The 54,361-nt window shown below is 63.5% G+C and carries 54 protein-coding genes, 2 pseudogenes and 1 riboswitch (1 of these 57 running past the window's edge); of the genes and pseudogenes, 26 read left to right on the plus strand and 30 right to left on the minus strand.

What is annotated here, in order from left to right; all coding sequences use genetic code 11:
• The 4 genes from AC1RLU_RS19420 to AC1RLU_RS19435 all read right to left on the minus strand — a co-directional run.
• A protein-coding gene (locus AC1RLU_RS19420; protein WP_492797577.1) for a hypothetical protein crosses the window boundary here: on the minus strand, positions 1 to 5 show its 5' portion. The gene continues 133 nt to the left of window position 1, outside the view; only the first 5 of its 138 coding nucleotides appear in the window; its start codon is at positions 3 to 5; its stop codon lies beyond the left edge, outside the window.
• A gap of 123 nt (positions 6 to 128) precedes the next feature.
• Complete coding sequence (locus tag AC1RLU_RS19425) at positions 129 to 482, minus strand: hypothetical protein (protein WP_061966608.1); 354 nt, start codon at positions 480 to 482, stop codon at positions 129 to 131.
• Positions 483 to 678: 196 nt separating this feature from the next.
• Entirely contained in the window at positions 679 to 2,628 is a 1,950-nt protein-coding gene (locus AC1RLU_RS19430) for an AI-2E family transporter (RefSeq protein ID WP_113586051.1), read from the minus strand.
• Between the two features lie 67 nt (positions 2,629 to 2,695).
• Positions 2,696 to 4,261, minus strand: coding sequence for an OpgD/OpgG family glucan biosynthesis protein (locus tag AC1RLU_RS19435; protein ID WP_492797679.1), 1,566 nt, complete (start codon positions 4,259 to 4,261; stop codon positions 2,696 to 2,698).
• Positions 4,262 to 4,535: 274 nt separating this feature from the next.
• Between AC1RLU_RS19435 and AC1RLU_RS19440 the strand changes: the two genes are divergently transcribed.
• The gene (locus tag AC1RLU_RS19440) at positions 4,536 to 5,000 is read left to right on the plus strand and encodes a response regulator (protein ID WP_320409863.1); all 465 of its coding nucleotides are present in this window, start codon (positions 4,536 to 4,538) and stop codon (positions 4,998 to 5,000) included.
• On the opposite strand, the gene AC1RLU_RS19445 is transcribed toward AC1RLU_RS19440, so the two are convergent.
• Positions 5,001 to 5,939 (minus strand): sensor histidine kinase, encoded by a 939-nt coding sequence (locus AC1RLU_RS19445; protein ID WP_492797580.1) that lies wholly within the window; start codon positions 5,937 to 5,939, stop codon positions 5,001 to 5,003.
• A gap of 196 nt (positions 5,940 to 6,135) precedes the next feature.
• Here AC1RLU_RS19445 and AC1RLU_RS19450 point away from each other — a divergent pair, with 196 nt between their 5' ends.
• Complete coding sequence (locus AC1RLU_RS19450; RefSeq protein ID WP_492797581.1) at positions 6,136 to 6,546, plus strand: CopG family transcriptional regulator; 411 nt, start codon at positions 6,136 to 6,138, stop codon at positions 6,544 to 6,546.
• Entirely contained in the window at positions 6,543 to 7,667 is a 1,125-nt protein-coding gene (locus tag AC1RLU_RS19455) for an extracellular catalytic domain type 1 short-chain-length polyhydroxyalkanoate depolymerase (RefSeq protein WP_492797583.1), read from the plus strand. The genes AC1RLU_RS19450 and AC1RLU_RS19455 overlap by 4 nt, the downstream gene beginning before the upstream one ends.
• Positions 7,668 to 8,324: 657 nt before the next feature.
• On the opposite strand, the gene AC1RLU_RS19460 is transcribed toward AC1RLU_RS19455, so the two are convergent.
• The 9 genes from AC1RLU_RS19460 to AC1RLU_RS19500 all read right to left on the minus strand — a co-directional run bounded on the left by AC1RLU_RS19460 (position 8,325) and on the right by AC1RLU_RS19500 (position 17,093).
• Positions 8,325 to 9,047 carry an amino acid ABC transporter ATP-binding protein gene (locus AC1RLU_RS19460; protein WP_492797585.1) on the minus strand — a complete coding sequence of 241 codons (723 nt, stop codon included), beginning with the start codon at positions 9,045 to 9,047 and terminating at the stop codon, positions 8,325 to 8,327.
• A complete protein-coding gene (locus AC1RLU_RS19465) occupies positions 9,044 to 9,697 on the minus strand; it encodes an amino acid ABC transporter permease (RefSeq protein ID WP_492797587.1) in 654 nt (217 codons plus the stop codon). Before AC1RLU_RS19465 ends, AC1RLU_RS19460 begins: the two co-directional genes overlap by 4 nt.
• A 2-nt stretch (positions 9,698 to 9,699) precedes the next feature.
• Complete coding sequence (locus AC1RLU_RS19470; RefSeq protein WP_492797589.1) at positions 9,700 to 10,338, minus strand: amino acid ABC transporter permease; 639 nt, start codon at positions 10,336 to 10,338, stop codon at positions 9,700 to 9,702.
• A 75-nt stretch (positions 10,339 to 10,413) separates the two neighbouring features.
• The gene (locus AC1RLU_RS19475) at positions 10,414 to 11,172 is read right to left on the minus strand and encodes a substrate-binding periplasmic protein (protein WP_492797591.1); all 759 of its coding nucleotides are present in this window, start codon (positions 11,170 to 11,172) and stop codon (positions 10,414 to 10,416) included.
• Positions 11,173 to 11,467: 295 nt separating this feature from the next.
• Positions 11,468 to 12,610: a mandelate racemase/muconate lactonizing enzyme family protein gene (locus tag AC1RLU_RS19480; RefSeq protein WP_492797593.1), complete on the minus strand. Its 1,143-nt coding sequence runs from the start codon at positions 12,608 to 12,610 to the stop codon at positions 11,468 to 11,470.
• A gap of 716 nt (positions 12,611 to 13,326) precedes the next feature.
• Complete coding sequence (locus AC1RLU_RS19485; protein ID WP_492797594.1) at positions 13,327 to 14,094, minus strand: HpcH/HpaI aldolase family protein; 768 nt, start codon at positions 14,092 to 14,094, stop codon at positions 13,327 to 13,329.
• A gap of 58 nt (positions 14,095 to 14,152) precedes the next feature.
• On the minus strand, positions 14,153 to 14,776 hold the full coding sequence (locus AC1RLU_RS19490; RefSeq protein ID WP_492797596.1) for a TetR/AcrR family transcriptional regulator: 624 nt from the start codon (positions 14,774 to 14,776) through the stop codon (positions 14,153 to 14,155).
• Between the two features lie 99 nt (positions 14,777 to 14,875).
• On the minus strand, positions 14,876 to 16,027 hold the full coding sequence (locus AC1RLU_RS19495; protein ID WP_492797598.1) for a threonine ammonia-lyase: 1,152 nt from the start codon (positions 16,025 to 16,027) through the stop codon (positions 14,876 to 14,878).
• Positions 16,028 to 16,343: 316 nt separating this feature from the next.
• Positions 16,344 to 17,093, minus strand: coding sequence for an IclR family transcriptional regulator (locus AC1RLU_RS19500; RefSeq protein WP_492797600.1), 750 nt, complete (start codon positions 17,091 to 17,093; stop codon positions 16,344 to 16,346).
• Between the two features lie 104 nt (positions 17,094 to 17,197).
• On the opposite strand from AC1RLU_RS19500, the gene AC1RLU_RS19505 reads away from it, so the two are divergent.
• The 5 genes from AC1RLU_RS19505 (at position 17,198) to AC1RLU_RS19525 (ending at position 22,007) form a co-directional block, all read left to right on the plus strand.
• A complete protein-coding gene (locus AC1RLU_RS19505; protein WP_492797601.1) occupies positions 17,198 to 18,172 on the plus strand; it encodes a succinylglutamate desuccinylase/aspartoacylase family protein in 975 nt (324 codons plus the stop codon).
• A gap of 64 nt (positions 18,173 to 18,236) precedes the next feature.
• On the plus strand, positions 18,237 to 19,274 hold the full coding sequence (locus AC1RLU_RS19510) for an extracellular solute-binding protein (protein ID WP_492797603.1): 1,038 nt from the start codon (positions 18,237 to 18,239) through the stop codon (positions 19,272 to 19,274).
• A 44-nt stretch (positions 19,275 to 19,318) separates the two neighbouring features.
• The gene (locus tag AC1RLU_RS19515) at positions 19,319 to 20,131 is read left to right on the plus strand and encodes an ABC transporter permease (protein ID WP_492797605.1); all 813 of its coding nucleotides are present in this window, start codon (positions 19,319 to 19,321) and stop codon (positions 20,129 to 20,131) included.
• On the plus strand, positions 20,128 to 20,928 hold the full coding sequence (locus AC1RLU_RS19520; protein WP_492797607.1) for an ABC transporter permease: 801 nt from the start codon (positions 20,128 to 20,130) through the stop codon (positions 20,926 to 20,928). Before AC1RLU_RS19515 ends, AC1RLU_RS19520 begins: the two co-directional genes overlap by 4 nt.
• 2 nt (positions 20,929 to 20,930) lie before the next feature.
• A complete protein-coding gene (locus tag AC1RLU_RS19525; protein WP_492797609.1) occupies positions 20,931 to 22,007 on the plus strand; it encodes an ABC transporter ATP-binding protein in 1,077 nt (358 codons plus the stop codon).
• 517 nt (positions 22,008 to 22,524) lie between these two features.
• Here AC1RLU_RS19525 and AC1RLU_RS19530 read toward each other — a convergent pair.
• From AC1RLU_RS19530 to AC1RLU_RS19550, 5 genes are all read right to left on the minus strand, one after another.
• The gene (locus AC1RLU_RS19530; RefSeq protein ID WP_492797681.1) at positions 22,525 to 23,634 is read right to left on the minus strand and encodes an ABC transporter ATP-binding protein; all 1,110 of its coding nucleotides are present in this window, start codon (positions 23,632 to 23,634) and stop codon (positions 22,525 to 22,527) included.
• Between the two features lie 77 nt (positions 23,635 to 23,711).
• Positions 23,712 to 24,047 (minus strand): EthD family reductase, encoded by a 336-nt coding sequence (locus AC1RLU_RS19535; protein WP_492797610.1) that lies wholly within the window; start codon positions 24,045 to 24,047, stop codon positions 23,712 to 23,714.
• Between the two features lie 114 nt (positions 24,048 to 24,161).
• Positions 24,162 to 25,337, minus strand: a complete 1,176-nt coding sequence (locus AC1RLU_RS19540; protein ID WP_492797612.1) for an ABC transporter substrate-binding protein — start codon at positions 25,335 to 25,337, stop codon at positions 24,162 to 24,164.
• A complete protein-coding gene (locus tag AC1RLU_RS19545; protein WP_492797614.1) occupies positions 25,334 to 26,170 on the minus strand; it encodes an ABC transporter permease in 837 nt (278 codons plus the stop codon). The genes AC1RLU_RS19540 and AC1RLU_RS19545 overlap by 4 nt, the downstream gene beginning before the upstream one ends.
• Positions 26,170 to 27,042: an ABC transporter permease gene (locus AC1RLU_RS19550; RefSeq protein ID WP_492797615.1), complete on the minus strand. Its 873-nt coding sequence runs from the start codon at positions 27,040 to 27,042 to the stop codon at positions 26,170 to 26,172. Before AC1RLU_RS19550 ends, AC1RLU_RS19545 begins: the two co-directional genes overlap by 1 nt.
• A gap of 312 nt (positions 27,043 to 27,354) precedes the next feature.
• Here AC1RLU_RS19550 and AC1RLU_RS19555 point away from each other — a divergent pair.
• From AC1RLU_RS19555 to AC1RLU_RS19630, 16 genes and pseudogenes are all read left to right on the plus strand, one after another.
• A pseudogene (locus AC1RLU_RS19555) lies at positions 27,355 to 27,459 on the plus strand (LysR family transcriptional regulator); the annotation flags it as partial.
• 90 nt (positions 27,460 to 27,549) lie between these two features.
• Positions 27,550 to 28,266, plus strand: a complete 717-nt coding sequence (locus tag AC1RLU_RS19560; RefSeq protein ID WP_492797683.1) for a LysR substrate-binding domain-containing protein — start codon at positions 27,550 to 27,552, stop codon at positions 28,264 to 28,266.
• Positions 28,267 to 28,372: 106 nt separating this feature from the next.
• On the plus strand, positions 28,373 to 29,245 hold the full coding sequence (locus tag AC1RLU_RS19565) for a hypothetical protein (RefSeq protein ID WP_492797688.1): 873 nt from the start codon (positions 28,373 to 28,375) through the stop codon (positions 29,243 to 29,245).
• Positions 29,246 to 29,291: 46 nt separating this feature from the next.
• Entirely contained in the window at positions 29,292 to 30,965 is a 1,674-nt protein-coding gene (locus AC1RLU_RS19570) for a thiamine pyrophosphate-binding protein (protein WP_492797617.1), read from the plus strand.
• Complete coding sequence (locus AC1RLU_RS19575; RefSeq protein ID WP_113586061.1) at positions 30,962 to 31,156, plus strand: hypothetical protein; 195 nt, start codon at positions 30,962 to 30,964, stop codon at positions 31,154 to 31,156. Before AC1RLU_RS19570 ends, AC1RLU_RS19575 begins: the two co-directional genes overlap by 4 nt.
• A complete protein-coding gene (locus AC1RLU_RS19580) occupies positions 31,149 to 32,498 on the plus strand; it encodes an amidase (protein ID WP_492797619.1) in 1,350 nt (449 codons plus the stop codon). The genes AC1RLU_RS19575 and AC1RLU_RS19580 overlap by 8 nt, the downstream gene beginning before the upstream one ends.
• A gap of 559 nt (positions 32,499 to 33,057) precedes the next feature.
• Positions 33,058 to 33,858 carry an ABC transporter ATP-binding protein gene (locus tag AC1RLU_RS19585; RefSeq protein WP_492797621.1) on the plus strand — a complete coding sequence of 267 codons (801 nt, stop codon included), beginning with the start codon at positions 33,058 to 33,060 and terminating at the stop codon, positions 33,856 to 33,858.
• On the plus strand, positions 33,855 to 34,712 hold the full coding sequence (locus AC1RLU_RS19590; protein WP_492797623.1) for an ABC transporter permease: 858 nt from the start codon (positions 33,855 to 33,857) through the stop codon (positions 34,710 to 34,712). The genes AC1RLU_RS19585 and AC1RLU_RS19590 overlap by 4 nt, the downstream gene beginning before the upstream one ends.
• 17 nt (positions 34,713 to 34,729) lie before the next feature.
• On the plus strand, positions 34,730 to 35,743 hold the full coding sequence (locus AC1RLU_RS19595; protein WP_492797625.1) for an ABC transporter substrate-binding protein: 1,014 nt from the start codon (positions 34,730 to 34,732) through the stop codon (positions 35,741 to 35,743).
• 17 nt (positions 35,744 to 35,760) lie between these two features.
• Positions 35,761 to 37,416, plus strand: a complete 1,656-nt coding sequence (locus AC1RLU_RS19600) for a phytoene desaturase family protein (protein ID WP_492797627.1) — start codon at positions 35,761 to 35,763, stop codon at positions 37,414 to 37,416.
• Positions 37,416 to 37,547, plus strand: a pseudogene (locus tag AC1RLU_RS19605) (LacI family DNA-binding transcriptional regulator); the annotation flags it as partial. The gene AC1RLU_RS19600 and the pseudogene AC1RLU_RS19605, both read left to right, overlap by 1 nt.
• Positions 37,548 to 37,562: 15 nt before the next feature.
• A complete protein-coding gene (locus AC1RLU_RS19610) occupies positions 37,563 to 38,423 on the plus strand; it encodes a LacI family DNA-binding transcriptional regulator (RefSeq protein ID WP_492797685.1) in 861 nt (286 codons plus the stop codon).
• Positions 38,424 to 38,456: 33 nt separating this feature from the next.
• Positions 38,457 to 39,488, plus strand: coding sequence for a membrane dipeptidase (locus AC1RLU_RS19615; RefSeq protein WP_492797629.1), 1,032 nt, complete (start codon positions 38,457 to 38,459; stop codon positions 39,486 to 39,488).
• A 32-nt stretch (positions 39,489 to 39,520) separates the two neighbouring features.
• Positions 39,521 to 40,948: an aldehyde dehydrogenase family protein gene (locus tag AC1RLU_RS19620; RefSeq protein ID WP_492797631.1), complete on the plus strand. Its 1,428-nt coding sequence runs from the start codon at positions 39,521 to 39,523 to the stop codon at positions 40,946 to 40,948.
• The gene (locus AC1RLU_RS19625; RefSeq protein ID WP_492797633.1) at positions 40,945 to 41,943 is read left to right on the plus strand and encodes an amidohydrolase family protein; all 999 of its coding nucleotides are present in this window, start codon (positions 40,945 to 40,947) and stop codon (positions 41,941 to 41,943) included. The genes AC1RLU_RS19620 and AC1RLU_RS19625 overlap by 4 nt, the downstream gene beginning before the upstream one ends.
• Before the next feature lie 99 nt (positions 41,944 to 42,042).
• The gene (locus AC1RLU_RS19630) at positions 42,043 to 42,276 is read left to right on the plus strand and encodes a Rid family hydrolase (protein ID WP_492797635.1); all 234 of its coding nucleotides are present in this window, start codon (positions 42,043 to 42,045) and stop codon (positions 42,274 to 42,276) included.
• Positions 42,277 to 42,506: 230 nt separating this feature from the next.
• Here AC1RLU_RS19630 and AC1RLU_RS19635 read toward each other — a convergent pair whose 3' ends face one another.
• The 3 genes from AC1RLU_RS19635 to AC1RLU_RS19645 are packed head-to-tail and all read right to left on the minus strand — an operon-like array spanning position 42,507 to position 44,091.
• Positions 42,507 to 43,145, minus strand: a complete 639-nt coding sequence (locus AC1RLU_RS19635; protein WP_492797637.1) for a phosphatase PAP2 family protein — start codon at positions 43,143 to 43,145, stop codon at positions 42,507 to 42,509.
• Positions 43,142 to 43,348, minus strand: coding sequence for a hypothetical protein (locus AC1RLU_RS19640; protein WP_492797639.1), 207 nt, complete (start codon positions 43,346 to 43,348; stop codon positions 43,142 to 43,144). The genes AC1RLU_RS19635 and AC1RLU_RS19640 overlap by 4 nt, the downstream gene beginning before the upstream one ends.
• On the minus strand, positions 43,345 to 44,091 hold the full coding sequence (locus AC1RLU_RS19645) for a COG4280 domain-containing protein (RefSeq protein WP_492797640.1): 747 nt from the start codon (positions 44,089 to 44,091) through the stop codon (positions 43,345 to 43,347). The genes AC1RLU_RS19640 and AC1RLU_RS19645 overlap by 4 nt, the downstream gene beginning before the upstream one ends.
• Positions 44,092 to 44,213: 122 nt before the next feature.
• Between AC1RLU_RS19645 and AC1RLU_RS19650 the strand changes: the two genes are divergently transcribed.
• Complete coding sequence (locus AC1RLU_RS19650; RefSeq protein WP_492797641.1) at positions 44,214 to 44,777, plus strand: Chromate resistance protein ChrB; 564 nt, start codon at positions 44,214 to 44,216, stop codon at positions 44,775 to 44,777.
• 205 nt (positions 44,778 to 44,982) lie between these two features.
• Here the strand turns inward: AC1RLU_RS19650 and AC1RLU_RS19655 are convergent, their stop codons facing one another.
• From AC1RLU_RS19655 to AC1RLU_RS19690, 8 genes are all read right to left on the minus strand, one after another.
• The gene (locus AC1RLU_RS19655; protein WP_492797686.1) at positions 44,983 to 45,408 is read right to left on the minus strand and encodes a CrcB family protein; all 426 of its coding nucleotides are present in this window, start codon (positions 45,406 to 45,408) and stop codon (positions 44,983 to 44,985) included.
• 60 nt (positions 45,409 to 45,468) lie between these two features.
• A riboswitch (Fluoride riboswitch) is annotated at positions 45,469 to 45,532 on the minus strand.
• Between the two features lie 286 nt (positions 45,533 to 45,818).
• Positions 45,819 to 46,109, minus strand: coding sequence for a hypothetical protein (locus tag AC1RLU_RS19660; protein WP_492797642.1), 291 nt, complete (start codon positions 46,107 to 46,109; stop codon positions 45,819 to 45,821).
• Positions 46,110 to 46,257: 148 nt separating this feature from the next.
• Positions 46,258 to 47,346, minus strand: coding sequence for a mandelate racemase/muconate lactonizing enzyme family protein (locus AC1RLU_RS19665; protein ID WP_492797643.1), 1,089 nt, complete (start codon positions 47,344 to 47,346; stop codon positions 46,258 to 46,260).
• Positions 47,347 to 47,483: 137 nt separating this feature from the next.
• A complete protein-coding gene (locus AC1RLU_RS19670) occupies positions 47,484 to 48,662 on the minus strand; it encodes an ABC transporter substrate-binding protein (protein ID WP_492797644.1) in 1,179 nt (392 codons plus the stop codon).
• Between the two features lie 106 nt (positions 48,663 to 48,768).
• Positions 48,769 to 49,584 (minus strand): NAD-dependent epimerase/dehydratase family protein, encoded by an 816-nt coding sequence (locus AC1RLU_RS19675; RefSeq protein ID WP_492797645.1) that lies wholly within the window; start codon positions 49,582 to 49,584, stop codon positions 48,769 to 48,771.
• The gene (locus AC1RLU_RS19680) at positions 49,581 to 50,546 is read right to left on the minus strand and encodes an aldose epimerase family protein (protein WP_492797646.1); all 966 of its coding nucleotides are present in this window, start codon (positions 50,544 to 50,546) and stop codon (positions 49,581 to 49,583) included. Before AC1RLU_RS19680 ends, AC1RLU_RS19675 begins: the two co-directional genes overlap by 4 nt.
• Positions 50,547 to 50,564: 18 nt before the next feature.
• On the minus strand, positions 50,565 to 51,017 hold the full coding sequence (locus tag AC1RLU_RS19685; protein ID WP_492797647.1) for a nuclear transport factor 2 family protein: 453 nt from the start codon (positions 51,015 to 51,017) through the stop codon (positions 50,565 to 50,567).
• Positions 51,010 to 51,798: a ribonuclease activity regulator RraA gene (locus AC1RLU_RS19690; RefSeq protein WP_492797649.1), complete on the minus strand. Its 789-nt coding sequence runs from the start codon at positions 51,796 to 51,798 to the stop codon at positions 51,010 to 51,012. Before AC1RLU_RS19690 ends, AC1RLU_RS19685 begins: the two co-directional genes overlap by 8 nt.
• A gap of 152 nt (positions 51,799 to 51,950) precedes the next feature.
• On the opposite strand from AC1RLU_RS19690, the gene AC1RLU_RS19695 reads away from it, so the two are divergent.
• Positions 51,951 to 53,591 carry an IclR family transcriptional regulator domain-containing protein gene (locus AC1RLU_RS19695; protein WP_492797650.1) on the plus strand — a complete coding sequence of 547 codons (1,641 nt, stop codon included), beginning with the start codon at positions 51,951 to 51,953 and terminating at the stop codon, positions 53,589 to 53,591.
• The last annotated feature ends 770 nt before the right edge of the window (positions 53,592 to 54,361 follow it).

Consider the following 54,361-nt stretch of genomic DNA (forward strand, 5'->3'; position numbering starts at 1 on the left):
GCCATACAAATCTCCTCTTGCTGAGCAGGGAGGCGTCATGAACGCCACCATTTCCGCGCTGCTCACGCGGAATGGTTCATGATCGACGGACGATGTCGCTGCGTACGGTTATCGCCGTTGCGATCGTCTCAGGTCTTGGACATGCCGAGCGTTTCGGCGCAGGCCTTGGCGACGGCCGAGTCCGGTGACGTGCTACCGATCATCGTGGCCCAGCCACCCTTGGCGATGAAATCGCCCTGGCTCCATGAACTGATCTTCTTCAGTTCGGCGAGGGCTGCATCGACATTGGGTTGCTTCTGAAAGTTGCTCACGCAAATCGGAGACAAGGCCGCGACAACGGCATTCTCGGCTCTGAGCTTCGCCACGCGTTCGCTCGACGAAGCGGTGGACCATCCACCCCAGGTGAAGCCGAGAACGGCAAGGGCAACAGCACCGCCAACGGCACCCCAGATGGCAGGTTTGGTCTGAGAGGGGATTTTCATGGAAAATCCTTCCGATTTGCGGAATGAAAATCTTCCGTGAAAGAATGTATCATAGAATTAGAAAATAATCCTGTTTATTTATCTCACGAAGGCGAGATCGAATATTATTTATTCTCCACGATTTACGTACCTTCCTGATGCCTGAAATTTAATTTCAGTTGCAAGGAAGTCGGATCATACGGTTCCCAAGCCTTGCTCATTCGAGATGACGCGCTCGACCGCCTGCCGCGTCCGTTGTCTCCGCGAACTGAAGGCACAGCCGGCAGATGCCTCGAAGAGACGTTTCCACGTCGTCGGCGAGCAAGGGGCCCTTGATATCTGCCAACGGACTGGAAACTTGCGACAGTTCGCCGAGGACGAGGATCGCCATCGGCAGACGGCGGCGAAGGCGCCGAAGCGCATACTTCACGTGAGCAGCATTGTGGGGTCCGATATAGCAAAGGCAGATCAAAGCCGGACTGCGCGCGGCAAGGCGCTCCATACCGGGAGCCAGCAGCGCGGTGGGAGGCAACGCCTCCGCCGCCAATCCATGCTTCTCCAGGATCTGGCCCAGCATGAGCGCGGCTGCCTCATCGAGTTGCGATCGCGCGCCGATGCAGACCACTCCACCTCCGTCTCGAAACGTGTCCTTCAGCTCAGCCGCGGTGAGTACGGGCAGATCGGACGCACCTTCCTGTTCGTTGGTCTGTTCAACCGCCGCCTCGGTCTCGGCGTCTGCGGCGCCGGCGCCGCGCGAAGGGCGACCGTCGTCATGGTCGGACAAGTCCTCGAGGACCTCGCGAATTGTCGCAAGGATCTGGTTTCGCCTGGGAGCATCGAGAACGCCGCGCGCCTCGTCTGCTGCGGCGAGCCGCAAGCCTTCGAGCGCGACCTCGTCATAATAAGCGGATAGCGAGCGCTCTTTCAGAACCTCCTCAGCCTTGTCGGCTGCTTCCGCGGGGTCTCCCGCGAGGATCCGCTGATAGAAGATCTCCGGCGCCGACAGTGCGGGTCTGTCCCCCAGCATCACGTCCAGAAATTCCAGTCTTTCGACATGCCGGCCAAGGACCACGAGACACACGGTCAAAGGGGTTGCCAGGACCAGCCCGATAGGACCCCATAACCAAGTCCAGAATGTTGCCGCGACTACGATGGCGATCGGCGAGAGCCCGGTGGAGCGGCCATAGGCCAAAGGTTCGATCACATGCCCGACGAGTGGCTCGGCGATCACGAACAAGGCCGCCGTCCACACGAGCATCATCCAACCGGGATCGACCGATGCGGCGATCACCATCGGAAAAACGGCCGAGAGGACGGCGCCAAGATAGGGAATGAACCGCAGGATCGCCGCCAGAATTCCCCAAAGCAAGGCGCTGGGAACGCCGATGGCGGCAAGGCCGCAACCAATCACAACACCGAAGCCGGCGTTGACGATGAGCTGCGTCAGAAACAGCCGGCTGAGGCGCTTGCCAGCGTCATCGAACGCGGCCGTCGTCTTCTGCAGATCGTAAGTCCCGGTCAATCGGATGAACCGGTTTCGAAGGTCCTCGCGCTTCAAGAGGATGAAGACCACGAAGATCAGCACGATTCCGGTTGTGGTCAGAGGGTGGATCAGCGGAGCCAGAAAGGCCTGCAGCGTTTCGATAGCGCCGGGTTCCGGTTGATGCACCTCGACGGGGATTGGGCGTCCGTCCCGTGCAGGGCCAGGCGTTTCGCTTGGGACTGGAGATTCCGCCTTGGGACGGTCGAGTTCCTTGCTCAGATCTTGCAAGACATCCGCGGCGCGGCTCAAAACCCCGCTTCCGGCCCCCGAGCCTTTCAAAGCGGCAATCTTGGCGCGGATGGTGCTCTGATAGGTTGGTAGCTCGCTCGCCAATTGAGTTGCCTGGCCAACCATCGCCATCGTCAAGGCCGCCAAGGTCGCGAACGCAATCAAGACGACGACAAAAACCGCCAACGCCCGTGGGGCACGCAGCTTCTGCAGACCTTTGACCAGCGGCGCCAGGACGAAGCTGAACAGGATCGCGAGCGCCACAGGGACGAAAACCTCGCGCCCGAAATAAAGCGCGGCGACGATGAAGACTCCGATGGCTACATTCGAGACGACGTCAGCAGGCGACCTTGTCGATGGAGCTGCGACGGTAGGGGTGACCTCAATCGCGGGCATCGATCGGTTTCCTTCAATCTGGACGCCAGCATGAAGCGGTCGACGGAATGGCGACCGCCGGGAGAAGCTAGTTCTTTGGCGATTGCGGCCCTGCGGCGTCGCCGGGAGGCACCGACCATGTCGCCGTCCACGTCTCGCTCAAGGTGCGATTTCGCGCTCTCAAGAACATGCGAAGCTCTGCCGACTGGCCGTCCGGCAGCGTCGCGTCGACGATGGCGCGCACACCTTTCAACGGGGCGTTGAACGTCAGGATCTTCGTGGTGATCGCGCCGGCCGTCGTCGTCGCAACGAGTTCGAGGCGATCGGGTTCGCTCTGATAGTAGGCGAGATCGCCGCCGGCGAAGTCGACGATGAAGCGCTTCGTGCCCTTGCCCTCGGCAACGCCGTCCTCGATATCCGAGCCGTTGAAGGTCTGCTGCACCTGCGCGTAGGGGTGCAGGTGCCAGGTCGTCGACAATGCCGAGATGCGGTAGCGGAACTCCGCCGCCTGCCCGCTGGGCAGCGGAGCGTTCGGCGTCCAACAGGCGACGATATTGTCGAAAGCCTCGTTCACCGTCGGGATTTCGATGAGGTCGATCCTCCCTTCGCCCCAGTCGCCCTGTGGCTGGACCCAGTAGCCCGGCCGGGCATCATAACGCGCTTCCAGATCCTGGTAGCTGCCAAAGTCGCGGTCGCGCTGCATCAGGCCGAAGCCGCGCGGGTTCTTGTCTCCGAAACTCGATATGCGTAGCGCCTTGGGATTGCGAATGGGCCGCCAGATCCATTCCCCGCTGCCGGATTGCAGCGTCAGCCCGTCCGAATCGTGGATCTCGGGGCGGAAATCGGTTCTCTGCGCGAGATCACCCTCGCCGGCCTGGAACATTGAGGTCAGCGGTGCGATGCCGATCCGCTCAATCGCCCGGCGTGGGATGATCGTAGCCGTCACATCCATATCGGTGACGCGGCCCGGGCGGACGACATAGCGAAAGGCGCCGGCGATCGATGGCGAATCGAGCAAGGCATAGATGACGAGCTCGGTCGTGTCACGCGACGGCTCCTCCACCCAGAGCGCCCGCATGAACGGGAACTCCTCGGGACCCTCACCGCCGACATTCAAGGCAAGCGAGCGCGCCGAGAGTCCGTAGCGGTGACCGCGGCCGATCAGCCGGAAATAGCTCGCGCCCAGGAATGAGACGACCTCGTCCTGCACTTTCGGGTCGTTCAGGTTGGTCGTCACGGCAAACCCCGCGAAACCCAGCGCCGGGGAAAGGCTCTTAGGCACGGGAACCTTGCCGTATTCGAACAGACTGGTCGTGAACGGGATAGGAATCGCGTTGCCGTGGTTGATGACGTGAACCTGGACTGGCTTGTTGTGCAGGAAGCCGAGATGGAACGGCAGCAGGCGGAAATCCGAGCCGCCCTCGCGCCAGAAGGCCTTGTCGCGGCGAAAGCGGATTTCGCGATAGCTGTCATAGGTCAGGTTCGAGAGCTCGGCCGGGATCTTCGCGCTCTCGGCATCGAAAGGCTGCTTTGCCAACGCCATCGCCTGCTGGACGACATCGTCATAGCCAAAGCCTTTCGCGGAGCCCGCTGTCGCCCGGGCCTGTACGCAACGGTTCGCCAGCATGCAGGCACTGGAGAGCAAAGCGATCATCGCGCGGCGAGACGGTGCGGACAAACTTCCCCCAACCCAAAAAAGCCGCAGCCGACATGGTATCGGGCGAGCAAGTTTTGAACGCTCCCCGCTTGTTTGAGTTCCGGGGCGCTCGGAGGCGCCATCACCAACCGGATGATCGCCTCATCGCCGCGGACACTGAAACGATCGAAATCAGGAGTTCCGCCCGCTAGACTTCCGCCTGCCAAATGACATCCGCAGTCTGCGCCACGAGCAGACACCCCGCCTGAAACCCGTTATTCCCGGCATCCCGGTGCCCACCCCGCCGCTGCGGGCGGGACAAACGGCGCAATTCTTTGCAATGCGAGGCAACAAGAGCTCACGTCGGCAGTTGGCTGAGAGTCACTCTCGAAAGCACATGATGTCGAAACTAGTCGTCCTGATCGTTGAAGACGAGCCTCTCCTCCGGATGGACGCCGTCGACTTCATCGAGGAGGCTGGTTTCGAGGTGGTCGAGGCTGTCCATGCCGAGGAAGCAATCGCGATCCTCAAAGCCCGCCACGACATAGCCATCGTATTCACCGACATCGAGATGCCGGGGTCCATGGATGGCATGAAGCTGGCGCATGTCGTGCGACTGGGCTGGCCGCCCATCCTCATCGTCGTCGCAAGCGGTCGCGTCATGCCGCACGAAGGCGAGCTGCCCGAGAACGTTCAGTATATCAGGAAGCCATACCGGGCAGCCGAAGTCATCGCAGCCTTCCGGTCGACGGCCTGATCAGTCGGCAATGAGCGCGTCGATGGGGCCGCGAAGCGAGAAGACCACTCCGGCCGGCTGATAGTCCATGGCGGCGGCCCCGCTGAAATATCCCGCCAAAGCGCGCTCGATCATGCGCGATCCGAAGCCGCGGCGGGTTGGCGGCTCGACCAGTGGTCCGCCGCTCTCACGCCACTCGAATGCGAACTGACCGTCTTCAACCGACCAGGTTATGTCGATCCGTCCGCCATCCTGCCTGAGAGCGCCGTATTTCGCGGCATTGGTCGCCAGCTCATGGAGCGCGAGCGCCATCGCCAGGGCAGTCTTGGACGAGAGTTCGACCGGCGGCCCGTCGATGCGGAAGCGCGACAGGTCGCTTTGCCCTTTCAGAGACTCTTCGACGAGATATGCCAGGCTCGCCCTGGCCCAGACGGTCTGGGTCAGGATGTCCTGTGCCGAGGCCATCGTGTTCAGCCTTGCGATGAAGGCCTCCTTGAGCGCATCCACCTCGGGACCACCACGGATCGTCTGATTGGCGATCGCCTGAATCATGGCGACGGTGTTCTTCATCCGATGCTTAAGTTCAAGCGCGAGCAGACGCTGGCGTTGCTCGGCCTCCTTGATGGCCGTGATATCTCGCGACACGGACAGGATCGCCTCGGGTTTTCCTTCCGGGCCTAGGATCGGGCCAACTTGGACGTCCCAGAACCGTGGATTGCCGGCGGCCGTATTGGCAGCGCCCTGAAAGCGATAGCTGCGACCAGCACGCGCTTCCTCGATCGCGAACTTGGCTTCGGCGTTGCCCTGGTCAGCCCAGAAATCCGGCCAGGGGCAGCCCTTGATGGCGTTGAAGTCGCTGACTTCCATGATGCGCTGGCCGCCTTCGCTCATGAAGGAGAGCTTGCCGTCGAGGTCTATGACCTTGATGCAATCGTCCGACGCCGCCAGCAGGCTGCGCATGAAACGGGCGTCCCGAAGTTCCGGCGTCGGCAAAATGTCCCCGATCTCGTTCCCGTTCAGGGAGCGTTCCCGTTTATGCCATGTGCTGCCACGCCGCCAAATCCCTGTCTCTGTCTTTTGACGGTTTGGTTTGTTCGCCAGACGCGGGGCGGCCTATTGATATCCCTCTGATTGCATCCATATACCATCCAATTGGATGGTATATGGATTGCCAATGAAAACTCCTGAGAGCGAAAAATTGACCCTGAACCTCGGATTCGTGGATCTCGGCCGCATCGACCTGCTGGTCCGCGACGGCTTCTATTCCAACCGCTCGGACTTCATTCGCACCGCGATCCGCAACCAGCTTGCGACCCATTCGGATGTCGCCGCGAAGGCGACGACACGCCTGGCACTGGAACTGGGACTGCGGACCTTCACGCGCCAGGATCTCGAAGCCGTGGTCGCAGCTGGGGAGCAGCTCGACATCCGGGTCCTGGGCTTGGCCGTAATCGACAGTGACGTTTCCCCGGAACTGGCGCGGCAAGCCGTTGCCTCTCTCACCATCCTCGGGGCCCTGCATACATCCCCCGAGGTCAAGGCCGCCCTGGCCGATCGGCTGACATGACCCAAAGGACCTTCGCCATGAACCCGCGTTTTCACGCCGCCATCGGCGAAGCCATGAACCGCCTGCGAACATCCGACGTGATGGGCGCAACGGCCGCGATACGGCACGCTCTCGCCGGACGCGGGTCTATTCCCTCAGCTGTCCCGGATAGCGGCACACAAAGCGGGGACAGTCCCGAAGCACCGCCTGCGCGCGGCCTCCGGGCGATCCTGCAAAAGCTGCGACAAGAGCAGGCGAGCTTCGTCCACGCGCCGAGCCCTGGTGAAACGGTTACGGAAGATGCGCGGGACAGTGCAAACTTCAGGACACGCAGGTTCCAATCGACCGTTGGCTCAGTGACCTACAAGCTCTACGTGCCGCCTAATCACGCCGATCGTGAGCTTGCGCTGGTGATGATGCTTCACGGCTGCACACAAAACCCGGATGATTTCGCCCGCGGGACCAGAATGAATGCTTTGGCCGATGAGTTCGGCCTGATCGTCGCCTACCCTTCGCAGCCGAAATCGGCCAACGCGCAGGGTTGCTGGAACTGGTTCGACCCTCGTCATCAGCGGCGTGACGCTGGCGAACCGGCCCTGCTGGCAGGACTTGCCCACGAACTGGCTTCGAAATTTAAGATCGATCGCAAGCGGGTTTTCGTTGCCGGCCTGTCGGCGGGCGGGGCCATGGCCGACGTCCTGGCCTCGACCCATCCCGACGTCTTTTCCGCAGCCGGCATTCATTCCGGCCTGCCTCATGGCGCGGCTTGCGACGTCGTGTCCGCATTCGCTGCAATGAAGGGAAATGCGAAAGCGACGACACAAGGCCGTTCGCCCATCAGGAAGATCATTTTCCACGGAACCGCCGATGCCACGGTTCATCCATCGAATGGCAAGGGCGTTTTCGATCTCGCGGGGTGCGCGCAGGGGAAGCCAGCAGAGCTTCAGACCGACGCGATGATCAATGGCAAACGCGTAACTCGGTCGCTGATCGGGCATGGCGATGCTCCTGCACTCGCCGAGCACTGGCTGATCCACGGCGGCGGTCATGCCTGGTCAGGAGGTGACCGCGGTGGAAGCTATACCGATGCGACGGGCCCCGATGCCTCGCGTGAGATGGTCCGCTTTTTCCTCGAGGCCTGAGGCGTCTTGCGCGGTACGGAATTGGTTTCGTTGGGGCGATCAGGAAATGTTCCGGGAACCCATCGTGCCGCCACCCACGAACATGAATGCAGTGAAGCTCTCTCTCTCCAACGAGGAGAGAGGGCCCCAAGGAAGCGATCGGGTCACGCGGCCTTGGCTTGCGCGACAGCCGCCGAGTTTGCCGGGCCCGCCGAGCTGCGTGAGCAGCTTGTCGGTCTTGGTCTCCTCGGCAAGCGTGGCGCGGTGCGGACGGTATGGTCCGCTCGATCTCAACGACACAAGGGATGAGACGATATGATCCGCGAGCCGAAGCGTTTCGATCTTGTCCGGCGATTAGTAGCCGGGCTTTTGCGTCATTTGCTGATTTTTGACCTCCGCCAGGAGCCGGACGTTCACACCTGCCGGTCGAGATCGCATCGAAACGCTGTCTGGCGCCTACGTAGCGCTGAATTCCATGATGATCTTCACGGACGAGTCGCCGACACGATCGACAAAGCTGGGCGTGCCAGGCGGGCGTGAATGGTTAGGCCCGACGAGCCAAGGGAGATGATCAAGACAGCGCTAATGGTCGCGGCGATCGCATAGGCATTCGCGCTACGGGAGCGGATGAGAGGGCGTAGGTCGAACTTGTATCGACCTCGCCACATCAGGTCCGTTTCAGCGGTTAAGAAGACGCTTTAGGAATTCGCGCGTCCGCTCCTCGCGCGGATTACCGATGACCGCATCCGGTGGGCCTTCCTCGACGATCCGGCCCTTGTCGATGAACAGCACCTTGTCCGCGACCGACTGGGCAAACTGGATTTCGTGCGTCACGACGACCATCGTCAATCCGTCCGCCGCGAGATCGCGCATGACCGCCAACACTTCGCCCACCAGTTCGGGGTCGAGCGCAGATGTCGGTTCGTCGAACAGGATGGCTTCCGGCCCGACAGCCACGGCCCGCGCTATGGCTACACGCTGCTGCTCGCCGCCGGACAATGTTGGCGGATAGGCGTGCAGCCGATGGGACAGTCCGACACGCTCCAGCAACTCCTTCGCACGTAACTCAGCCTTATTGCGCGGCACGTTATGAACGTAGACAGGTGCCTCGATGACATTCTCCAGCACCGTGCGATGCGGGAACAGGTTAAAGCGCTGGAAGACCATCGCAACCTTGCGGCGAATGGCCACAAAGCTTTCCGGGTCGGCGCGTAAGCCGGCGACGCGGATCTCGCCGTCCTGATAGGTTTCAAGGCCGTTGATGCAACGCAGGAGCGTTGATTTGCCGGACCCCGACGGACCGATGATGCAGGATACCTTTCCCTCGGGCAGGGAGGCCGAAACGCCCCGGAGCACCTCGACGGCGCCGAACGACTTTCGAACGTTGTCGAACACGATCATCTTGCGGCCTCTTTGGAGAATCTGTGTTCGAAGTATCGGATGAAGAGAATGAACGGAACGCAGATCGAAACGTAGAGCAGCGCTGCCTGTGAGAAGACTTCCATCGTTCTGAAGGTTTCGGATGCGAGGATCTGGGCTTGCCGGGTCAGCTCCGCGACGGTGATGACGGCGCAAAGGCTGGAGTCCTTGACTGCCATGACGATCGAGTTTCCGTAGGGCGGCATAAAGTAGCGCGTGGCCTGGGGAATGATGACGCGTCGCATCATGAGCGCCTTGCTCATCCCAAGCGAAACGGCTGCCTCGGATTGCCCCCTGTCGATCGCCTCGATCGACAGCCGCATGTTTTCCGCCATGTAGGGCGCATGCGCGACGGCCAGTGCGATGATGCCGGCGACAATCGGTGACAAGGCGATACCAAGTGCCGGCAGGGCGAAATACGCGTAATAGATAAAGACCAGCGTCGGGACGCCCCGCAGGACGACGACAAGCACGACGTTCAGGCGTTTCAAGAACCCGAAGCCAGTCCATCTCAGCATCTCCAGGCACAGGCCCAGCGCGGTTGCCAGAGCGATCGCGGACAATGCGATGACGATTGTCAGCTTCACGCCGGACAGGAGATTGGGCAGGAAGCCGAACAGCGCCTCCGTCATGGTCACCTCCGCTCCATTCGGCGAATGAGGATGATCAACGGAATGCTGATCGCGATGTACAGCAAGGCCAGCAGGGTGAAGAGCTCGATGCTCTTGTAGGTGGCCTGGACGAGCAGGAACGCGGTGCGAGACATTTCGGGGACCGCGATGACGGAGGCCAGCGAAGTGGTTTTCAGGATCATCACAACGATGTTGGAGTAGCCGGGCAGCGCTGTGCGAACGGCCTGCGGCACGATCACCCGCCTCGCTATCACGAGCGGCGACATGGCCAACGATGTGGCTGCCTCGACTTGCCCGGTGTCGACGGCAAGGATGCCGGCGCGAAACACCTCGGCCATATAGGCCGAGAACGCGAGCCCCAGCCCCGCGACGGCCGCCCAATAGGCCGGCAGGGTAACGCCGATGCTCGGCAGCAGGAAGTAGATGTAGAAAATCTGCACCAGGATCGGCACGCCGCGGATGAACAGGATATATGCGCTCGCCGCTTGCGACAGCACCGGGATGCTGCTCCAACTTGCCAGTGCCAGGAGTAGGCCGAGCACCGTGGCGACAGCCAACGACGCCAGCCAGAGCAGCACGGTCATGCCTATGCCGCTGTAAAACAGCGGCAGGTATTGCAGGACATCCGCTAAAGATTGCACGTACTGCTCCAGCTTCGAAAAGGCATCGCTCCGCCTCGCCGTCACAGCAGGCGGAGCAAAGGCCGGACAGGTCGATCAGGGAGCGATGTCGACGGAAAGGCCCCATTGCGTAATAAGGGCCTGCAATGTGCCATCTTTCTTGATCTCGGTCAGGATCGGGTTGATCTTGTCCAGGAGCGCGCTATCACCCTTGCGGACCGCGAAGGAGTAGTAGTCCTTGGAAAAGGGCTTGAAATCCTTGACCCACTCGAATTTGTACTCGGGTTTATCCTTCATCATCTGGTCAACGATGGGCGTATCGACGATGGCGGCATCGATCCGGCCTAGATTGAGGTCTCTCACCAGGTCCTGGATCGTGCTGTAAAGCTCGAATTCGATTCCGTTCTGGCGGGCACTGGCGATGATGTTGTTGCCCATATTGGTGCCGACTTTGACTTTCTTCACGTCATCGTAGGTGACCAATTTCTTCGGATTGCCCTGGGGAACCAGCAATCCACAGTAGAAGCTGTACATTGGCACCGCGAAGTCGACGACCTTAGCTCGCTGCTCGGTGATGGCGAACGAGGACGTGATGATATCGATCCTCTTGCTTTCAAGCGCCGGCACGAGGGACTGGAAGTCGAGCGTCTGCAGGTCGAACTGTAACTTGCCACGCTTCGCCACCTCGGCCGCAATGTCGAGCAAGAAGCCGCGCATCGTGTTTGTCTTTGGGTCTAGGAAGTTGAACGGCACGCCGGTTGGGGTGGCTCCGTTCTTGAGGACCTGCGCTTGAGCGGGGACGGCGGCGAGCGCCAGTACGATGGCTGCACTGCGCAGCAAAGACGTCAACTTCATTTTCTGCTCCTCCCTGGATTGAGATCGTTCCGATAGTCCTGGGCAGTATTTGAAGTCGCCTAGACGTTGCTGCGGGACGCACACGCTTCGCAGCGGCGTCATTGCGGCAGAAGACGTCGATCAGCTTCCTCACGACCCTATAATTTATATCCCGTCCATCTGGTATAGTAATAGGGTCGTCCTGCTGTCAAGACCGTGCCATTCGGCCGGTCGGGCGAAGCCTATGGGCGGCGCCCAGAGCCCCGCTGGACCCAGGGAGACGCCTTCGCGCCTGTCGGACGTCGCCTGCCGTCGATCAGAGAGCCGGAACCCAGGCTTGGCACTGCCTGTATGTCTCGTGCGCCCTGTTCACGGCATCCCAGTTCAACTCGAACCCGTAGCCTGGCTTCCTGCTGACCGGCAGGAAGCCCCTCGAGGGCTTCAGGCTCGGAGACTGGATGAGGTCCTCGGCGAGCAACTGCCACATGATCTGATTGGCATCGTCGAGATTCGAGACCGTAGCACCGACCTGGTTTGCCATGCAGGTCGTGATGCCGGTCTCGAAGATTCCATGGATGTTGATGCGGACATTGGCCGCAGCAGCGATGCCGGCGGCCTGACGCCATCTCAGGGCGCCGCAGGTCTCATGCAATCCGAGCACGATCGACTGAACGGCATGACTGCTGCACAGCGCAAAGACCTCCTCAGGTAGATACACGCTCTGGTCGGCAGCCATCGGCATGCCGCCCCCCTGCAGGCGCCTGAAGCCATCAGGTCCTGTCGTGCCCGGAATCGGCTGCTCCATGATTTCGATATCGAAGGGCTTCAGCCGCTCCATCATCGTGATCGCCTGCAGCGTGTCCCAGGCCTCGTTCGCGTCCAGCCGAAGGCGAACATGCGGCGCGGCCTCCCGGACGGCCTTCACGATTGCCAGGTCCAGATCGTTGCCTCGCCCCACCTTCACATAGAGGACGGGGTAGCCCTCCTTGACCAACTCGTCGGCGTGGTTGCGAAGTTCATTGGGGGTGTCCCCCTGAACGAAGCCGAAATATCCGACCTCGTCGCGCACCGCGCCCCCCAGGACGTTGCAGACGGGCTGCCCCGTCGCCTTGCCGATGACATCCCACGCCGCGAGTTCGATGCCGGACATCGTGCGCGAGAACATCCGGTACTGGCTCCCCATGCCGCGCGCCTTGAAGCCGGTCATGAAGTAGTTCCAGATCAGCTTGTTGGTGTCGTAAACCGACTTTCCGATGAAGTGCGGAATTGCGTCACGCAGGATCGCGAGCATGGGTTCGATGGTCGGGCCGACGCCGGACTCCGCGATCCCGGTGACACCGTCTTCCGTCTCGATCTCGATCAGCACGATCGGGGAGGACAGCGTCACGCCATCAGCCCAATGGTAGTCGTTCTTGAAATGGCAAAGGAGCGGCGTGGTGCGGATATCCCTGATCTTCATCTTGGCTCTCTCGGATTCACCCCTCAGCGGCGCGCTGACAGGATGCGTGGGTTATTGCCAGGTGCGCGTTGGACCCAGGCAGGGAAGACACGCTTCAGAAGGAGCCTTCGACCAACCAGGCTGCCTGAGCCCAAGCCGTCCGCGAGCTCGCGGGAGCACTCGTTCGCATCGGGGGCGCCCAGAATTTAAACCGACCATTTGGTACAGTAAATTGACAGGGGCTTCCGCTGTCAATGAGGAAGCGCCCGTTTTCGCCACTCTCTACAGCGCAACGGAAATCGGCCGCGCGGGCCGGAAATGCTTCATTTCGAACGTGAGGGGCCGCGGCCGGGGTATGGGTGTGGCTTCCGAGCGCGAGGCCGCGCGCTAGCATTATCGTCGCGCTGCGCAAAGTGCTCACCGCCTGCCACGAAATCACCGTCCTGAAGCCGACGAGGCAGTCCACGGGAGCGCCTGGCGGAGAGGGCGGAGACGGGGCGCATCAAGAAATCGTCGCCGTCTCTGTTCGACGCCCAAGGTATCGGGCACGGCAAGGCCGGCATTCACGCCGCAGAGAGGGGCGCTGCGTGAATGCACTGTGTCGAGGGCTGGGCGGCAGAAGCGGCGTTGTCGATCAGGGTCGCGCAAACGCGGCACCACGATCCGTCAGCTTGGCCGGAACATCCTGACGCCAGATTCGTGTTGGCGTCGCCGGTCGGGAGATCAGTCGAGCGAGCTCAGCCGATAGCGCCTTTCAGCGCGCCCACCGTCGCACGGGCACCCTTGGCAATGAACACCGCATCGCCGCCGACGGTGACCAAGCCGAAGCCAATGTCGAGCATCCGGGCGGCATAGGCCGGGTCCATCGTGTGGATGGCCGCGAACCGGCCCCGCTTGCGCGTCTCTTCCACGATCCGGCGATAGATCGAAAGAAGCTCGGGATTGTCGGTGTCGAAGACCGGAGGCAGGCCGAGAGAGAAAGCAAGATCGGTTGGGCCGACATAAACGCCGTCCACGCCCGGTACGTCGAGAATGGATTCCAGTGAGTCGACCGCCTCGGAGGTCTCTATCATCGGCAGCGCCAGCACCTCGTCGTTGGCGAAGGCCTGATAGGGCTGCGTCTCGGCATAGCCGGCCGCCCGGTTCGGGCCGTTCGAGCGTCGCCCGGCTGGCGGATAGCGGCAGGCGGAAACGAATGCGCTCGCGTCCTCGGCGCTGTTGACCATCGGGCAGATGACGCCCCAGGCGCCGGCATCGAGCGCCTTGCCGATGATGCCCGGCTCGTTGGTGGGCACACGCACCATCGGGGTCAGGGGGAAGCCCGAGATCGCCTGAAAGCACTGCACCATGCTGGCATAGTCCTGCACGCCATGCTGCATGTCGACGGTCAGGCTGTGCCAACCGTGGCGCGCCATGATCTCGGCGGAATAGCCGCTGGGCAATGACAACCAGCCATTGATGGAGCGCTGGCCGGCGGCGAGCCTGGAGCGAAGAGCGTTGCGCATGATCTGTCCGGAGTTCGATACGGTTTGTCGTAAAAGGTCTTTGGCAGCGGGAACCCGGCTATTTGTCCTGCGTCGTACCGTCCAATGCAGTCTCGATCTGGGCGCCGTCAGCGAGAGCCAGCAGGATAGTCTCGATCTTCACGCGCTCCTCCGCGGTGAAGGGCGAGCGACCGGCGAGCTCCATGAACCAGAGCCCCTCGGTTGCGAGGTAGACCACCGCCGTCCGGTTGAAACCTGCGCCGCTGCTCATCTCGTCGAAGCGAGCGCGACGGTATTTTTTACCCTGCTCAGCGTCCCACAGGCCTGACACCATCATCTTGGCGCTGACGTTGTCGGATTTGGACGAGTTGCGCAGGGAGGCGATGGTATTGCCTTTGAGCTCCCGTGCTGGACTTGCGGGAAGCGCCTCGATCGCCGACTGGCGAGCGGCGCGGTAGCGCGCGATCAGCTGCTCGGTAATCTCCTGGAAGAGCGCTTCCTTGGAAGGAAAATGGTAGAGCAGACCGCCCTTGGAAGCGCCCGTCCGCTCGGCAAGGGCCTCGTAGGTCAGCGCCTGGACGCCGCCCTCCGCGACCAGATCCAGAGCCGCATCGAGCAGAGCCGCCTTCATGCTGGGGCGACCGCGCTTCTTCGTGGGCTGTTCGGCGACGAAGCTCATCGGCTTGGCTTTACGACCGGGCATGCGCACTCAAGGATTGTTTCATCGAATCGTCGGATTCCGGCACGAGCTGGTCAGATAGCCTGGCACGAGATGGGGCCATGCTGCCAGCCCAACGGCGCGCTAGGTCTCCAGAGCGCGTCGATAGAGTTCAGCGTCGACATTCGAGCCGGAGGCCACAACCGCGACAGTGCGCCCGGCCACCGGCACGCGGCCGAACATGGCGGCGGCAAGCGCAGCCGCCCCCCCAGGTTCGACGACGATGCGGAATTCCTCGAAGGCAAATCGCATGGCCTGCATCACCTCGTCATCGCTGACGCTGACGGCGCCACGGACATGGCGCAGTGCGATGGAGAAGGTCAGGTCACCCATCGTGCGCGCGGTCAGGGCATCGCAGATCGAACTGTGGCCCGGCTCGTTCGCGAGCCGCTCACGGGCGGCAAGACCGCGGGCGAGATCATCGAAGCCCGCTGGCTCGACGCCCCATATCTCCGTCTGCGGCGACAGGGCATGTGCCGCGATGGCGCAACCGGCCAGCAATCCGCCGCCAGAGCAGCCTATCAGCATGGCATCGGGCTCGGGAGCCCTCATCTCAGCGGCCTGCTCGACGACTTCCATCGCCAGCGTTCCCGCTCCGGCAATGATGCGGCGGTCCTCGAAGGGCGAGACCATGGTCATGCCGCGTTCGGCCGCGATCGACTGACACAGGCTCTTGGCATCGACGGCGCGCCAATCGATCAGCCGAACCTCGGCGCCCCAGCCGCGGGCGCGCTCGACTTTCGCGGCGGGCGCCGTTTCAGGCATGATGACCAGCGCCGGGATGCCCAGGCGCGAAGCTGCCCAGGAGACCGCCTGCCCGTGATTGCCGGAGGAGTAGGCGACCACGCCCCTGGCACGATTTGCTGTCGGAAGGCCTGCGATGAAGTTCAACGCGCCGCGCGCCTTGAAGCTGCCGGTCCGCTGCAAGCCTTCAGCCTTCAGCAGCAGGCGCCCTCCAAGCATGCGGTTGACCCTTTCGCTTTCGAAGAGGGGAGTGCGCACCAGCTGGCCGCCGGCATTGGCCGCGGCGTCGCGGATTTCGGTGAATTCGGGCGGCTGAAGATAAAAGTCGCGAGCCGCGTCGAAAGTCTGGTTCATGAGGCAATTACCTAACCCTGCACACTGGCCGGGCGTCCTTCGTCGTTGAAGCGTGCAATCTAAGGAATCTGCCTTCCAGCCACCAAGCCAAGCAGCAAATAATATACCGTACATACGGTTTTGAAAGCGCTGCGTCAAACGGCGCGCGGGGCTGCCGATAAATTTGTGGAGGCAGGAGTGGACGTTAAATGTGCGGCCTTTGGCTGCAAAGTGTTTGCCTGCTTGCGCCGCGACTTCACCGGTTCAGGCAGAAAGCCGGAAAAATTACATTTCAATCGTTCTCAGCGAGCCGGAGACGCCAGAGGCAGGTCAGAATGCGATGCGCCATGACCGGACATTGAGTCACTGCCCGGAAGCAGACATTTCGGGGGCTACGTTGAATTCTCATGCTTGGTTCGCTGATGACTTTCGGAGCGGCTGCTTCCGGTTGCGCCGCTTTCGAGCGGGAGCGCCCTCAAGACCAGACTGGATCGCGCATGCGCATGCCGATCGCATGCGCATGCTGTGCGACACGCGCGGCAATCTGATCCTGCACACCACTGTCGGCCGCAATTGTCGGGAATGACAGGCAGAGCCCCATGATCTCGTTGCGGCCAGGATCGGCGATTGCGGCCCCGATTGAAGAAATGCCCGGAGTGATCAGGCTGGAAGAGCGCGCAATTCTGTTCTTCCGGATTGCGGCGAACTCCGCCTTGACCTCCTGATCGCTCATCATGGCGCGCAGGCCCAGCTTTCCCTGTGCATCGAGCTGCGCCAGGGCGCGATCGTCGTCCAGGCGCGCCAGAATGGCCCGGCCGATAATCGAATCGAAGGCTGGCTTCCGCTCGGCAACGGCTCCGGTGTGCTGCAACGCATAGGTGCCCTGCTGGGCGACCAGCAGCACGCGCTCGTGACCTGACACGATTCCTGCATGCCCGGTGAAACCGAATTCACGAACGAGATCGTCGATTGCGACGCGAACGAGATCGAGCAGGCTGTGACGAGCGAGATAGAGGGCGGCTAGATCCAGGGCGCGGCCCCCGACGACATAGCCTAGGTCACGCTCCTCGCGCTCCAGAAGACCCGCTTCCGACAGTGCCTTCAGAAGCCGGGAAACCGAGGCTTTGGGCATGTCGAGCTCGCGGCAGACTTCTCCGACACGGAGAACGTTCCGTTCTTCATTGAGGAGCGAGAGGATGCGCAATCCGTTTTCGAGCGAGCTCATGTATGTTCCATATGCGATAACGCTGTTGACATATATGGTACGTCAGGCTCTCTTATAGCAGCAGCGAGAAGCCGCTGCACGATAGCAACGAGAGCGCGCAGCAGATGATGATCGGCACCGCCAAGCCTGCCAAAGGGCAGATCACCAAGGGCCATGTTGAGCTGGGCTCCTACCCCGACGGCCCGATCTATTCCCCGGTGCTGATTGCCGAGGGCCAGAAGGAGGGCCCGACGCTCTGGCTGCAGGCCTGCATCCACGGCCCCGAAGTGGTCGGCCCTCTCTCGATCCAGCGCTTTCTGAAGACGGTCGATCTCAGCCAGCTTTCCGGGCGGGTCGTCTGCCTGATGCTCGCAAATCCGCTCGGCTTCCGGGGCTACAACCGCCTGACCCCCCAGGACGGCTACAATCTCAACCGCGTTTTCCCCGGCGACCGTCAGGGCCATCACACTTACCAACTGGCCCATCGGCTGCTTGAGCTTTCGCTCGCAAACTCGGACGCGATGCTGGATCTGCATTCCGGCGGCGACCTCACCATCACCTGCCATTATACGTTGTTCCACAACAACGGCACGGCGGAGGGCACGGAGTCCGAGCGGCTCGGGCGCGCCTGCGGCGCCCCGAATGTCTGGAATTCGCTGGAGGAGGGCCTCTCGGGCTGCCACTTCACCCATTATACCAAGAGCGGCAAGCCCTCGCTGATCGTCGAGAGTGGCGGTGGCGCGCGGGTCACGGCAGAAGATCTCGACCGTCTGACGCTCGCTATCTTCAATGTCTGCAAGGCGCGTGGCATGCTGCCAGGCGAGCCGATCGTGCCGGCGCAGTTCCGCCTCGGCGGCGATGCGATCCATCACAAAGCCACCCATGGTGGCCTGTTCATCCCCAAGGTCGGCCCGGGGGATGATGTCGTGAAGGGCCAGCATCTCGCCGATATCGTCGATCTCTTCGGCGACGTGGTGGAGGAGGTTCACTGCCCGGTCGAGAAGGCCTGGGTCGGGTCGATCCGCCGCCCGCACATGCCGATCTACAATGGCGATCAGGTTTTCGAGTTGGTCGGCACCAAGGGGTACGACGCGGCCTGAAACCGCAGCTGAACTCGGTAACATGGCCGGGTTTCGATACCCGGCCCAACAACAGGGGACCATCATGGGTATCAGCCACATCAACCGCCGCCAGGCGATGGCAGCGCTTGCCGCCTCCGCCGCTCTCCCATGGATGCCGGGCGCCGCACAGGCGCAGTCGTTCGCCGGCCGCAAGCTCGTGAGTTCGGGCTTCGGCGGGTCGACCATGGACATCATCCAGGCAGCTGTCTTCACGCCCTTCGACAAGGAAAGCGGGGCGTCCACGACCCAGGTGCCGATGCAGTCGGCCGCTGCCCTCGCCCGAATGAAGGCGGAGGCCGGCAATCCTCAGATCGACATGTTCCAGTTCTCCGGCGGCCAGGAGGCCTTCGCCAAGAGCGAGGGGCTGAGCCAGCCCTTGGCCGGCGTCTCCCGCCTTGGGCAGATTCCGGCCGCATTGAAGGATCCCGACGGGCACTGGGTAACGTGGGCCGTCATCGCCGAGGGCATCGTCTACAACAAGGATAAGATCAAGACGCCGCCGACGAGCTACAAGGATTTCCTGAAGCCCGAGTACAAGGGGCATATCGCCTTCCCGGCGATCACCAACGGCTACGGCGTCGACTTCCTCGTCATGCTCGCCAAGGCCTTCGGCGGCAGCGAAGACAATATCGAGCCCGGCTTCGAGGCGATGAAGAAGATCAAGGGCGAGACGATCTTCAAGGCGGCCTCCGATCTGCCGACCCTGTTCGGGCAGGGCGACATCTGGATCATGCCCTATGACACCGGCAACACCTTCAAGCTGCAGCAGGCCGGCCTGCCGGTGGCTTTCGTCACGCCGCAGGAAGGTAGCCCTGCCGTCAACATCACCGCCTGCGTCGCCAAGGGTACCAAGAACGCGGATGTCGCCGGGGCAGCCATCGATGCAATGCTGAAGCCGGAAGCGCAGATCGAGATCGCGCGGACGATGCGCTGGACCGCATCCAATCCCGACACCAAGCTGCCTGCGGATCTGGCGGCTGAGGTTCCCGCCGTTGACAAGCTTGCCCAGCTCGATCGTGACAAGATCAATGCCAAGCGCGCCGGCTGGATCGAGCGCTGGAATCGCGAGATCGCAAGGTGACGACCGCCGTTACAGGCTCGGGCGCGGCGCGTTTCGCGCCCGTCTTGCTCTTCGCTCCCTGCGCGTTCGTCTACGCAGTCTTCTTCATCTGGCCGCAGGCATCGCTACTGGCGATGAGCGCCACCGAGAAGGTCGGCTTCTCATTCGCGCAATATGAGCGCTTCATTTTCGACTCCTATTATTGGGAAATGCTGGGCCGCACGCTCTGGCTGGGTTTCGCCGTCACAGCGATCACCCTCCTCCTAGGCGTCCCGACAGCGTATCTGCTGGCACGATCGCAATCGCGCTGGGCTAGTTTTCTCCTGCTGCTGACGACTTTTCCGCTGCTGGTCAGCGCCGTCGTACGCTCATTCGGCTGGATGGTGCTGTTCTTTCGCGACGGGCTGCTCAGCCGGACCTTGCTTGCGCTCGGGATCGTCAATCAGCCGGTGCAGACCATGTACACGATGACGGGCGTCATCATTGCCCTCGCGCAGGTCCTGCTGCCGCTGATGATCCTGACCCTGCACGGAGTGTTCAAATCGATCGATCGCGATCTCGAATACGCCGCGATGAGCCTGGGCGCGCGCCCGAGCGTCGCCCTCGGCCTCGTCACCTTCCGGCTCGCAAGCGGGGGCATCGTAGCGGGCTCGCTTCTCGTCTTCTCCCTGGCGATCAGCGCCTTCGCGACACCGAGCCTGGTCGGCGGTGCCCGTGCAAACGTCATGGCGACCGCAATCTACGAGCAGGCCGTCGAATTGCTGGACTGGCCGTTCGCAGCTGCTCTAGCGACTATCCTGCTCGTCGTCGTGCTGGCGGTGTCGCTGGCCTATGGAGCCTTACTTGAAGGCCGCGGCGAAAAGGAGCCATCGCGATGACGATATCGCTGCGTTCTCCGCTCGGCATCGCCATGCTGGTTCTGACGGTCCTGGCCTTCGGATACCTTCTGCTTCCCATCCTCGTCGTCGTTGCCGCGCCGCTGGGAGATACGGGCTATCTGGCTTTTCCTCCGCAGGGACTGACGCTGAAATGGTACGCTGCGGCGCTGCACGACACCCGCTATCTCACGGCGCTCCTGGCCAGCCTGCGCATTGCGGTGATCAGCGCATTCATCGCCTGCACATTGGGGGTGTCCGCAGCTTATGCGCTGACGCGCTTCGACTTTCCGGGCCGGCGGCTGCTGGAAGCGGTCTTCCTGTCGCCGCTGATCCTGCCCACGCTCGTGCTTGCCGTCGGGTTGACGCTGTTCTTCACCCGCACCGGGCTTCTGGCTGGTCCGTGGAAGCTCGTCGCCGGGCATGTCATCGTCTGCACGCCCTATGTGCTGCGCGTCTCTCTGCCGGTGCTGCGTCGCTTCGACCGCAGCCTTGAAGAAGCCGCTCGAAATCTCGGGGCTTCGCCGGTCACCGCCTTCTTCCTCGTGGTCCTGCCGGTCGTCCGGCCAGGCATCATCGCCGGAACGGTTCTCGCCTTCATCACCTCCTTCGACGAGGTTGTGCTTGCGCTGTTCCTGGCTGAGCCAGGCGCTCCGACGCTACCCGTGACGATCTACTCCGCAGTGCAGCTCGGCTTCGAGCCCTCGGTTGCAGCGGTCTCCGGCCTGCTCGTGCTCGCCACGCTCGGCTTCATGCTTCTCTATCATTTGTCGAGCTCCCTTGGGCGCTCCCGGAACTGACCATGGACATCGAGATCAATCACCTGCGCAAGACCTATGGTTCCGCGGTCGCGGTCGCCGACCTGAGCGCGAAGGTTCCGCAGGGCCAGATGCTGGCTTTGCTGGGCCCCTCGGGCTGCGGAAAGACCACGACCTTGCGGATGGTCGCCGGCTTCATCGAGCCGACCTCCGGGTCGATTCGGGCCGGCGGCTCCGATATCACCCGCATGCCGGCCCATAAGCGCGATACCGGGCTGGTGTTCCAGAATTACGCGCTGTTTCCCCATATGAGTGCGGCCGAGAACATCGCCTTTGGGCTGCGCCGGCGCGGCGTGGCGCGAGCGGAACGCGACCAGCGGGTCGGCGTGATGCTCGACAAGCTCAAGCTCTCCGGCCTCGCGGATCGCCTTCCGCGCCAGCTCTCCGGCGGTCAGCAGCAGCGGGTCGCGGTGGCGCGCGCGCTCGTGATCAACCCCTCGATCCTGCTGCTCGACGAGCCCTTCTCCAATCTCGACGCCAAGCTGCGCGAAAGCACCGGCCTGGAAATGTCGCGGCTGCAGCGCGAATTCGGTCTAACGTCGATCTTCGTGACCCATGATCAGACTGAAGCGATGAGCATCGCTGATACGATCGCGGTCATGAAGGATGGCGAGCTCCAGCAACTCGGCAGCGCGAGCGAAATCTACGAAAAGCCGGCGAACCGCTTCGTCGCTGACTTTATCGGCCGGGCGAACTTCCTCCCCGGCCATATCGCCGGCCGGAACGAGACGCATGTATCGATTGCCCTTGCCGCCGGCATCACAGTCGAGCTGCAAGCCGACACCGTTGTCGGCTCGCTCGGGGAGGAAGGGGAGGTTCTGCTTCGTCCTGAAGCCGTTTCGGTCACGGATGCCGGCCAGGCCTCCACGCTCAAGGCAACGGTCGAGCAGATTTCCTATCAAGGCTCCATCGCCAATCTGCATGGCACACTAACTGACGGAAGTGCGATCGTTGCCTGCGTCCCGCCGGATACGCTCCGCGGCTTGGCTCCGGGCGATGCCATGAGCCTTGTGATTAGGGCGAATGCACTGCGCTGGTTCGGTCGACGCCAACAAGTCTAGCGCGATCAGACAGCTGATACGCGCTCGAACTGCCGCCAACGAGTGGAGCGATTACTCGATCGCGCGGCTGTCGTCCGGAGCGGCCTCTGTGCGCCACATTTGCGGAAGTTGGCGCCTTGCCCATAAGCAGACACTTGCGGAGGAATGAGGATCGCCAGGTGTCGGTCCTTGGCAAACTGGGGACGTCTCCTTCCTGGCATAGTGCCTCGCCTGGAAGTCGCTGTGTGTTTCTCTCAGTGTTTTCCCAGTCGAAGCCACAAACCCTTACAAGAGCGCGAGGGCATCGCACACAGGTCTGCTAGGATGGCCGCAAGTGGTGAATGGGAGTTATCCGGTTCATGCCGATGTGCAGCTTAATTGGCAGGCGGGTAATCTCTAGGTCATAGATCGCCTGCGCCCTGACGACAGCCTGCGGCGTCCGACACGATCGCCCGACAACTCGACGAGAAACAGGACTTATCTAGGCGATCATAACCTATACAAGCTGCCTAACAGCGGTGTCCGTGCGCATACGGAGCTAATCTGCGAGGATCGATGGTGCGTCGACAGACCAGTTGATCGCGACGCGGTCGCCGGTCGTTGGCGCAAAGTGCTGAGCGGCATGGCCGGTGTCGGCCAACAGATCGGTTCCGTCATCCGTCCGCATTTCGTACCGCACGCTGGCGCCCATGTAGCTCCGCGATACGACCGTCGCCAACAGTTCGTCGCGACCGCCTCTCGGTGCCGAGACGCCGAGCTTTTCGTATCGGAGCGCGAACAGAACCGATTGTCCCGGTTGGATCGATGCGGGTACTCGGCATGGCAGAGATGCCGTCCTTGTCGTCACCATACCCACGCGATCGGGCCCAACCGAGTGAACCACTCCCTCGAGGAAGTTGGAGTGGCCCATGAACTGCGCGACGAACCGGGAGTTCGGGCGCTCGTACACCTCTTCGGGCGTGCCGATCTGCATGATGCGGCCATGGCCCATCACCGCGATGCGATCGGACATCGTCATCGCCTCGGTCTGGTCATGGGTGACGAAGATGAAGGTCCGTCCGGTTTCGCGGTGAAGCCGTTTCAGCTCGTCCTGCATCTGTAGCCGCAGTTGCAGGTCGAGAGCGCCGAGCGGCTCGTCGAGAAGCAGGACATCGGGCTCGTTGACAAGGGCGCGGGCCATCGCGATGCGCTGCTTCTGGCCGCCCGACAGGGCATCGATTCTGCGCCCGCCCATGTCGGACAGGCGCACCAGGGCCAGCGCCTCCTCGACCTTCCCGGCGATAGCCTTGGCGTCGAGCTTCTTCATCTCCAGCCCGAAGCCGATGTTTTCCGCCACGGTCATGTGCGGAAAGAGCGCCAGATGCTGGAAGATCATGTTGGTGCGTCGCCGGTATGGCGGGTCTCCGATGACGCTGCGGCCGCTGATGGCGATGTCGCCGGAGGTCGGGGTTTCGAAACCGCCGATCATTCTCAGCAGGGTCGTCTTGCCGCAGCCGGACGATCCGAGCAGGGAGAAGAACTCGCCCTGGCGGATGTCGAGATCTGTCTCCTGCAGGACCTTGACCTGGCCAAACGACTTCGAAACGGCGCGAATGGAGACAGCACAAGGACGCGCCACCCTATCGGCCTGGCTCACGTTTTCATCCATCAGGTCCACCCGCCTAGCCACCGCTACCATTTTGCCATCCCATCGTTACGCATAGAGAACTTCGGAAGCGGCGCCCGCTAGAACAGGATGTGCTTCTTGAAAGCCTGGTGCGTGACCTTCCCCTCGAAATGCGGAAAGCGTCCGGCGTCCTCACGCGCCCGGATGCGTGCCTCTGACGCCAGGGCGGCATTGAGCGCCTCTACGGAGTCGAAGGTGAACTCGCCGAGCATGAAGGAGGTGCCGGGATTGATCTTGAGCGGATCATGCCAGCCGTCGACCGGCAGGTGGACGATCGCGGACCGGATACCGGGATAGGCCTTCATGAAGCTGCCGTGGGTGTTCATGTAATAGTCGATGAAGCGCTCCGGCTCATTGGACTGTCCCTCGTAGCGGACGAAGTAACCGATCGACATGCCGTTCTCCCTTGTCGGCGGCCGGCAGCTGCGGCCGGCGATTAAGCTTGATGGTCTCCGGCCGGTTTAGGCCGGAGGGATGCCCGTGCAGACGGGCGTCGCGTTGCGCGAGGCTCAGGCGCTCTTCACGCGGTTCCAGCCTTCGATCCATTTCGCGATCGCGGGCGGGAAGCCGAGGCCGTGATGCTTGGTCGAGCCATCGAGCACGCCGTAGCCAAAGCGCTTTCGCTCCTCGGGGGTAAAGTCCTGGCTGCCAAGATTCGACGTCGAGAGGTAGCCGGAAACTTTCGTCACCTGCGACGCGTAATCCTTACCGAGCATAGCGTTGATTACAGCCTGCGAGGCTTCGAGATTCTTCGAATCGCGGGGCACGAACGCGGAGTGGGCGAAGGAGAGCACGCCCTCCTTGGGCCAGGCATTGGTGATCTTGAAACCCTTGCGCTGGAGCTCGGCGCGGACTGGAATCGGCCCATAGAGGCAGGCCACTTCACCAGTTGCCAGCAGATTCGTACCCTGGGCGAAGGTCGACCAGATCGTACGAATATTCTTCTTGCGCGAGATCAGGAACTTGACAACCTCATCGAGGTCCTTGCCGTTCAGATCCTCGGGCTTCGGGTTTCCCAGGTGCAGGCCGGCCGCCATGATCATCTGATGGGCGGCATCGTACCAGGCGATGCGTCCGGCATATTTGTCCTCGAACAGAGGCGCCCAGGACTGTGTGAAGGGATCGTTCTCGGGCATCTGCTCGGTGTTGTAGATCACCGAGTCGAAGCCCCAGAAAACCGGCACCATGAACACCTTGCCGTCGCGATCCGCGACGTCCTTCTTGAAGGCGTCGGCGACCTGCCCGAAGTTCGGCATCTTCGCCGTGTCGAGGGGCAGAACGAGCTCGCTTCCCGGCTTCGGCCCCATGATCGGCTTGCGGACGAAATCCGATCCCGCGATCAGAAGGTCATAGCGACCCGTGCCGCCGGGAGCGGTGAGGCGGGAAACGACATCGGTGGTCGACTGCCAGGGTGCATCGTTGATCTTGCCCCCCGAGGCGCTTTCGAGCACGCCGCGAAGAGGGCCGCTGATGGCGGCGTTGACCATGACGACGTCGATCGAGGCGGCTGCGTTCGCCGCCGCGCCCCACAGGCCGAGGCTCGCCGCGGCACCGGCGCTGGCGCTGTGTTTGAGAAAGGTTCGGCGGTTCAAGCCGGACGATGCGGAGTTGAGTTTCGACATGTTTTCCCCTCGTTCAGTTCTTGTTGGGCTTTCGAAAGCGGTGCCGCGCCGGCCCGGCGTCATTTCTCCTTCGGCGTGAGCGCGAAGCCGATCAGCGATACGCTGACCGAAACGGCCATGATCACGACGCCGACGGCAGGCAGGAATGGTGCCATCTGGTCGATGATCAGGGTCCAGAGATGGACGGGGATCGTGCGCTGCGTGCCAATGACGAGGAAGGTGCGCACGAACTCGTCGAAGGAGAGCGTGAAGGCGAAAAGGAAGGTGGCGACAATGCCGGGGCGGACGATCGGCAGCAGTACCCGGCGGAAGACGACGATCGGCGTGGCACCGAGATCCATCGCCGCTTCCTCGAGCCCGCGATCGAAGCCGTGCAGCCGCGGAAAGATCGTGAGGAACGCGAAGGGAAGGGCCCAGGTGATGTGGACCATCAGAGCCGTGGTCCACAGCCCGAACGGGATTTCCAGATAGCCGAAGAAGATCAGGAACACCGCGCTTCCGACGATGCCCGGGATCAGGATCGGCAAGAGCACGATCTTCATCAGCAGGCCCTTGAGCGGGAACTCGCGCCGGAAGCCCATCGCCATCATGAGTGCGATCGCGGTGGCGAGGCCCGCGCTGACGAAGCCGAGCGCAAAGCTGTTGGCCAGCGCGCGAATGAGCTCGGGCGTTGTCAGGACGTATTCGTACCAGCGCAGGGTGGTGCCCTTGAAGGGCAGGCCGATCACCTCGGAATCGTTGACCGACAAGACGAGAAGGAGCCCGATCGGCGCATACAGGAACAGGAAGAACAGGGCGGCGTAAGCGTAAAGCAGCCCCTTGCGGAGGTTCTCGGCGCGCGGCCAGGCGAAGGACGCCAGAGGCCGAACTTCGGTTTCGAGAGTGGCGTTGCTCATCAGTGCTGCCCTCCCACGAAGATCTCTTCCATCTTGGCTTTGCGGCCGACCAGGAACATTCCGGCCAGGACGACGAGCACCAGCACGACCGACAAAGCAGCCCCGAGCGGCCAGTTGTTCGTGTTCAGGTACTGGGCGGCGATGATGTTGCCGAACATGACGCCGGCGGTTCCGCCGAGGAGCTGCGGCGTGACATAGGCTCCGCAAGCCAGCAGGAAGACCATTACGCTGCCCGACAGGACGCCGGGCATGCTCAGCGGCAGGACGACGCGCCTGAAGGTGTTGAGCGGACCTGCGCCAAGATCGGCCGCAGCTTCGATCAAGCGCCTGTCGAGCCGATCGAGCGACAGGTAGATCGGCAGGATCATGAAAAGCGAATAGACGTAGATGAGCCCGAGATGGACCGTGCCTTCGGAAAAGAGCAGGGCATTGATCGGCTCGTCGATGATCCCGATCTTCATGAGCAGCGTGTTGACCAAGCCGTTGCGCCCCAGCATCGGTAGCCACAGGAACGTGCGCACGACATAGCTCGACCAGAACGGCATGAAGAGCAGCAAAAGGCAGATCGCTTTGCTGCGGCCGCTCAAGCCGGCCAGAAAATACGCGACAGGATAGGAAAACAGCAGCGTCAGGGTCGTTGTAATCAGGGCCATCCGGATCGTCTTGGCCAGGATGGTCAGATAGACGCTGTCGGAGAAGATGGTCGCGTAATTGTCGAGGGTGAACTCGGTCGACAGTCCGAAGATGGTTGTCGACCAGAACGACATGACGACCAGAAAGCCCAGGGGCAGCACGGCGAAGGTCAGCAGCCAGATGGCGCCGGGAAGGGCGAGCAGTGCCTGCCGCGACCCAGGAACGGCTGACGACCTCATGTCCATTGTTCCTCGGCGCCCGGCCCTCGCTTGATGACGAAGTGCGGGAAGGCCCGCTCGAAAAGCCTGGCGCCAGCAGGGTTCAGATCATTCTGAGCAGCAACAACGCGCATGTTCCGCCACGATCCCCGGTACGGGGCGCGGTGCGAAACCCGGCGCCCACATCTTGGACCAAAGGATAGGCGGAGATATTTTGATAATTCAATGATGATGTTTTTTCATCAGACGATAACAGAATGATATCGATTTGACGGGAGGAGCTGAGGAATGTTCACCACGGATCTGCAATCACGCCTGAAGGTCCAGCACCTCATGGTGCTCGCGAATGTCGGCCGTTACCGCAATGCTCACCGAACGGCGCAGGAGATGGGGCTGAGCCAGCCCGCAATCAGCAAGATCATCCGCGAGGTCGAGGAGATTTTCGCGGTCCAGCTCTTCGAGCGCGGCCGCAGCGGCATGCATCCCAATGGTATCGGCGAGGCCCTGGTCGCGCGCGCCGTCGCGCTCTTGAACGATCTGGCTCATACCCGGGCGGAGATCGAGGCGATCACGGCCGGGGAGATCGGGCATTTGCGGCTCGGTGCGATCGCGTTCCTCTCGCCGACGCTCATCCCACGCACGCTGAAGCAGTTCGCGAGCGAAAAGGTCTCGCTCACGCTCGACATTCACGAGGGCACGACCCAGGCTCTCGTCAGCCAGCTTCTGCAACGGGAGCTGGATTGTGTGATCGGCCGATACGTCTCGGAACATGAGCACGCATTGGACCAGCAGATCCTCTATTATCAGCGCTTCACTGTCGTGGTGAACGGCAGCCATCCGACGCTTGGACGAAGCGATCAGGTCGCACTTTCCGAGACGACGGGGTTCGGGTGGATTGTCCCACCATCCCGAACGGCCGCGCGGCAGGCTCTGAGTGCCCTCTTCATGCAATCCGGATTGACGCCCCCGCGCGTTCAGGTCGAAAGCTCGTCCTTGGAGATCATCAAAGCCTTCCTGCTCGACAGCGACCTGATCGGAATTCTGCCGACCGAGATCGCCCGGCATTTCGTTGCCGAGGCGGGGCTGCGCGTCTTGCCATTCCCGATCGAGTATCAGCCCGCTCCGGTGACCCTAATCCGGCGTCGCGGCGAGCAGAGCGCTCCTTCGATCGAGCGCTTCAGTCGCACGGTGACCGATGTGGCAGCCCGGTTGGCCAGCGAAGCTGGGGACCATGTGATCGAATAGTTTATCGATCCTGTTTTGTTATCGATAGATGAGAAAACATCATCGTTGAATTATCATAATCACTGAATCATCCTCGCGGCCGTTGGCACTGGCCGGAGGAAAACAGTTGTCGAACGTCGCACCAGACGACGCTGCCCGGGAAGAAACAGAGACTGCGCCTTGGCTCTGTCGGGTCGATTCCATCAATTTCGTCACCAGCGAGGATCGGGCGCGCGTCATATTGAGCGGCTCCCATGGCGGCCTCTATTCGGCTTTCAAGGGGCTGAGCGTTCGGCCCCGCGGACTAGTTCTCAATGATGCGGGGCGGGGCCTCAATGACGCCGGGATCGCCGCCTTGGCGGAAGGCGACAGGTCCGGGGTCGCCGTCGTCACGATCGGCCATGACAGCGCACGAATTGGCGATGCGGGCGACATGGCTCGCCGAGGCATCGTCAGCCACGCGAACCACGCGGCCCGGGCTGCAGGGATTGCGCCGGGGCTGACATGCATCGAAGCGGTGCGCCGTTTGTCCCGGCTTGCGCCGGAACAGACGCCGCTCCAGGTCGTCCAGGAGCATCGCAACGAGATTTCCTGTGCCGCCGGCACTGAGCGGGTGATCTGCATCGATTCCGCCTCGCTGATCGAAGAGAGAGACCGCGGCCGTGTTGTCGTGACGGGGTCGCATGGCGGCTTGATCGGCGGCCACCCTTCCAAGGCGATCAATGTCGACGCCCGCTTTCTCGCTTTCAATGATGCCGGCTGCGGGTGCGAGGATGCCGGCCTCGGCCGCCTGCAGCCCTTGGACCTGCGCGGGATTGCCGCCGTCACCGTCGGCCATGAAAGCGCGGAGATCGGCAATGCGCTTTCTACCCTTCAGCGCGGCGTGGTTTCGCATGCCAACGTCGCCGCGCGCCGTCTTGGCGTCGCTGTCGGGATGCCTCTGCGCCAGTTCCTGGAGTGCTGGCTAGGCGGCTCCTTGGAGCCTTCAGGCTGCACCTAAGCTCGACCTCAAGTCCTGCGATTCCTCACACTTAGCGAGTTCGTCGATGTCTCAAACGGTTGCGACCAATATTGCGCGCACTCTCAAGGAGTGTGGCGTCGAGCACTTCTTCATGCTGACGGGCGGCGACCAACCGCTTTGGATCGCTCTGCGCGATGCCGGCATCAAGATGATCGTTGCCCGCAGCGAGCCCGGCGCCGTCTACATGGCCGATGGCTATGCGCGCGCTGCCGACAAGGTGGCTGTGACTTATGGCCAGGCTGGTCCAGGTGCTGCCAACGTCGCGGCCGCGCTCGCCGACTCCTACTGGGCGCAGTCTCCCGTGTTCGCCTTGACGGGCGCTACCGCGACCGGAGCCGTCCATGTCAACGAATACCAGGCGCTCGATCAAAACACGATGTTCGGCCCGGTCACCAAGTGGAACGGTGCCGCCGAAGAGCCGGGGCAGGTTGCCCCATTGATGAGACAGGCGCTGACCGCAGCCGTCTCTCCGACGCGTGGCCCGACGCATCTCGATGTCCCCAAGAACTATTTCGGAATGGCCGACGGCAGCGAGGGTGTCGAAGGCAAGGGACTGCTGCCGACGTTCAACATGTTGCAGGCTGACAGCTCCGAATATGCGAGCACGCTCGAGGCTCTGCGAGCCGCCAAGCGGCCGATGATTCTGGTGGGGGAAGGCGTGCGGCTCAGCGGCGCCGGCCAAGCGGTCGCGCGCCTTGCCGACCTGCTTGGAATTCCGGTCGTCGCAACGATGGGCGGCAAGCCCGCGGTGCTTTCGTCATGCGCGCAATTCTGCGGGATTGTCGGCCGTTATTCCTCGGTGACGGCCAATCGCCTGATGGCTCAGGCCGATTGCGTGCTGGCTCTCGGCACACGCCTGGGTGGGCTCTCGACAAATGGCTACAGCCTGCCTTCCCGCAAGGCGAATGTGATCCAGGTCGATCAGGATCTCACGGCATTCGCCAATCCCTACGCGCCTGCTCTCTGCATCCGCTCCGATATCCGGATCTTCGTCGAAGGTCTGCTGACCGCAAGCCGTGCCAAGCTGCCTTCCGAAAAAAGTGATTGGCTCGCGACATGCCAGCGGGAAAGTTCGGCCTGGTTGGAGCGCTTCGCGCGGCATACCGCTAGCGTCGCCTCGCACGAGGTCCTCTCACCGGTCTCGGTTCTCGAGGAGTTGTCGCGTTACGGCTCGGAGATCACGGTTGTTGCCGATACCGGCTACATGGCCGCCTGGACCGGCGTTCTGTTCCCGACCCTTCGCTACAATTCATTCTTCCGCGCGGTCGGTTCGCTTGGATGGGCATTGCCTGCAGCCCTGGGTGTGCAGATGGCGCGTCCAGAGAAGGTCGTGTGCATCACGGGCGATGGCGGCGCCGGCTACCACTTGGCCGATATTGAAACCGCGGTCCGCTACAAGATCCCGGCGCTCATCCTGGTGTTCAACAACAACGGGTTGGCCTTCGAGTATCACGAGCAAAAATACCGCTGGAATGGAAATGTCGTCGCCGAGGCGAACGACTTCACCGCCTCGGACTTCGCACTGGCGGCAAAGGCGCTGGGTGCGACCGGGCTGCGGGCGACCAACCGGGCTGAGCTCAGCCAGGCGCTTGCGCAGGGCATTTCCGCGGACCATCCTTGCGTTATCGACATCGTCATCGACCGCGAGGCTTTTCCGCCCGTGACCAATTTCGATGCCGTTATCGAGAGGGAACTATGAGCGAGCGCTCTGGTCGACCGCGAGATGCGCTCGCGTTTCATTACGGTATCGTCCTTCCCGACGATGTGGCGGAGCGCCTCGATAGTGGCGTGACCCGTGTGGCCGAGCGACTGCCTGCGTTGGTGCTGCACGCGCCGCCGAAGCAGCCGGGCTTCGTGACCCCTCGCATCCGGGCGCCCAAGGATGAGTGACGTCCTGGATCTGGATCTGTGCGCGGCCTCCCAGTTGGTGGCCTCCGGCCGGATTACTCCATCGGAACTCGTATCGGCCTCGTTCGCGAGGATCGAAGCCAATTCGGCCGCTCGCGCTTGCTTCCTCCGTCTCGACAAGGAAGAGGCCATCGCCCGATCGCAACGGCTCGACCGAGTGACAGAGCATCGGGGCAGCCTGCACGGGCTGCCTTTGGCCCACAAGGATCTCTTCTCGCTGCCGGCAAAGAAAGCGACGTTCTCAGCCCACGCCGACTTCCATCTGGAGGGAGAGGAGACAGCTTCAGCTCTGGCCGCGTTGGATTCCGCCGGCGCTGTCAACATCGGCGGACTGCACCTGTCGGAGTTTGCGATGGGGCCGGCCGGCTGGAGCGAGCATTACGGGTTCTTGGAGAATCCGCGCGATCCCAGCCTGGTGACGGGCGGCTCGTCGAGCGGTAGCGCGGCTGCCGTTGCGCGCAAGCTTGTGTTCGGCGCGCTCGGGACCGATACGGGGGGCTCGATCCGAATCCCCGCGGCATTCTGCGGCGTCGTGGGGCTGAAGCCGACGGTCGGTCTGGTGCCTTCCTTCGGCTGCTTCCCGGTTTCCAACAGCCTCGACACCATCGGCCCGCTCGCCCGCACGGTGCGCGACTGTGCGCGTCTGCTCGATGCGCTCGTCCCGCAACAACCTGGCCGGCGGTATGCACAAGGACTTGGCAAGAAGCGGCCGATCCGGTTTGGCGTTCTCGATACGGCTTGTCTGACAGTTGCGCCCGATACGGAGGTGGCCGACTCGTTCGAAAGCGTTGTCGAGGCAATAGGCCGTGCCGGGATGGAGGTCCGCTCTGTCCGAATGAACCGTCTCGCCGAGGTTTCCGCCCTTTCCGCTGTGGTCTTCTTGACCGAGGCTGGGGCCGAGCATGCGGCTCGCCTGCATTCCGCCAGGGAAAAAATCGGCCCGCAAGTCGCGGAGCGCTTGCTCCAGGGGCTCACCTATCCTGGCAGCCTCTATCTGCTGGCCCGCAAAGCACGAGAGGCGCATCTCGAAGCATTGAGACAGAGCGTTTTTTCGCAGGTCGACGTTATCTTGCTGCCGACCTCTCCGTCTCTGCCGCCTCGGCGCGATGAATACGAAAAGCGGTGCGATACAGGCGCTATCCTCGATTTCAATGCGCGCCTGGGGGCCTACACGCCTGCTTTCAGCTTTCTTGGCGTGCCGGCTCTCTCACTCCCGGTCCCGGAGGGAGCACCGGGCTTTGGGCTGCAAGTCGTGGCCGACATTCACTGCGATGACGTCTTGTTGCAGGCTGCTCGAACGTTAGAGGGCCTCTGGGGACCGTAGCTCATATTCTGTCGGCACGCCGATGTTACACGCACCAGCGTGTTACGACAGATGGGCTGCCGAGCATACGGATGGCGATATCGACTCAGATGGACGAGAGCCGGATTCGGTCCGTCCAACCGGCGCCTGGACATTGGCGTGTAAACCCTCTGGGATCCAAGCGCAGGCCCACTTTCGAGCAGATTGACAATTTCTCGCAGCCGCGGAGCTGCGGCATTTAAAAAAGCTCCCGTTTCTGTCCGAGTGAACGGCCGCGGCAGGACACTCTATTCCCGCGCCGCAGGAACTTAATCACTTGAGGCAGCGTCGCGCCATGACCGGACATTGGATGGTTGCCAGGAAGCGGACATCGCTCGCTCGCAGCCACCCTCGTTGAGGTCACCCCGCCCGGCCCGTCGAATTTCCGCGTTGAGGGCCGCCACCCTGAATCCATTCGACGCGTAGCCTCGATTTCAAGAGTGGCCCAGCCAAGCTTGACCCGCATCAGCAGTCATGACAACGTTATCATCGTCGATGACAACGATTTCATCGCAATCAATTAGCCTTGGAGCGGCGTTGCATGCTGTCTGCCGACCGACAATCAAAAGAAGAGAAGCCGCGGGCCGCCGCCCAGCCGATCGTTCTCGATCGGGTCGAGAAGTTCTACGGAAGCATGCAGGCCATCGCGCCTGTCAGCCTGACACTCGCCGCGGGCGAGTCAGTCAGCATCGTCGGCCCCAGCGGATGCGGGAAGAGCACGCTAATGCGCCTGATCGCGGGTCTCGACGGCGTGAGTCGAGGCGAGGTCCGTATCGGTGCGAATGTGGTCTCGGCGCCGATCGCGGATATGGGCATCGTCTTCCAGCGCGACCTGCTGCTCGATTGGCGCAACGTGTTGGACAATGTGCTGCTGCCGGCCGAGATCAGGAGCCTGCAGGGCATGAAGCCCCGAGCGCTCGAACTGCTGCACGAACTCGCCGTCGGGGATTTCGCGAAATCCTATCCCTGGCAGCTGTCGGGCGGCATGAGGCAGCGGGTGGCCATCGCGAGGGCTTTGCTGACGAATCCCGGCCTGATTTTCCTGGACGAGCCGTTCAGCGCGCTCGACGCGCTCACGCGCGACCAGATGAATGTTCTGCTCCAGCAGGTTCAGGCGACGCACAATGCCACGACGCTGCTGATCACGCACAGCATCTCCGAGGCCATTTTCTGTGCCGATCGTGTGATCGTCATGTCTGGCCGGCCCGGCATGATCCTCGACGACATCCGCATACCTTTCGAACGACCCCGGCGGCTCGCAGTCCGTGAGACGGTCGAGTTCGCAGCGATCGGGCGACGGATTCGCGAGCATTTCGAAAGAGCGGGAGACCTCGTCGGATGAGCGTCGAAACACAGCCAATCGTCGCGACGGCGCCGTCTCCGAAGTCGAGCGCGCAGTCGACGGGCATGCTCGACCTCGCGGGCGGGATGCTCTGGCCGCTTCTAAGCGGCGCCATCGGACTGGGGCTCTGGGAGGGGCTGGTCCGGGCCTTCCAGGTCCCCGTCTTCATGGTCCCGGCGCCGAGCCAGGTCGTGATGACGATCGTGGAGAACTGGCAGTACCTCCTCGCGCAGCTGGCGATCACGACGCTTGCCGCGACCCTCGGCCTCGTCCTGGCCGTGACGTTCGGCCTTGTTGCGGGGGCGGCGATCGCCAGTTCGCGGCTGGTCGACCGGATGCTGACACCTTGGTTGGTCATCGCGCATGCTGTGCCGAAGGTCGTGATCGCGCCGCTCTTTCTCGTCTGGTTCGGCTTCGGCCTCCAGAGCGAGGTGTTCTTCGTTGTCGCGTTCACCTTCTTCCCGGTGATCGTCAATACCGTGTCGGGCCTGAAGTCGGCCGATCCGGAACAGCTCGTGATGGTCCGCGCCATGGGCGCGACGCCCCGGCAGACGCTGCGGACGATCCAGTTTCCAAGCGCTCTGCCGAGCATCTGCTCGGGTGTAAAGCTCGCGACGAGTCTGGCGCCCGTGGGTGCCGTTATTGGCGAATTCGTGGCCTCGAACAAGGGATTGGGCCATCTGCTCATCCGGGCCGTCGGCGACATGGATACGCCGCTCGCCTTCGCCGCGGTCACGGTCTTCTCGATCTTTGGCGTGTTGCTGTGGCGCGCCGCCGAGTGGGTCGAAAGCCGTGTGCTGCCTTGGCATCCGAGCCAGCGTGCCTCGTTCCTTCTGCGCAGCGCGAACAACTAAAAAGGGGAGCAATAAGCATGAACGAACTAATTAAGACTCTCGCGGCACGGTTTCCGGCCGTCCTGAGAGTAGGTATCCTCGCCGCTGCGGCCTGGTCCGCTGGCCCAGCTGCCGCGCAGGCTCTCACGCCCGTCAAGGTGCTGCTCGACTGGGCCTGGCTGCCCTATCATGCACCGTTCCTGATCGCGCAGGAGCGCGGCTTCTACAAGGACGCCGGCCTTGAGGTCACGCTCGAACAGGGGCGCGGCTCGGCCACGACGGCGCTGCTGCTGTCGCAGGGCGGCTTCGATATCGCCCATCTCAACGTCACCAACGCAGCGCAGATGATCGGCAAGGGCGGCACGATCAAGACCGTCGGCATCTATCAGCACAAGACGGCAGCGGCATTTGTCGGAATCAAGGGCAAGGTCAAGCTCGACGGGCCGCAATCGCTGAAGACCATCAAGATCGGCAGCACGCCCGGCGGTTCCGACGCGCTCAGCCTGCGTATCTTCGCCCGCGCGAACGGCATGAAGGTGACCGACCTCAACGTCGTCTCGCTCGACTCGAACGCCAAGACCACCGCTCTCTTCGGCCACACGATCGATGCCGTCAGCGGCGACAGCCCCGCCTACAACTCCTATGTCAGGTCGACGAACCAGGAGCCCGAGACGCTGCTTCTTGCCGATGCCGGCGTCCCGCTGATCGGGTTCGGCTTCGCTGCCAACAACGCCTATCTCGCCAAGAATCCTGAAACCGTCCGCAAGTTCCTGGCTGCCACCAAGCGCGGCTTCATCGAGGCGGCCAAGGACTACAAGGCCGCTTGCGAGCTCATCCAGGCGCAGGTGCATCTGGCCGGAACGGTGGAGCGCTGCGTCGACTACAATCAGGGTGTGCTCGCGCTCTCGACCCCGCCGGATTCTCCGGAATGGGGGCTGCAGTCTGAGGACGAGTGGACGAAGCTCATCGCCACGCTCAAGGACGTCGGCGAGCTGCCGAGCGACGACCGTCCCACCGCGGCCTATTACACCAACGATTTCCTGCCTAAGTGATCGAAGGCCCAGCGACGATGCCAGCCACTCCGACCACCTCCAGCTCCCGATACGATGCGATCGTCGTCGGGGGCGGACATAACGGCCTCGTCGCTGCCGCCTATCTCGGCCGTGCCGGCCTGAAGACGCTCGTGGTCGAGGCCAGCCCGCGCCTCGGCGGCCCCGCTGCCACGGTCGAATTCATGCCGGGCTATTCGACCACGCTTGCCAACTCGCCGGGCTCTCTCGAGCCCAAGATCGTGCGCGAACTGGAACTCGAACGCTACGGCTTGAGCTTCGTGCGCCCTGACCCGACTCTGGTACAGCCTTTGGGCCCGGATTCGCTTTATGTGGGCTGGCGCGATCCAGCCCGCAACAATGCCCAGATCGAGGCCTTCGCGCCCGGCGAGGCATCGCGCTACGCCGCGTTCTTCGCCTACCTGCAGAACTTCGCCGACCGGCTCGGAATCTCGATTTTCGAGCCGCCGCCGTCGCTGCAGCACCTGACGCGCAACCTGTCGCGGCTTGAGGACCAGGAGGCGTTCAGCCGGGTCTTCTTCGGCAGCATTCGCGACCTGATGGACGAATTCGAGCTCGCGCCGAAGACGAAGGCCTTGATTGCACCGCTGGCGGTTGTCGGCGGCCAGGCCGCCCCCTCCACGCCGGGGACGCCTTTCAATCTGATGATGCGCCCGTTGTCGCTGGCCTCGCTGCGTGACGCAGGAGGGCAGGACCCCCGTCTGATCCCGCTGCGCGGATCGACGGGACTGCCGGTCGGCGGAATGGGCGCCATCATCGATGCGCTGCGCGACAGCGTCGTCGCGCATGGCGGAACGGTCCTTACAAGCGAGCCTGTTGCCTCCATCCGAACAAACGGCGAGCAGGTTCGCGGCATCGTCACCACCAGCGGCTTTGAATTCGAGGCGCCGATCGTCGTCTCGGCCATCAATCCTCAGACCACAGTCGCGACGTTGCTCGACGAAGTGACTAACTGGGGCGAGCTAAAGCCCAAGGTGCAGCGCAAATCCCTGCGCGGACGCGCGTTCAAGGTCGTGCTCGCTCTCGATGGCATGCCGCGCTTTGCCGGCGCCAGCTCCGATGCCGAGGCGGCGAGCTTCGCCTGCACGCAGTTCCGGATCGCGCCGACCCTCGAATATCTCGAGGAGGGCCATATGGACATGCTGTCGGGTCGGCTCTCCGAGAAGCCGGTGATCTGGGGCCTTTGCCCGTCGATGACCTCGCCGAGCCTCGCCCCTGCCGGCAAGCACGTCCTCAGCCTCAATGTCGGGAACGCGCCCTATCATCTGCGTGAGGGAAGCTGGGCCGAGGGGCGTGACATCCTGGCGAAGCGCGCCATCGCCAAGCTCAGCGAGTTCATGCCGACGCTGCCCGCAATGATCAGCGACTATCGCGTCCTCGACCCGACACAGTTCGAGAGCGAGTTCGGCCTCGTCGAGGCCAACATAACGCATGGCGATACGCTCCCGCACAACATGTTCTGGATGAGGCCGATGCCGGGCCTTCACGCCTACCGGACTCCGACGCAGGGGCTTTACCTCAGCGGGAACGGCAGCTGGCCGGGCAACTACATTTCCGGAATTGCCGGGCACAATACCAGCCAAGAAATCCTGCGAGATCTGCAGGCCCAGAGCCGCCCGGCCACCCAGGCCCTCGCCGGCGCAGGGAGCCACTGATGGTCAGCGTCGTCGCAGTCGCCACGCATGCCGGAGTGTCTCCCGCGACCGTCTCGCGCGTGCTCTCCGGGCGGACCGTCGTCGCTCCCGAAACCCGCGCGCGGGTTCTCGAAGCGGTCAAGGAACTCGGCTATCGGCCCAATGAGATGGCGCGCAGCCTGCGCGCCGGGCGGGGCAGGGCGGTCGCGCTCGTTACCGGCGACGTCGAGCAAGGCATTTATGCCGCGCTCGCCAAGCATGTTCAGGCGGAGCTGGAAGCGCTCGGCCTCGACCTGCTGCTGTTCAACCTCGGACACCGCGAAGACCGGCTGCGCCATTTCCTCGAAAGGGCCCCCTCGCTGGGCCTGCGCGGCGTGCTCCTGTCCTCGCCGCATATCATGGACATGGCCGAGCTCATGCCGCTGATCCGGACAGCGACCGAAAGCGGCATCGATGTGCTCTCGGTTAGCCAAGATCTCAGCGCGCACGGTATCGCCTCGATAATCCACGACGACACCGGCGGAGCGCAGGCCGCCGCCGAGCATCTCATCGCACAAGGTCGGACTCCGATCGCGTTCCTCGGCCGCATCGCGACATCGGCAATCGGCCGCGCGCGCTTCGAGGGCTATCGGGACGCGCTCGTCGCCAATGGACAGGCGGTCGACCCGGAGCTGGTCTGGGATATCTCGGAGGGCTACCGCGCCGACGCCGGCTACCAGGCGACTTCGAATGCCTTTGCCAAAGGTTTGAAGTTCCGAGCCGTTCTCACGGCCAGCGACGAACTCGCGCTTGGCAGCATGGCGGCCGCCATCGACCGCGGCCATTCGGTGCCCGACTCGGTCGCATTCGTCGGCTTCGGCGGGCTGGGCTGGGGCGTTTTCTCGCGCCCATCCATGACCACGGTCAGGCTCGATGTCGCCGCCGTCGCACGAGCCGTCAGGGACAGGTTCAAGGGCGAGGACGAACCGCCACCGGCCCCTGCGCGCATCGCCGTTCCGGCCAGTCTCGTCCTGCGGCAATCCGCGTAATCACCGATACAGAAAGCACAAGGGTTAAAAGCCATGCTGATCGATGGCCTGCAATGCGGGCATTTCACCCGCGACGTCTTCACTGAACTGCGGCAGGCGAATGTCGCGGCCGTCACTGTGACCTGCGGCTTCTGGGAGGGAACGGTCGAATCCCTGGACTCGCTCGCGCGCTGGCGGGATCTGGTCGCGGCGAATGCCGATCTCGTTTCGATCGCGACAACGGCGGCCGAGATCGAGGCCGCTGCCGCGGCGGGGCGCACCGCGATCATCCTCGGCTTCCAGAACGCCAACCTCCTGGAAGGCCGCATCCGCTTCGTCGAGCTTTTCGCCGAACTCGGCGTCAGGGTCGTCCAACTGACCTATAACAACCAGAACGAGCTCGCGAGCAGCTGCTACGAAGAGACCGATAGCGGGCTTGCCCGCTTCGGCCGCGAAGTGATCCTGGAGATGAACCGGGCCGGAATTCTGGTCGACCTCTCTCATGTCGGCAACCGCTCGGCGTTGGATGCGATCGAGTGCTCGCAGAAGCCCGTCGCGGTGACCCACGCCAATCCGGACAGCCTGTTCGCCCATAAGCGCAACAAGACTGACGATGTGCTGAAGGCGTTGGCCGAGCGGGGCGGGGTCCTTGGTTGCGCGACCTATCGCAACATCACGGGCGACCATTATTCGAGCTCGCTGCAGTCCTGGTGCGAGATGGTCGCTCGCACGGTCGACCTGATCGGCATCGACCATGTCGCGATCGGCACCGACCGCAGCCACAACTTCACCAGGCCCGATTACGACTGGATGCGGATGGGCCGCTGGACCCGTGGCGTCGATTATGGCGCTGCCTCCGCAGCTAAACCGGGCAAGGCGGCGCCGCCGTCCTGGTTCACCGAGGTCCATCATCTCGGCCTGCTGCCCGACGGGCTTCGCGGCGTCGGCTTCAAGCCGGCCGAGGTCGAGAAGATCACCAGCGGCAACTGGCTGCGGCTTTACGGCGAAGTCTTTGCGGGCGGCCAGCGCGTACAGGGGGCAACGGTCGGTTTCGTCCAAAGCGATCCGGTCCTGGCCCTGTCCTGAGCCCTTCTGCGGACTTCCATTTCGAGAGCATCATGAACCATTCCAGGCAGTTCTACATCGATGGCGCTTGGGTCGCGCCGTCGACCTCGCGGGTCCTTGCGGTGATCGACCCCGCGACCGAAACAGCCTTCGCGGAGATCGCGATGGGCGCGCAGGCCGATGTCGACCGCGCCGTCGCGGCAGCGAGGCGCGCCTTCGGGGCGTTCTCGCAGACCTCGCGCGCCGAGCGGATCGCGCTGCTGCAGAAGATCGCGGCGGGCTTCGATGCGCGCGCTGATGAGTTGGCCCTGACGATCTCGCGCGAGATGGGCGCTCCACTTCCTTTCGCGCTGAGCGCTCAGGTCGGCAGCGGCCCGAACCACATCAAGGAGATGATCCGCGTTCTGGAGGCTTTCGATTTCGATGCGCCGCAGGGCCGCACTATGATCGCAAAGGAGCCGATCGGCGTCTGCGCGCTGATTACGCCATGGAACTGGCCGATCAACCAGATCGTTTGCAAGGTCGCGCCGGCGCTGGCGGCCGGATGCACCATGGTGCTGAAGCCGAGCGAGGTCGCGCCGCTCAGCGCCATCATCTTTGCCGAGATTCTGCATGACTCGGGTGTCCCGGCCGGCGTCTTCAACCTCGTCAATGGCAATGGACCCGAGGTCGGAGCCGCTCTCTCCAGCCATCCCGAGGTCGATATGGTCTCGATCACCGGCTCGACCCGGGCTGGCGCGCTCGTTGCGAAGGGCGCGGCTGACACCATCAAGCGGGTTGCGCAGGAACTGGGCGGCAAGTCGCCTAACATCCTGTTGCCGGATGCCGATATGAAGCGCGCGACCGAACTCGGCGTCGCTCGCTGCTTCGGCAACACCGGCCAGTCCTGCAGCGCCGCGACGCGTCTGTTGGTGCCCGTGGAACGGCAAAACGAAATCGCAGCCTATGCCAAGGCGGCGGCTGAGACCTTCGTCACCGGCGCTCCCGACCAGCGGGGCACCACGCTCGGGCCGCTGGTCAATGCGGCCCAGTTCGAGAAGGTCCAGCGCCTGATCGAGACGGGCATTGCCGAAGGGGCGACGCTCGTGACCGGCGGGCCGGGCCGGCCGGAAGGCTTGGAGCGTGGCTACTATGTGCGTCCGACCGTGTTCGCGGATGTTCGCCCGGACATGACGATCGCGCGAGAGGAAATCTTCGGCCCGGTACTCGCGATCATCCCCTACCGGAGCGAGGACGAGGCGATCGAGATCGCTAATGACACGCCTTATGGCCTCTCGGCCTACGTCCAGGCTGGCGATCTAGGCCGGGCGCGCCGCGTAGCTAGGCGCATTCGAGCCGGCAACGTCCACATCAACTACCCGCCGATGGATCGCGGGGCTCCGTTCGGTGGCTACAAGCAATCGGGCAATGGACGCGAATGGGGCGCCTGGGGCCTGCACGAGTTCCTCGAGGTCAAGGCCATCATGGGGTACGAGGCATGAGCGCGAACCTCATCGGCCAAGCGGAGCCGGAACGGATCGCGCTGGATATCCATGCGCACCTTGCGCCTGTGCTGCCGGAGCAGCTCAACGCCATCCCGGGCGTCGTCTGGAACGCCAACCCCGGCACATTGACGATCGACGGCTACACGTTGGCTGCGCCGTCGGTCTATCGCGCCGAAGCGCTGATCGCGTGGATGGACGCCAACCGCGTCGAGCGCGCCTGGATATCGATCCCGCCGCCGCTCTATCGGCTCGAAGTCGACGAGGCGGGGAGCCGCGACTGGACCATCTACGTCAATGATGGCCTCGATGCGCTGGCGGCGCTCTTTCCGACACGTCTCGCGCCGCTCTACCACCTTCCGGTCAATCATCCGGCGCTCGCGGCCGAGATCGCGGCCGACCGAGCAGGGCGCGGTGGCGCCCGGTTCGCCATGCCGGCCGGATCGCAGAGCCGGGAGATCATCCTGTCGGACCCGGCCTACGCGCCGCTATGGGCTGCACTGGACAAGGCCAGCGCCTTCCTCTTCCTGCATCCCTGCAAGGGCTGCGACCCGCGCTACGAGCCCTTCTACCTGCACAATCTGATGGGGTCGCCGGTGGAGACGGCCCTTGCTGCGGCCCATCTGGCGATGTCGGGAGTGCTGGAACGCCATCCTGACATGCGCGTCTGCCTCGCTCATGGCGGTGGGGCCTCCGCGGCGGTCGCTGGGCGGCTCGAACGAGGGCAGCTGACAGGCCGACCGGGTGCCGATACCGGCGCGCAGAAGCCTCGTCTCGCGTTCCGTCGGCTCTGTGTCGACTGCATCACGCATGATCCGGCGGCCTTGCGCCTGGCGGTCGAGATCCATGGCGAGGATCATGTGCTGTTCGGGTCCGATTGGCCCTTCTCGATGGGGCTTCCCGATCCGCATGCGCAACTGAGCGATACCGCTCCCTCCCTGCGCCGGAAGATCTTCCAGGACAATCCGGTTGCGCTCGGATTGGTCGACCCGTGATTGCCGTCACCCCTTTCAACCCATCAGCGCGTTCAAGGCGGTTGTTCACATGACAGTGCAGGGTATTGGAATAGGCGCGCGGGCCAGCGAGGCGGTCATTTGCAACAGCATCGCGCATTTCGCAGTGACGCCGCAGACCCATACGATGCCGGGCTCGATGCGGGCGAGCAGACGCGACAGCTTCTCGCCAAGCTCGATGCCAGGCTTGAAGAACTCGGATCATCCAAGTCCAGGGTGATCTTCGTCACGATCGTGTTGGCGGATACGGCGAGCTACGCCGCTGTCAACAGTGCGTGGGACGAATGGATCGATCCGAAGGTGCCGCCTTCGTGAGCCTGCATCGCTGCCGCCCTGGCGAGCCCGGCGATGAAGGTCGAGTTCATCGTCCAGGCAGCCGTCGATCCCTGAGCGCGTGGCATGCGATCTCAGCCATCTCCACTGCTGTATAGGTGGCAAGATGCAGATTGGCCTCTCGCGCTCCTGTGGCGAAGAGTGCGCCATTTGCGGACATTGAAACCCGTCCAGAAAGCAGACTTCTTTGCGCAGGCTAGCGATTTGAATTTCTAAGTGGCCCACCCGTCAGCGACTTCGCTGGCGACAAGGACCGCGATCACGCCCACGCACCAGCCCGACACGACATCGCTGGGGTAATGGACGCCGAGATAGATGCGGCTGATGCCTACCGCCAAGATCGCGAAGACCGATACAGCAATGGCATAAGCCTTGAGTGCACGGTCGGCCGCGCGTTCCGCAACGAGGACAGCAAGCGAGATGAACATCGCCGCCGAGATCGCCGCGTGCCCGCTCGGGAAGCTCGGTGTGAAGACGCGGGCGAGAGCCGGCAGGTCCGGCCGTGGCCGGTTGAAGACGTGTTTTAGGCCGAAGGCGCCGACGACGCTGAGGACCAGCGTCAGGCAATGCCGGATCGCGTCCCTGCGCCGACCTGCGATCACGAGGTAGCCCAGCATCGTGACTGCAATGAAGCCGAGTATCGCGAGGCTGCCCACCGCGGTGACATCTCGTCCGAGTTCGTGGACCCAGGGCGGCCCGATGACGCCGGCCTGGTCGACGCCGATGCGAAAAGCCCCCAACACGGCTTGGTCGAACATCTGGATGCGACCTTGGACCAGCCCCCATGCCAAGGCAGCGAAGCATGTCGCCGACACCGTGCAGATGACGGCTGCGGTCGAGCGCCGGCTCATCGCCTGGCTCCTTTGACGACGCTGGAGAGCAGGACGCCGACGCATCCGACCACCAGTAGCGCACCGATGACCATGGAGGTCTCGTGGATGAAGTGGGCCAGCAACCAGGATCCGCCGACAACGGCGAGGATCGAGACGGCCAGCATCTCGTCGTCGACGAACAGGCCGATGAACTCCTGGAATATGAAGCGGATGAAGTTCATCGGGCGATCTCCTGCGAGGGACGGGCAACGGTAACCAGAGCTAGGCCGACCGCCAGGAAGAGGACGCAAAGGCCGAGGATGGCGAAATCGTGGCCCGGCCAGGCGACGCCAAGCCCCTCACCAGTCCAGTAGACGCCGAAGGCCGACAGCATCACGCCGACGCCGAATTTGAGCGTGTTCTCCGGCACGCGCGACAGCGGCTTGTAGACGGCGAAGCCGATCGCCAGGACAAGCAGGCAGGCGGCGAGAGCGCCCATGGCGGCCGGCCAGAGCAGGCCGCGGCCGGCGCCGACGGCAATGACGACAAACACGACCTCGACGCCCTCCAGCATGACGGCCTTGAAAGCGGCGAGTCCGGCGATCCAGTTGCGCCGCGTGATGTCCCGGCGGGCGGCGTCTGTCAGGCTCGCCGTCTCCTTGGCGAACGCGACCTCTTCGTCGTGGAGGGCGATGATGCCGGCTGCGCGGAGGATCGCTTTCCGCAGCCAGCGCAGGCCGAAAAGCAGCAGCAGAATACCGATGACGAGTTGCAGGCTCCGCAGCGGGATGCGGTCGATCACGGGACCTAGGGCCAGGACCAGGAGCCCGAGGACGCCGAGACCGGCGGCTGTGCCGGTCAGGGCCGGGCGCCAGCCCTGCACAGTGCCGACAGCCAGGACGATGGTGAAAGCCTCGACGACCTCGACGATGGAGGCCAGGAAGGTCGCGGATATTGCGGGAGCGACTGTCGCCCATGACATCACGGCAGGATCCTTCCGGTGCGCATGGGGCAATGCATGCTGCGCCCACGGCGTAGCTGTGGTATGGATCGAATACGATCATCCAAGCATATTAAATGTAACGGCTGTAACAATCAAGAGGTACGATGCCTGCGCTCGAATGGGTTCTGCTGACGTATAAGGTGCCACCCGAGCCTGCCCGGAAGCGGGTCTCGATCTGGCGCAAGCTCAAGGGCATGGGGGCCGTCTACCTGCAGGGCGGCGTCTGCGTGTTGCCGAAGACCGACGACCACGTGCGGCGCCTGAAGATGCTGGAGAACGAGATCGCCGAGGCCGAGGGCGAGGCGCTTCTGCTGGCGACGGTGGGACTCGACCAGAAGCAGCAGGAAAAGATCATCGCCCGCTTCAATGCCGACAGGGACGACGAGTACAAGGAGTTCATCGAGAAGTGCGTCGCCTTCGAGGAGGAGATCGCGGAGGAGACCCGGGTCAAGCATTTCACCTTCGCCGAGCTGGAGGAAAACGAGCAGGAGCTGACCAAGTTCAAGACTTGGATCGCCAAGATCCAGAAGCTCGACTTTTACAAGGCGCAGCGGGCCGAGGAGGCCGCCGAGCGGCTGACTCGGTCGGAAGCGATCCTCGACGCCTACGCCCACAACGTCTTCGCCGCACAGGAGGAGAACCGGCCAGCGGAACCGTCCAAGGGCTAGAACGCCCGAGTGGCGAGTTCCCGAAGCTTGGTGGTCTCGGTCCGGAAGCTGCGGTGCTCGTGTCGGCCCGTTCGCGGGTGCCTGCGATGCCAGACGTCCTCCAGCCAGAAGGCGCCATGGTCGTCGACGGGCAACACGGGTCGCCAAGCGTACCAGACGTTCCAACCGGATTCGGTGGCCTGGGGTGGCTTCAGGAGGGCCGGCATCAACCCTCCTCCTCGATGGCGGCCTGAGCGATCGGTACCGCGTTGTTAGCGAACCGGGCGGCCACGACGTGCCCGAGCGCGACCGCGCCAACGCACAGCGCGAGCGACAGGACGATGTTGAAAGAAGCCCGCAGCATCGCGCCGCAGCGCATCAGGTCGAGCGTCTGCAGGCTGAAGGACGAGAACATCGTGAAGCCGCCGCACAGGCCGACCATCACGAAGAGGCGCAAGTTGTCGGACGCCGGGAAGCGGCCGCTCGCCAGCGTCAGCGTGCCGAAAAGACCGATGACGAACGAGCCGGTCACGTTGATGAGGATTGTGCTCCAGAGCAGATCCCGGCTGATCGGGAGCGCCCAGGTCGAGACGACGTATCGGGCCAGCGTCCCGACGGCGCCGCCGGCCATGACGCAGGTGGAGAATGACATCTTCGCGCTCCCATCGACGGTGGCAGGCATCCTCCGGCTCCCGGCCGGATGCGTGCCGCTTCGTTGACAGGAGTCATCAGCCCACGGCGGGCGGTTTCGGGGGAGCCCCATCCCCGTGCCAGTCACAATAGCAAAGCAAGCTAGCTTGCCAATAAAAATGGAGCGGTTGCTGCGCGCCACGGCTTCCGACACGCGCCAATTCCGGACATTAACCCGGTGCCCGAATCCAGACATTTCAACCCGCCTTGAGCGGGCGGCCAACGCATTTCGTATAACGCCGGAAGAACTATTCCTGAGCTTCGACCATTGAGAAATTGGCCTTCGATATCGTCCGACCATGCGGGTGGACTTGCGCTCGCCGTTCCACCTGCTGCGGCAATGGTCGACGTCGCGAGATCCGGAATAATGCTCTAGGCCGCGGTGGCACAGATTTCGATGAGGCGGAGAGCGGTATGAGTCGCGATTGCCGCACCGAGGTGGTTTTTCCGGAGCGTTGACCAGGGAGCGGCAGTCTGAACGTAGTCGTTTGCAGCCGACCAAAGGGCACGTGCGCTTACTGTTGCGTACCCACACTCCCGCGCCTCGTGATGGGCACGGATCGCCACCACACGTGCCCTCGCTATCACGGTGACACGGCGAGCGCGCTCGGTATCTTGCCGCCCTGTAGCCCGGATGTGAATCCGATCGAGAATACCTCGCAAGGCTCACGCCTTGCCTCCGGTCAAGGCCGAGCGCTCGATCGGCGCGCTGCGGGATGCGGTCGAACCGATCGTCGCTCTCTTCTCGCCAAGCGAATGCGCAAACTTCTTCAGAACTCCAGGATACGCCCCAGAGTAGACCGGAAACGCTCTAGATCCGATAATGTTCAATGACGGACATGTCAGGCTCAAAGCCGATGCCTGGAGCATCGGGGATCCGGACGGTTCCATCGACCGGCAGGACCGGATCGAGGCCGCACCAGGCTTCCGGCCGGACATAAAGGAATTCGAAGACTTCGAAGATGTCGATGGCGGCAGCAAGCTGCAGGCTCGCCCAATAGCCCGGCCCGAAATAGGGCGAATGGGGCGCAAGACGCTTCCCGGCAGCGTTCGTGAGCTGCGCGATCTTAACGAATTCGGTGACGCCGCCGACTTTTGTCACGCTCGGCTGGACTACGTCCAGCGCGGGCACGAGGCGGCCGAACTCGACCGCCGTGCAGGCATTCTCGCCGGCGGCGATTGCGATCCCCTCGGCTGCAATGGCCCGCCAGGGTGTGGGATCTTCGGGCGGAAAGGTCGGTTCCTCGAGCCAGTTCACCTCGGTCTCGGCGAGTACCGGCAGCATGGTCCGGATCTGCTCCAGCGACCATTGGCAGTTGACGTCGACGGTCAGGCGCGACTTCGGCCCCGCGCCCCGGCGACCGGCCCTGATCGTCTCCGGCAGCACTTCGTGCAGCTTCACCTCGTCATAGCCCAGTGCCGCCGCCTCGGCGGCGAAGTGCTCGACGCGCTCGGCCTCGCCATAGCGGACGAGGCTCGCATAGGCGCGGACCCGGTCGCGGCGAGGCGGTCCGAGCAGGCGGGAGAGCGGCAGGCCGGCGCGCTTGCCCGCGATATCCCAGAGCGCGATATCCAGCCCCGCGATCGCGAACATGGTGATGCCATAGCGGCCAAAGAGGGCCAGGGCCTGCTGGGCCGCCAGATTGACGGCTTGCGGGTCCCGCGAGTCCCGCCCGATCACGGCCGGCGCGACCAGGTCGCGAACCGCGATGGCGGTGGCGTTCTGGCACATGTAACCGAAAGCCTCGCCCCAGCCGACCAGGCCCGATCTCGTTTCGACCCGAACCAGGACGATGTCGAGATTGCTCCAGCGGGTCGGCGTGATGCCCTGTCCCTTGCCCCCGTCATCGAACGGAATGCGCAGGACAATCGGCTCCACCTTGGTGATCGGATCGGACATGGCCTTCTCATCGGGTCGAAGGCCGGCCGATGCGGCCGGCCCGGCGAAGCGGGCGGGGTACGGCCGCCCTGCACGAGCATGGGCGACCGCGATCGGGCGGGGCGGGCACGGTGCCCGCGGCCCAGTTCGAAAGGCAATCAGGCTTTCCGGCCGATTTCCTCGTCCCAGCGGCGGAAGGCCAGGACCATCTGGTCGGGTTCGAGCGGCAGCTCGAAGGGCGTTTCCGCGATCAGCTTCGCATATTCGGGGCGGCCGAATTCCGCGATCGCGGCCTGGCTCTCGGGCGGTGCCATCGAAAGCGGGACATCCTTCACCGCCGGTCCGGGATAGAGATAGCCCTCGTCATAGGTGAAGGCCTGTGCCGGCTTGGTCAGCATGAAAGCCATCAGGTCGAGCAAGACAGCGAGCTTGTCGTTGGGCAGCCCCTTCGGGATCGCCATGTACTGGCCGTCGATGACCCAGCGGAAATCCTTCAGGGTGGCGATGCGTGCCTCTTTCGGGACGACGCCGAGCACGCGCGGATTGATGTCCCAGCCCGTCGTGGTGGCGATGATATGGCGGGTGCCGTCGCCGAGCTCCTTCATCACCGCGGAGGTTCCGGTCGGGTAGTACTCGATGTAGCGGCCGAGCTCCTTCAGATAGGCCCAGGTCTTGTCCCAGCCCTTGATCGGGTCCTTCGGATCGCGATCGCCGAGGATATAGGGCAGCCCCATGATGAAGGTGCGGCCCGGGCCGGAATTTGCCGGCCGGGCATACATGAATTTGTTCGGGTGGGCCTTGGCCCAGGCGAGCAGCTCCTCGAGCGAGCCGGGCGGGGTCGGAACGTGGTTCGGCAGGTATTCGAGCAGGGGCCCTGACGGGTAATAGGCGACGACCACGCCCTGGCCGCGCGCCAGGCCCTGCATCATGGCAGCGCCCTTCTCATAGATCTCGTCGAGTTTCGGCAGAGCACTCTTGTGGGCTGAGAGGAGGTCTACCCAGAGATTTTGCTCGATGCCGGCCGCGAGGGCGTCCGTGCCGGTCAGGACGAGGTCGATGTCGATCCGCCCGGCAGCCTGCTGCGCCTTGATCTTGCCCGGCAGTTCGGGGGCGGGCGCCTTGGTGAAGGTCATCCGCGACACCAGCTCCGGCTTCGCCCGGCGATAGGCCTCGAAAGCCCTCTGCGTCAGTGCGAGATTGCCCGCGACATCGACGATATTGAGATTGACGGGGGCCTTCGGCAGCGCGAGCTGCGCTTGCGCGAGGCCGGGGGCGATGGCGGCAAGGCCTGCCGCTCCACCGATGAACTGGCGTCGAGATGGGTCTGTCATCTTCATTTTGTTGTCCTCCCAATGGTTGCCGCCGGAGCGGCCTCTCTGCGCGGCGTCTTGTGCGCCATCGTTTCTTGCTCGGCGTCTGCGGCCGATGCGGCCTGGCGCTGCCTCACCAATCCTCAATGCGCGCGATGTCCCCGACGAAGCTCGCTTCGGCCATCGTGCCGCCGATGACGCGGCTGGCGAGCCGGCCGGCATCTTCCGGCGGCACGGCCGCCATCACAGCTTCCGCATAGTCGTCGGCGCTGTCTTGCGGCCGGTAGCCCAGGCGCCATGCCGCGGCATTGTCGAAGAAGCTGCGGGCGTTGTCGGAGACGCCGTAGACGACGGCGAAGCGCAGGGCCTCGTGCTCCAGGCCGATCCGGACCAACTGCGCGAGATCGCGCGGGCTCGTCCAGATGGCGAGACGCCGGCGGTCGACTGGCCGGTCGCCCAGGAATCCGACCCGGATGGCCAGGACCCGCAGCCCGAACTGGTCGGCGAAGAAGGCCCCGGCCTGCTCGCCAAAGGCCTTGGTCAGGCCGTAGCGGCTGTCCGGCCGTAGCAGGACGTCGGTGCCGATCCGCCTGTGGCGCGGATAATGACCGACGACATGGTGCGAACTGGTGAAAACCACGCGCTCGATCCCGGCGGCGCGCGCCGCATCGAACACGTTCCAGGCACCCTGCACATTGCCGGCGATTTGCTCCTCGATCCCGGCCTCGGTGGTGCAGCCGGCAAGATGCACTACAGCTGAAGCACCTTGCAGCGCCTCGGCCAGGGTGTTCCCGTCCGCGATGTCGCCGAGGATGGCTTCCTCGTTTTCCCCGAGGTCCACGATGGCGTTGCGGTCGAACAGACGAAGGCGATAGTCGTTCCTCAGTAAGGGCCGGATGGCCCGGCCGACGACGCCGCCGGCACCGGTCACCAGGATGATCTTCGTCACGGATCGATCTCCCGCTCAGCAGCTGGCCGTGCGCCTCTTCGCCCGAGGCCGATCTCGATCCAGGTGCTGAAGCTCGCACCGGCTTCGAGCAGGCGCGTGCCGGTGCCGGCGACGCCCTCCGCCGCCAGATTGAAGCCGTTCGCGACATGGGAGACCGGCTCGACACAGAGATACGCGTCGTCGTCCGGGCGATGCAGAACCAGATGAGAGAGTGTCGGGGCCGCGGCGACATGGACACAGTGTCCGTCGGCATACCCGACCTCCAGTCCGGTCCAGTTCGAAAGATAGCAGGTCCGCTCCTCGACGGCGTCGGCCGGGGCCCTCTCGCCGGTCGCAAGATAATCCTCGTCATGCAGCCAACGCTGCCGGGCGTCGTGACGAATCTGCGCACCGGGGGACCAAGGTAGATAGGGGTGCCAGCCGAGTCCCACGGGGGCCGATTCCGCCCCGCGGTTCCGGACGCTCAGCTCGACGCGCAAGGTCTCCGGCGTGAGCGCGAAGGATTGCCGGGCGACATAGGGCCAGGGCCAATCGCCGTCCGGCTTGGCGGAGAGCGTCAGCACGGCGCTCGTCTGGTCGCTGGCTTCGACCGTCCAGGCACGGAGATGCGCCGTGCCGTGGAGGCTGTGCGGGGCGGTGTCCGGGTGCGGCTCGATGGGCCACGTGCGGCCGGCATGGCGCAGGCGGCCGGCGGCGATGCGGTTGGAATAGGGAATGAGCGGATATGCTCCGCCTTTCGGCCAGCGCCGGGACTCGGCCGGCCAGGCGCGCAGGGGCACGACGAGATCGTGCGCGGGCGTGCTGGACAGGTCGCGAAGCGTGGCGAGGCGTCCACCCTCGGCGGGCGCGAGGGTTGCCTCCAGCGCGCCGGCTCGCAGCACCAGCCTGTCAGCCTCGCGGCCCTGGACTGCCGGCCTCGTGTCCTCGGGCAATACCGGAGGAAGCTCCATGGTTTCAGCCATTCCCACCGCTCTCGCTGGCTAGGCTCGTGGACCGAGATGATAGCCGCGGCCGGCGTAGTCGAACTCGACCAGTTCGCTGATCGGCAGGCTGCCATCGGCGGCCGAGGCGTAATAAGCCCGGATTTCGCGGATCAGTCCGCTCTTCTCGTCGAAAACGTACCATTCGTCGCCTCGCAACGCGGTCTTGGCGTTGGGCTTCCAATGGGTCCATTCGATCACGGCTTCGGGCGTGGTCGAGGAGCACAGGATCTTTTCGATGGTCCAGCGCGAGCCGAGGTTTTCGACGCACCAGACCCATTTGCGGGCAATCACATCGGCGGTCCGCCAGGGAATTTCGGGCAGACCGGGCGGGAAATAATGGACGGCGTCGGGCGTGAAGCAGGAGACGAGCATGGCGTAGTCGCCGGCGTTGCAGGCTTCGAAATAGCGCCGGATCGCCTTTTCCATGAAGGCGGGGGTGATCTCAGCCATTGGCGGCCTCCGCGCGAATACGCGTGATGTCCTCTTCGCGGGCGCCGGCCTTCTGCCAGGCCTCGAAATCGGCACGGGTTTGTGGCGTCGGCGGATAGACGCCGTAAAGTCCTTCCCCGGAGGCGATGCGCTTGACCAGATAGCCTTCCAGGATGTCGCGCTTCTCGCCTGCATCGGCGATCTCGGCAGCCAAACGGCGCGGCACCACCGTGACGCCGTCACCGTCGCCGACGAGGATGTCACCGGGATAGACGGCTACGCCGGCGCAGGAGATCGGCACGTTGAGATCGGCGGCGTGATGGGTCGAGAGGCGGGTCGAGGCGACCACGTCGCGGGCATAGGCCGGGAACGGCATCGCGGCGATCTCCTGGCCGTCGCGGAAGGCGCCGTCGGTGACGATGCCGGCCACGCCCTTCACCATCATGCGCGTCAGCAGGACGTTGCCAGCCGATGCGGACGAAATGTCGCCGCGACTGTCGATGACGAGAACCTGCCCCGGGCCGATCTGCTCGACCGCCTCCCACTGCAGGTTGTCCGGATTCGGATACGGGGTCAGGGTCGCGTAGGTGTCGATATCCTCACGGGCCGGGATAAAGCGCATCGTGAAGGCCTCGCCTGCGAATTTCGCGGCGTTCGGGTTCAGCGCCTTCAACCCGACCAGGAAGCACTGGCGCAAGCCGCGGCGGAACAGCTCGGTGGTGAGCGATCCGCTGCTGATCGCTTTCAGCCGGTCGATCACCTCCTGCGGGACGGCGACGGGGTGTTGCGTGGGTGATGTCATGAATCGCTGTCCGGCCGAAGGAATTTCGCTCTCAAGCCGATGGCGCAGTCGTTCGCCGCCTCGGCCTTGACCTTTCTGACCTACATATTGATCCTCGGGAAGCCTCAGGGCCAAGCTCTCGCGCCATCAGTCTCACAATATGGAATCATGCGATGGCAGAACCGCAAGCGGACGCGATCCGATGGATACCGGACGATCGCAACGAGCAGCCGGCTGTCGCCGGTACGGCCCTGATCGGCAAAGCCTTTCGGCTGATCGATCTGATTGCCGCCGCCCCGGGGCAAATCTCGGCGGCCGAACTTGCCGTCGCGACGGGGTGGCCGAAGGCGACGCTCTACCGGATTCTCGCTTCCGTCACGGCGCATGGCTTCGTTCGCCTCGATCCGCAATCTCAAGGTTATACGCTCGGCTACCGCCTGCTCGAGCTGGCGCAGAATGTCTGGGTCGCGCCCGATCTCGCCACCGTCGCCAGCGTCGAACTGCAGCGCCTCCGCGACATGACCGGAGAGACCGCCTATCTCGCGGTGCCTCATGACGGCACGGTCCTGGCGCTCGGCAAGTTCGAAAGCCCGCACGACATCCGCTCAGCCGCGCGCCTGGGCGTGCGCAAGCCTCTGCACTGCACCAGCCAGGGCAAAGCGATCCTGGCCTTCCTGCCGGAATCGGAGGCCGAGGCCTTGCTCGGCCAGGGGCCTCTAGAGCGTTTCACCCCGCAGACGATCACCGATCCCAACGCGCTGGTGGCGCAACTGCGTATCGTGCGGGCCCGCGGCTATGCGGTCGAAGACCAGGAAATCGTGCCGGGCAACCGCTGCGTCGGCGCGCCAGTACTCGATTCCGGCGGTCAGCCCATCGCGGCCATCAGCGTCGCCGGGCCCGTCTATCGATTGACCAGCGAAAGGGTGGCGCAACTCGGCCCCGAGATTGCGAATGTGGCTCGCAATATCGGCCTGGGGCTCAAAGGCGCGCCGGCGCGGCAATCGCAAGCCGGCATGCCCTGGCAACCGCATGGCTCGCACGGCAAGCCGGTCTTCTACGGCGCTCACCCGGTCTGGGACCCGGAACGCTCGTCCCTCGTCTGGGCGGACCGGCTCGGGCCCACCCTTTACATCACGTCGGGGGGGCGGACTGCGACAATCCGACCGGAGCCCGGCGCTCCGATCGACGGCCTCGCGGTGACGACCGAAGGCGACGTCATCCTGCTGCTCGGCGGGCGTGTTCTAAAGATCAGCAAGCAGGAATGCATCCTGGATCGCACCGTACCCATGCTCGCCGGCGCTACTGCGATGGCAACCGATGCCGCGGGGCAGCCATGGGTCGCCGTATACCAGGGTGACGAGACGCGGATCGGCAGAATCGGCGCCGACGGGACGTTCGACGTCGCCTGGGCCCTGCGAAAGCGGATCGGCGCGCTTGCCTGGTCGCAGGCGAGCGGCACGCTCTTCGCTTCGGATCCCCAGAACGGCACGATCTATCTCTTTGGGCGCGAGGCGGCGGCGCCCAGGCTTTTTACCCGCCTACCGCCCGTCTCAGGCGAGCCGCGCAGTCTAGCGGTCGATACGGATGACCGGCTCTGGGTGGGGCTCTACGACGGCTGGAGCATTGCGCGACTGACGCCCGATGGCGAGATCGAGCGGTTGCTGCCACTGCCGGTTCCGCGCCCAACCGGTCTTGCCTTCGGCGGCGAGGGTAAAGTCTACGTCACCACCGCCAGGATCGACCTTGCCCGTGAGGTCCTGGAAAAAGCACCACTATCCGGCCATTTGCTGGTGGCGCAGACGAGTAAAGGCTGACCTGTCGAATGCGAGACGGCTCCTATCGCGCTGTCGCCCGTTCCTTTCACGCCTTTTGCTATTCAAACACCCCTCCCTCGCCAAATTCTCAGCCCGGACCGTGGGGAGTGGCCGCCACTCGGGCTTGAATTATCGGACCTCGCACAATCTGGGATGTTCCTTGGCCAGGGCGAGCCAGAAACGTGCAGGACATGCGTCCCCGGATAGCCATCGCGCGGCCGGGAGATTAGGGCGTGTCAAAGATTGCCATGGCCGCGTATTACGAGCAGAGGTCATAGGGCAGCACCGGAGATCGTGTCTTACATTCTGGGGCACGCGCCTTCTGCTGGAGCGAGCGGAGGGATAACCGGCCAAGATCGGCCGGCATCAAGCCTCTATGGAGCAAATTAGCTTAGCGTGCCAGGAAGGTCATTGAGCCGCAGCCCTCATGGCGTCTCACAATATGATCCTCCGAGAGGAGCGGATCATTGACGGCCAGGCGCCTCTGAAACACGTTCCGGCCGTCAATCGGGGTACATGAACGATGCCCTGCCGGGAGGATACGCCATGCGCATGCCAGGTTCTGTGGAGATCCGATCGGATTCCGGGACAGCCGCGACATGGGCTACCGCCACAAGCCCGGCTGACAAATCATATGCGGTAACCGCTGATTGCCGTGTGATCGCGGGCTTGTCTCATTTCAACGCCTGATGGCGTCCTTTCGATCCCGTTTCTCAGATTCATCCGGAAGCCATGACCATCAACGCAGCTTCGTTCCGCGAGCTTCGGCT

The sequence above is a fragment of the Allobosea sp. GW822-FHT05A11 genome (assembly GCF_058800455.1).

Coding starts and splice junctions, on each gene's coding strand:
- AC1RLU_RS19425 (WP_061966608.1), bottom strand. CDS start 482: ATGAAAATCCCCTCTCAGACCAAACCTGCCATCTGGGGTGCCGTTGGC.
- AC1RLU_RS19430 (WP_113586051.1), bottom strand. CDS start 2,628: ATGCCCGCGATTGAGGTCACCCCTACCGTCGCAGCTCCATCGACAAGG.
- AC1RLU_RS19435 (WP_492797679.1), bottom strand. CDS start 4,261: ATGATCGCTTTGCTCTCCAGTGCCTGCATGCTGGCGAACCGTTGCGTA.
- AC1RLU_RS19445 (WP_492797580.1), bottom strand. CDS start 5,939: ATGCGCAGCCTGCTGGCGGCGTCGGACGATTGCATCAAGGTCATAGAC.
- AC1RLU_RS19450 (WP_492797581.1), top strand. CDS start 6,136: ATGGTATATGGATTGCCAATGAAAACTCCTGAGAGCGAAAAATTGACC.
- AC1RLU_RS19455 (WP_492797583.1), top strand. CDS start 6,543: ATGACCCAAAGGACCTTCGCCATGAACCCGCGTTTTCACGCCGCCATC.
- AC1RLU_RS19460 (WP_492797585.1), bottom strand. CDS start 9,047: ATGATCGTGTTCGACAACGTTCGAAAGTCGTTCGGCGCCGTCGAGGTG.
- AC1RLU_RS19465 (WP_492797587.1), bottom strand. CDS start 9,697: ATGACGGAGGCGCTGTTCGGCTTCCTGCCCAATCTCCTGTCCGGCGTG.
- AC1RLU_RS19475 (WP_492797591.1), bottom strand. CDS start 11,172: ATGAAGTTGACGTCTTTGCTGCGCAGTGCAGCCATCGTACTGGCGCTC.
- AC1RLU_RS19480 (WP_492797593.1), bottom strand. CDS start 12,610: ATGAAGATCAGGGATATCCGCACCACGCCGCTCCTTTGCCATTTCAAG.
- AC1RLU_RS19485 (WP_492797594.1), bottom strand. CDS start 14,094: ATGCGCAACGCTCTTCGCTCCAGGCTCGCCGCCGGCCAGCGCTCCATC.
- AC1RLU_RS19490 (WP_492797596.1), bottom strand. CDS start 14,776: ATGCCCGGTCGTAAAGCCAAGCCGATGAGCTTCGTCGCCGAACAGCCC.
- AC1RLU_RS19500 (WP_492797600.1), bottom strand. CDS start 17,093: ATGAGCTCGCTCGAAAACGGATTGCGCATCCTCTCGCTCCTCAATGAA.
- AC1RLU_RS19505 (WP_492797601.1), top strand. CDS start 17,198: ATGATGATCGGCACCGCCAAGCCTGCCAAAGGGCAGATCACCAAGGGC.
- AC1RLU_RS19510 (WP_492797603.1), top strand. CDS start 18,237: ATGGGTATCAGCCACATCAACCGCCGCCAGGCGATGGCAGCGCTTGCC.
- AC1RLU_RS19520 (WP_492797607.1), top strand. CDS start 20,128: ATGACGATATCGCTGCGTTCTCCGCTCGGCATCGCCATGCTGGTTCTG.
- AC1RLU_RS19525 (WP_492797609.1), top strand. CDS start 20,931: ATGGACATCGAGATCAATCACCTGCGCAAGACCTATGGTTCCGCGGTC.
- AC1RLU_RS19530 (WP_492797681.1), bottom strand. CDS start 23,634: ATGGATGAAAACGTGAGCCAGGCCGATAGGGTGGCGCGTCCTTGTGCT.
- AC1RLU_RS19535 (WP_492797610.1), bottom strand. CDS start 24,047: ATGTCGATCGGTTACTTCGTCCGCTACGAGGGACAGTCCAATGAGCCG.
- AC1RLU_RS19540 (WP_492797612.1), bottom strand. CDS start 25,337: ATGACGCCGGGCCGGCGCGGCACCGCTTTCGAAAGCCCAACAAGAACT.
- AC1RLU_RS19545 (WP_492797614.1), bottom strand. CDS start 26,170: ATGAGCAACGCCACTCTCGAAACCGAAGTTCGGCCTCTGGCGTCCTTC.
- AC1RLU_RS19550 (WP_492797615.1), bottom strand. CDS start 27,042: ATGAGGTCGTCAGCCGTTCCTGGGTCGCGGCAGGCACTGCTCGCCCTT.
- AC1RLU_RS19570 (WP_492797617.1), top strand. CDS start 29,292: ATGTCTCAAACGGTTGCGACCAATATTGCGCGCACTCTCAAGGAGTGT.
- AC1RLU_RS19575 (WP_113586061.1), top strand. CDS start 30,962: ATGAGCGAGCGCTCTGGTCGACCGCGAGATGCGCTCGCGTTTCATTAC.
- AC1RLU_RS19580 (WP_492797619.1), top strand. CDS start 31,149: ATGAGTGACGTCCTGGATCTGGATCTGTGCGCGGCCTCCCAGTTGGTG.
- AC1RLU_RS19585 (WP_492797621.1), top strand. CDS start 33,058: ATGCTGTCTGCCGACCGACAATCAAAAGAAGAGAAGCCGCGGGCCGCC.
- AC1RLU_RS19590 (WP_492797623.1), top strand. CDS start 33,855: ATGAGCGTCGAAACACAGCCAATCGTCGCGACGGCGCCGTCTCCGAAG.
- AC1RLU_RS19595 (WP_492797625.1), top strand. CDS start 34,730: ATGAACGAACTAATTAAGACTCTCGCGGCACGGTTTCCGGCCGTCCTG.
- AC1RLU_RS19600 (WP_492797627.1), top strand. CDS start 35,761: ATGCCAGCCACTCCGACCACCTCCAGCTCCCGATACGATGCGATCGTC.
- AC1RLU_RS19610 (WP_492797685.1), top strand. CDS start 37,563: ATGGCGCGCAGCCTGCGCGCCGGGCGGGGCAGGGCGGTCGCGCTCGTT.
- AC1RLU_RS19615 (WP_492797629.1), top strand. CDS start 38,457: ATGCTGATCGATGGCCTGCAATGCGGGCATTTCACCCGCGACGTCTTC.
- AC1RLU_RS19620 (WP_492797631.1), top strand. CDS start 39,521: ATGAACCATTCCAGGCAGTTCTACATCGATGGCGCTTGGGTCGCGCCG.
- AC1RLU_RS19625 (WP_492797633.1), top strand. CDS start 40,945: ATGAGCGCGAACCTCATCGGCCAAGCGGAGCCGGAACGGATCGCGCTG.
- AC1RLU_RS19635 (WP_492797637.1), bottom strand. CDS start 43,145: ATGAGCCGGCGCTCGACCGCAGCCGTCATCTGCACGGTGTCGGCGACA.
- AC1RLU_RS19640 (WP_492797639.1), bottom strand. CDS start 43,348: ATGAACTTCATCCGCTTCATATTCCAGGAGTTCATCGGCCTGTTCGTC.
- AC1RLU_RS19650 (WP_492797641.1), top strand. CDS start 44,214: ATGCCTGCGCTCGAATGGGTTCTGCTGACGTATAAGGTGCCACCCGAG.
- AC1RLU_RS19655 (WP_492797686.1), bottom strand. CDS start 45,408: ATGTCATTCTCCACCTGCGTCATGGCCGGCGGCGCCGTCGGGACGCTG.
- AC1RLU_RS19665 (WP_492797643.1), bottom strand. CDS start 47,346: ATGTCCGATCCGATCACCAAGGTGGAGCCGATTGTCCTGCGCATTCCG.
- AC1RLU_RS19670 (WP_492797644.1), bottom strand. CDS start 48,662: ATGAAGATGACAGACCCATCTCGACGCCAGTTCATCGGTGGAGCGGCA.
- AC1RLU_RS19680 (WP_492797646.1), bottom strand. CDS start 50,546: ATGGCTGAAACCATGGAGCTTCCTCCGGTATTGCCCGAGGACACGAGG.
- AC1RLU_RS19685 (WP_492797647.1), bottom strand. CDS start 51,017: ATGGCTGAGATCACCCCCGCCTTCATGGAAAAGGCGATCCGGCGCTAT.
- AC1RLU_RS19690 (WP_492797649.1), bottom strand. CDS start 51,798: ATGACATCACCCACGCAACACCCCGTCGCCGTCCCGCAGGAGGTGATC.
- AC1RLU_RS19695 (WP_492797650.1), top strand. CDS start 51,951: ATGGCAGAACCGCAAGCGGACGCGATCCGATGGATACCGGACGATCGC.